Here is a 55,625-nt window from a genome sequence, read left to right as displayed (position 1 = left end):
CTGGTCCGGCACCCGCGTGGGGCGCACCGAGTCGGGCCCGGCGACGGTCGGCGGCGGCTGGTCCGGCACCCGCATGGGGCGCACCGAGTCGGGCCCGGCGACGGTCGACGGCCGCCGGTCCGGCACCCGCATGGGGCGCACCGAGTCGGGCCCGGTCGCGAGATGTCCGGCGTCGGGCCCGGTGGCCCCGGTGTCGCAGGGGGGCGGCTCGGCGACGGGTGCGAGGCGTTCGGCCACCAGATCTCCGTACGCGGCGGCCGCGGCCCTGCGTTCGGGGCGGCCGTCGTCGTGGGCCCAGCGGTCGACGGCCCGGCAGACGGCGGACGGCTCGTCCTCGGCGAGCGCGGTCAGCAGGCCGTCGGCGAGCGGGTGCGCGGTGGCGACCAGCGCCTCGCACAGGTCGTCGACGGCCGGGGCCCGGTGGGTGTGGAGCAGCGCCTGGGCGGCGGTGCCGACGGTCGCGTACGGGGTGGCGGGAAGCGGCCTGCGGTCGCCGAACCACCGGCACAGCAAGGGCTGTACGCCTCGGGGGTCGGCGGCGAGTCGCGCGGCGACGGTGTCGAGGTAGCGGGGCGGGCCGTCCGCGCGGGCCGGGCCGTCGGCGGTGACCAGCCGCCGCAGCAGGTCCATGCGCTCGTTCTCGCCGACCCGCAGGGCCTCCCAGAAGCCGGGTCCGAACGGCGCGAACGCGTCGGCGGGCCGGGGGCGGCCCTCGGGCGGACGGTGGCCGCCGAGGAGATCGGCGAGATGGCGCAGGACAGGGAGGTACGGCTTCGGGTCGGGCACGCGCCGGAGGGAGTCGGCGAGGAGCCGACCGCCCCACCAGGCGCCGTCGGTGGCGTCGAGACCGGCGTGGGCGAGTCGGGCGAGGGCGTCGGCCAGTCCGGCCAGGCGGAGGGCGAGGGCGTCGGGGCCCTGTTCGCGGTCGAGGAGGAGCAGGGCCTGGAGGACGGGTCCGACGCGGTGGCGCGGTACGGGGAGCGAGCGCGGGCCCTCCTCTCGCGCGCCGTCGGGCGGGGCGAAGGCCGAGGCCGGGGCGAAGGCCGAGGCCGGGGCGGACGCCGTTGCCGGAGCGAGCGTGGCGGCTGGGGCACGGGAGGGGAGCCGTACCGGAGCGCCTTCGTGCCAGCGGTGGACCAGGGCGTGCAGGGCGCCGTCGACGTCCAGGTGGGCGCCCTGCAGCCAGTCCGCGAGCTCCTCGTGCCCGAAGCGGTAGCCGGGGCCGGCCGGCACGAGAAGGCCCTCGGTGAGCACGGCGGAGGCCCAGCCCGTCCGCCACGGGAACATCTCCTCGAAGGACTCCCGGTCCAGCTCGCCCTGGCCGGGGCCGAGGCAGCGGCGGGCGGCCTCGTGGACCCGGCCCGCCACCCGCGCGGCGAGCCGGCGGACGGCGGTGCCCCGGACGAGGGGCCGGGACCCGGCGGCGATCCGTACCGCGACGCGCAGGCACATCAGGTCCAGGTGGGCGGAGAAGACGTCCTCCCGCCCGGGGCGCCCCGGTACCTCCCCGGGCAGCGCCTCCCGCACCTCGGCGAGCAGCCGCAGCGCCAGCGGATGGCGGGCGTCGGCGGCGGCGAGACCGCCCTCGTCCAGCCCGTACCGCTGTCGCACGAGCCGCGCCTCCTCCTCCCCGAGGTCCCCGATCACGACGGCCCCGGCCATCCCCGGCCCGCGGTACGGGACGGGCGCCCTCCCCTGTCCCGCCTCCGCGCAGGGTGCGGGCCGCCCATCGGGGCCGCCCTCGACTCCCTGCCGGGCCCCGGCCGCGGCGCCGGGCACCGGCTCGTCGTGGGGGCCCGCGAGGCCGAGCCCGTCGCCCACCTCGGCGTGCCGCCCATGCCCTGTCGCCGACCCGGCACTCCGTCCCCCGGCCGCGCGCTGGCCGGCGCCGAGGCCGGCCGCCGGGTCGGCGGCCGCTCCCCGCGGGGCGGTCAGGGCCGGGCGGGCCGGGCTGTGGAGAGCGGATGGGGAGTAGAGGCCGCTCGCCTGTTCCCAGTGCTCCGGGCGGCAGCCGAGCATGAGGCGGGCGCCGTGGGCGCGCAGCCAAGACTCGGTGGACGTGGTCCAGGCGGCCAGGCGGTGGGCGAGGGCGGGGGGCATCTCCTCCGGGCCGTCGAGGATGAGGAGCAGCGGGCGATCGGCCGCGCGGGCGAGCGCGGCCGCGCGTTCCGGGGTGGCGGTGGTGGCGTCGCCGAGGGCCCCGGACGTGGCGACGATGCGCCCGGCCTGGCGCAGGGCGCGGCCGACCGCGTCGGCGACGGAGGTGTCGTCGGCGCGCAGGTCGGCGCCGCGCAGCCAGAGGGTGGGGGCGGGCTCGGCGCCCCGGGCGCGGTGCGCGCAGTGGGCGGCGAGCGCCGTGGTGCGTCCGGTGCCGGGAACGCCGACGAGTGCGAGGACCCGGGCATCGCCTGCGGCGAAGGCGGCGAACTCCCGGACGCACTCGGCGCGTGCGACGGGTTCGGGTGCGGGCCAGGCGGTGGGGGCGGCGGCCGCGCCGGTGGAGGTGGCGGTCAGTTCCAGGACCCCGGCGAGGTTGAGGTCGTGGCCGTAGCAGGGGACGGTGGCGGCGTTGCGCCGGAGGAGTTCGGCCAGCGGTCCGGCCGTCGCGAGCGGCAGCGCGTACCCGGCCGCCCGGTGGTCGCCGTGGAGCGCGGTGCCGAGGACGGCGAGGACGGCTCCGGTGGCGGGGTCGAGGACGGGGCCGCCCGCGGCCTGTCCGCCGTGGCGGAGGGCTTCGGCGCCCTCGGTGCCGATGGCGAGTTCGACGGCGTCGCCGAGGACGTGGAAGCGGTCGGTGGCGGTGTACGTGACCCGGGCCGGGGCGAGCACCCGCGCCTCGCGCCAGCCGTGGGCGGCGATCCGTACGTACGTCCCCGCCTCGATCTCACGGCGGGCCGCGATCGGCAGGGGGCGCACGCCCAGACCTTCGGTCCGCACGAGCGCGAGACCGGATTCGGGGAAGGCGGTGACGGCGTCCGCGCCCACGCTGCAGCCGCCCGCGCCCGGTGAATCCGGGGAGCCCGAAGAGCCCGGCCCGTGCAGGACGAGGCGGGCGAGTCCGTCGACGGCTTCGTGGCTGGTGACCACCGTGCCCCGGTCATCGGCGACGAAGCCGGTCCCCCGTGGCCGGCCCGCCGGATCACAGATCCGCACCAGCGTCGCCAGGTCCACGCTTCCCATGGTGTCGACGGTAGGTCGACGGTGATCACCCCGAGAAGCTCAGGAGCCGAACGCGCCCCCTTGTGCTCCCCCGTTTCACTCCGAGCGCCCGTCCGAAGGGGTGAATGAGGGGGCCGTGGTGGAGAGAAACCTCCCGGAGGGGGATCGTGGGGGGGGGGCCCCGGGGGGGGCCCCCCCGCCTCTGCCTTGCCGCAGACGGCGGCCGTCCGCTACGCCGGATAGCCGTACGCCCGGGCCGCCCGCCGGTAGTGCTCCACCCGGAACCGGTCCTCGGTCTCCATGGCCTGCGGCGTGTAGAACTGCCCGAACTTCTCCTGGTACTTCTCGAACCAGTGCCGGTGCTCGGCCAGGAAGAAGATGTCGTGCAGGGCGATCGCGCGGATCGCCAGCACCGGCACCGGCGCCTTGCTCACCGCGAAGTCCAGGTTGCGGGCCGCCGGGACCTCGCAGTTCTCGTGGAACTGGCCCACCATGAGGCCCTGCGCGACGAACTCGTCCTTCACCCGCGACTGCGCCTCGTCGAGCAGCTTCGTGTCCTCGGAGCGCAGGTCGGGCAGGGCCACGACCATCGCCCGCAGCATGGGATTGCGGCCCTGCCAGGAGACCAGTCCGTACTCGCGCAGACTGCTGCGCGCGATCTCCTCGATGAGTTCGAGCGTGGGCGAGTGACCGACGAACCGCGCCCGTATCTCCATCGTCCGGTTCTTGCGCGCAGGCGCAACGAAAGGACAGATGGGGCCGATGCGGCCGATGTCCGGATGGGCGGCCGATATGTATTCGGTCAGCCACGATTCGACGGCGTCGAGCGCCGAGTCGATACTGGCGGAATTTTCACCGGAACTCATCAAATGAAGCCTCTCCATCAGTGCCGGCGGGCATGAGAACGTCGTCGGACTGTCCCGCTGGCGGGACAAGTCGGAATGGCCCGGGTGAGTCACGGACCAGCTTGCCCGACCCGAACTCCCTGCACTAGCGTCGACCGCACGGTGCCGGTACCGGCGAAACAGCGGAATTCTTTCCCCTGCCCTCCAGAATCAGAGGAGCCGCACACGTGCGCATCAGCATCGACCGAGACGGCTGTATCGGCAGCGGCCAATGCACGCTGACCGCTCCCGCCCTGTTCGCCCAGGACGACTTGGGAATCGTCTACGTGCTGCCCGACGGCGCGGGCGGCACGGAGGACCCGTCGGTGCGCGAGGCCGAACTGGCCTGCCCGGTGCAGGCCATCACCGTCGCCGAGGACTGACGTCACGAGGAGAAGCGAGCACATGTCCACGTCTCCCACCGTTCCGCAGAACGACCTCGACGCCGAACCGCACGCCATGCAACCGGACCTGATGGCCGATCCGTTCGCCGGCTACGGACGCCTGCGGGAGCAGGCACCCGTGGTGCACGGACGGTACCTGGACGGCACACCGGCCTGGTTCGTCACGCGCCACGAGGACGTCCGCACGCTGCTGCACGACCGCCGTCTGGTCAACACCCCGGCCTCGGTGCCCGGTGCGACGGGTGACGACCCGCGCCTGAAGATGATGGACATGCTCGCCATCCCCGAGGAGCTGCGTCCCTACCTCCTCGGGTCGATGCTCGACACCGACCCGCCCGAGCACACCAGGCTGCGCAAGCGGGTGCTGCGGGAGTTCACGGCCCGCCGGGTGACGGACACGCGGCCCCGGATCGAGGAGATCACCGGCCGGCTGCTGGACGCCCTGCCGCGGCACACCGCCGACGGCGCGACCGATCTGCTCGCGCACTACGCCTATCCGCTGTCGATCCAGGTCATCTGCAACCTCGTGGGCGTCCCCGAGGCGGACAGCGACAAGTGGCAGCAGTGGGGCGAGGATCTGATCGCCATGCGGCCGGAACGCCTCGCCACCTCGTTCCCCGCGATGATCGAGCACACCCACCGGCTGATCGGGAAGCGCCGTGCCGACCTCGGCGACGACCTGCTCAGCGGACTCATCCGGGGCCAGGACGCGTCCGAGGGCGGCATCAGCGACATCGAGTTGGTCACCTTCGTGGTGACCCTGGTCCTCGCCGGCCACGAGACGACGGCCCACCTCATCAGCAACGGCACCGCCGCCCTGCTCTCCCACCCCGACCAACTCGCCCGACTGCGCTCCCGTCCCGAGGCCATGCCCGGCGCGGTGCACGAGCTGATGCGGTGGTGCGGGCCGGTCCAGACGAGCAGACTGCGCTACGCCGCCGAGGACCTGGAGATCGCCGGGACCCGGATTCCGCGCGGTGACGCCGTGCTCCTCGTCTTCGTCTCGGCCAACTTCGATCCCCGCCGCTACACCGCTCCGGACCGCCTCGACCTGGACCGGCACCGCGCCGGCCAGGCCGAGAACCACCTCGGCTTCGGCCACGGGATCCACTACTGCCTGGGCGCCTCCCTCGCCAGACTCGAAGCGGAGATCGCCTTCGGCTCGCTGTTCGACCGCTACCCGGACCTCCGACTCGCCCTGGAACCGGCCGAACTGGAACGGCGGGAGCGCATGCAACTGCCCGGCCAGTGGCGCCTGACCCGCCTCCCGGTCCTCCTCCGGCCCGACCGCCCCTGACCCCGGGACTCGGCGCGAGCGGGGGCCGGAAGGGTCCGGTCAGCCCGCCTTCGCGTAGCGGCTGGCGGGGCGTTCCAGGCCCAGGTGGCCGCGGAGCGTGGTGGACGCGTACTCCGTACGGAACACCCCGCGCCGTTGCAGCTCCGGAACCAGACCCCGGGTGATCGCCGTGAGGTCGTGCGGGAGGGCGGCCGGGCGGAGGCGGAAGCCGTCCAGGCCGGTGGAGCGCCAGTCGAGCAGCAGGTCCGCCAGTTCCGCGGGGGTGCCGGTGAAGATCTCGGCGTCGGAGGCGAGCGCGGCTCCGGCCGCCTCGTCCAGGCGGGCCTTGCGCCGGGCCGCCGCACCCGGTTCGTCGTCCAGGAAGACGACGAGGTCCGCGAAGGTCCGCAGCGGGCGTTCCGTCACGTCCCGGCCGGTGCGCCGCACCGCCCCGGCGACCTGGGTGAGGATCGCCGCCGCGCCCGCCCGGTCGTGCGGCGTGACGGCGACGACGTCCGAGCCGAGCGCCGCGAACTCGTACGGCGTGGTGGCGTGCGCGAGGCTCACCACCGGCGGCTGCCCCTGGGGGGAGCGCGGGGTGATCGACGGCCCCTTCACGCTGAACGCGCTGCCCCGGAAGTCGATGGGGTGGACCTTGTCGCGGTCGAGGAAGCGGCCCGTCGCCGCGTCCCGTATCTCCGCGTCGTCCTCCCAGCTGTCCCAGAGCCGCCGTGCCGCCTCCACCACCTCGGCGCCTTCCGCGAAGAGGGCGCGCAGGGGCCGGGAGATCCGCTCCGAGTCGATCACGTCGTCCTCGGTGAGCCGGGGCGTGGTGCGGCGGCCGACGTGGGCGGCGTCGGCCGCGCGGGACGAGATCTGCGGGCGCCAGCCGGCCCGTCCCCGGCTCACGTGGTCGAGGGTCGCGATGCCGATGGCCAGGTGGAACGGCTCGGTGTGGGTGACGTTGGTGGTCGGGACCAGGCCGATGTGCGTGGTGAGCGGCGCGAGATGGGCGGCGAGCAGCACCGCGTCGATGCTGCCCCGGACCTGGTCGGTGCGGTCGTCGGGGAGGTGGAAGGCGGCGGACTGGAGGCCGAGGGCGTCCTCGAAGGTGACGAAGTCGATCAGGCCGCGCTCCGCCTCGGCGACCAGGCCGGCCCAGTAGGCGGCGTCGAGCAGTTCACCGGGCCGGGCGTCCTCCTCGCGCCAGGCCGCCGGGTGCCAGCCCGCGCCGTCGAGCGCGACGGCGAGGTGCAGCGGGGGGCCCGGGGTGCCCGTCGGGGCGGTGGCGCGGGTCGTGCCGGTCATGCGCAGGTCTCCTTGTCGTCGTGCCCGTCGCGCAGGCGCTGTCCGGGGCCGCCCCAGCTCGCGGGGCGGGGCGCGGCGGACAGGCCCAGGTGGTCCCGGAGCGTGGTGCCGGTGTAGTCGTCGCGGTGGACGCCCTTCTCCTGGAGGATCGGCACGACCCGGTCCACGAAGTCGTCCAGGCCGCCCGGGGTGAGGTGGGGCACGAGGACGAAGCCGTCGGCGCCCCCGGTCTGCACGTAGTCGTCGATGGCGTCGGCGACCGTCCGTGGGCTGCCGACGAACGTCCGGCGCCCGCCGACCTCGATGACCAGCTCCCGGATGGAGAGGTTCCGCTCCGTGGCGAGCCTGCGCCACCGCCGGGCCGTCTCCGCCCGGTCCTTGCGGAAGACGGAGTGCCCCTTCAGGAAGTGGGCCTCGTCCTCGGGCTCGATGTCGGGCAGCGGCCCGTCCGGGTCGTAGGCGGACAGATCGCGGCCCCAGACCGCCTCCAGGTGGGCGATCGCGGTCTGCGGGCCGACCAGCTCGCGGCTGATCTCCTCCGCGTAGGCGGCGGCCTCCTCGTCGGTGTCCGCGACGACCGCGTTGGCGGTGGGGAGGATCAGCAGATCGTCGGGGCGCCGGCCGTACGCCGCCAGGCGCCGCTTCACGTCCCGGTAGAACTCCCGGGCCACGTCGATCCGGTTGTGCTTGCTGAAGATGACCTCGGCGTCGGACGCGGCGAACTCCCGGCCCGCGTCGGACTCGCCGGACTGGATGATCACCGGATGGCCCTGCGGACCGGGCGGGGTGGTGAACCGGCCGGAGATGTCGAAGTGCCGTCCCTGATGGGCGAAGCGGCCGGCCCCGGGGGCGACGAACTCTCCCGTGGCCGCGTCGGCCTTCAGGTCGTCACCCGACCAGCTGTCCCACAAGGTCCGCGCCGCGGTGAGGAATTCGGCGGCCCGGGTGTAGCGGTCCGCCTCGGGGAGGAAGCCGCCCCGCCGGAAGTTCTCGCCGGTGAACGCGTCGTAGCTGGTGACCACGTTCCAGGCGGCCCGGCCGCCGCTGAGCCGGTCCAGGGTGGCGAACCGGCGCGCCACCTCGTACGGCTCGTTGAAGGTGGCGTTGACCGTGGCGGCGAGGCCGAGCCGGGTGGTGACGGCCGCCAGGGCGCTCAGCATGGTCAGGTTCTCCGGGCGTCCCGCGATGTCCAGGTCGTAGACCCGCCCTTTGTGCTCGCGCAGCCGCAGCCCTTCGGCGAGGAAGAAGAAGTCGAATTTCCCGCGTTCGACGGTCTGCGCGAGCCGGATGAAGGAGTCGACGGATATCTGGCTCTCGGAGCGCGGGTCCGACCAGACGGTCACGTTGTGGATGCCGGGCAGCTGCGCTGCGAGATGCACCTGTTTCCTGGTACGGGCGGGCACGGTGCGGTCTCCTCCTGCGAAGTCCCGCGGCGGGACGGTGGATGCGACGTGGGGGGCGACTCTCCGATCGTGCCTGCGCGGGGCGGCACCTGCACAGGCCGACCGGCCCTCTGTCACGAGGTGTTCATGCCGTGGCGGCAGGCGCCGGCGCTTCGGCGGTCCCGGGCGCCGGGGCGGCCGCCGGAGTGGTGGAGGGGGCCGGGGAGACGTACCGCACCCGGTTCTCGAAGGCGACCCCGTGACTCTTCACGTCGATGGCGATCCGGTCGCCGTCGGCGATCCGGAACCCGTCGTGGAAGCTCGCCTCGTCCGCGCCCAGGAGGACGTAGTTGACCAGCCCGGGCCGCCGTACCGCCGGGAACGTGAAGAGGTGGTCCGCCATGTCCCGCACCCGGTAGTACAAGGCGTCGTCGCCGCAGTCGAACGGGCCCTCCCAGGCCGTCGCTCCGTCCCGGACGATGGTGACGCGGCCGGTCACCGTGCGCGGCGGCGGACCGAGGAAGAGCCACGGCGTGAGGGCGGTGTCGCACAGCTTGCAGTACGGGTTGTAGCCCGGGTCCTGGCGGTGCAGCCCGATGTCGCACAGGTCGTTGCCGAAGGTGTAGCCGGCGTAGTGCGGGGTGCCCTCGGCGTCGTTGACGTAGACGAGGGCGACCTCCGGCTCCTCGATGAGGGCGACCGGGCGCGCGGGTACGTTCAGGTCCTCACCGGGCAGGCGCACCCAGTCGCCGAAGCCCTTGAAGAACCACTTGGGCGGAGTGAACTCGCCCTCCTCCGGAGCGGTCTCACCGCCCCACTTCTTCTTGTGCGTGCCCATGAAGCCGCTCAGCAGGGCGTGGCCCGTGGCCTGCGGAAGGAGGGGCGGCAGCAGCCGGAGCTCCGGGTCCCCGGCGGCGACGGCGACGGTTTCCGCGCCCTCGGTGAGGGCCGCCCGCAGGGCCTCCTCCGAACCGTCGGTGGCGATGAAGGCGGCGGCGACCCGGCCGTCCTCCACCCGGTAGAGCGTCTGCCGCGCGCCGTCCTCGGGGCGGCCGAATCCGACATGGCGTTCGCCGTGGTAGAGGGCCTCGAAGAGGACCGGGAGGTGCGGGTGGGACATGGCGACGACTCCTCTGTGCGTGAGTGGGTGCATGCATGCGTGTGCGTGCGGGGGCTCCGCGTACGTGCGACGCGGGCCAAGGTCGGGCGGATCAGGGGTGCGGGACGAGTACGGAGGGCATCGCGACGCCCGTGAGGTCGGCCAGCACCTCGCCGACCCGGTCGACCGACTCCCGTATCCACGGCAGGGCAAACGGGTCCGCCGCCTCCAGCGCCGCCGTGCGCCGCTCGTCGGTGTCGCCGTAGAAGTGGCTGGTCGCCGCGCGGATGCGCAGGGGGCGCCCGGTCTCCCCGAACGCGCTCGCGGGCAGGACGCCGACCCCGTACCGCTCGGAGAGCAGCGCCGCCAGCCCGTCGCCGTCGTGCACGTCGTGCGCGGCGGCCAGCCGCTCCCGCAGGGGCTCGAAGTCCGGGTAGAGGTAGCAGGTCGCGGCGACGGGGGCCAGCTCCGCGCCCACGGCGGTGAAGCGGGCGGCGACCGCGCGCACCACCGTCTCGTGCAGCCGCCGGCTCGCCGCGACGCGCTCGGTGACCTCCGGCGGCTCCCCGAACGCGTACGCGGCCGCCGTTTGCACCGGCGCGGGCGGGCTGGACCAGATCTGGCTGGCGACCGCGAGAAGCCGGGCGTGCAGGGCGCGCCCCGGCTCGCTGTCCGGCAGCCGGGCCACCCCCGTACGCCAGCCGCCGAGCGCGAGGTTCTTGGTCAGCCCGGTGGTGACCACGGTCCGCTCGGGTGCGTGCAGCGCCGGGGAGACGGCCGGTTCCGAACTGTCGTAGACCAGGTCGCAGTAGATCTCGTCGGAGACGATGACCAGGTCCAGTTCGCGGGCCGCCTCGGCCAGCCGTCGTACGGTGGCGGCCGAGGCGACCGTGCCGGTCGGGTTGTCCGGAACGGTCACGACCACGGCCCGTGGGTGCCGCCCGGCGGCCCGCGCGTCGGCGACCGCCGCGCGCAGCCGGTCCGGGTCCGGCACCCCGCCCTGCCCCGGCAGGACCGGTACGGGCAGGGCCCGCCCCCCGGCCAGCCGGGCCTGGGCCGCGTAGCTCACCCAGCTCGGCACCGGCACGACCACGTCTCCGCCGATGGCCAACAGCAGGGCGTACAGCAGCGACTTGCTGCCCGGGCCCGCGACGACGAGCCCCGGATCGACGGCCAGGCCGCGCCGCTCCCAGTACCCGGCGACGGCGGTCCGCAGGGCAGGGCTCCCGGCGACCGGACCGTACGCGTTCTCGCCGGCCGCCGCCGCGAGCCGGTCCCTGAGCGCGGGGAGGACGGGCAGGCCGATCTCCCCTGCGGCCATCGACAGGACCCGCTCCCCGGACCGGCGCCGCCGTGCCAGGGCCTCGTCGGCGGCAAGGGTCGCCGACATGACGACCGGTGTGGGTTCGGACATGGCGACGGCTCCAGCGCTCGGTGTGAGGGGCGGGGAAGGGGTCAGGCGGGGGATCACGTGGCGTACCGCTCCCGTAGCTCCGCCTTGCGGACCTTGCCCGTCAGGGTCTTGGGGAGGGCGGGGACGACTTCCACCCGGTCCGGCAGGAAGCGGGCGTCGTGGCCCGCCTCCGTGACCCGGGCCCGGACCTCGTCGAGCGTCGGGCCGTCGCCGTCGCGGGGGACCACGACGGCGACGAGCACCTGCCCGGATCCGCTCCCGGTCGTGGGATCAAGACCCACCAACGCGGCCTCGACCGCCTTCGGGTGGCCGCCGATCACCGCCTCCAGCTCCGTCATCGGCGCCACCTGCCCGTCCCGCAGGACCGCGTCCCGGGCCCGGCCGATGATGCGGATCCCACCGCGGCCGTCGTCCCGGGCGAGGTCGCCGGTGTTGAACCAGCCGTCCTCGTCCAGCTCGGCCGCGAACGCCTCGGGGCGCCGGTGGTACCCGAGCGCGAGCGACGCGCCGCGCACCTTGAGCCGGCCCACCGCGCCCTCGCTCCCGTACGCCCCCGAGCCCTCGATCCGGGTCTCCATGGCGTCGATCGCGCTCCCGTTGCTCCGCGCCGCCCACCCCTCGGGGTCCTCGGGCCGGGTGGTGGTCACGGGACCGTTCTCCGACATGCCCCACAGCGAGTGGGCGCGGGCGCCGAGCGTCTCGTGGACCTCGTCGGCCAGCTCCCGCAGGACCGGAGCCGAGCCGATCACCACGTGCCGCAGCGTGCGGGTGTCCCGCCGTTCGGCCCGCTGGGAGGCGGCCACGTCGGCGAGGGTGGCGGGCGGCCCGTACAGCAGGGTCGCGCCGTACCGCTCCACCAGGTCGAGCAGCGCCTCGTTGCGACGGACGTCCTGGAAGGCGACGGTGCCGCCCAGCATGACCCCGGCCAGGACACCCTGCGCGAACCCCGAGTAGTGGACGAGGGGGGTGGAGACCGCGGCCACCCAGTCGTCACCCGCCCCGAACGCGTCGACGTACCCGCGTACGGCGGAGTGCACCGTGTTCTGGCTGTGCAGGACGCCCTTGGACAAGCCGGTGGTGCCGGAGGTGAACAGCACCACGAAAGGATCGTCCGCGCCGAGTGCCAGACCGTCCAGCCGTGCGGCGGCGCCCTCCCGCTCCTCCCGTTCCTGGGCCACGAAGTGCTCGTGGAAGGGGAGCGCGCCCTCGGGCGGCGGACCGTCCACCACCACCACATGGCGCAGCGAGGGCAGTTCATCCCGCAGACGGGTGGTGATCTCCGCCAGCGGGGTGCCCGACCACTCGGGAAGGGTGATGCACACCCGCGCCTCGGTGAGGCCGAGCCGGTGGCGCAGCTCCTCCTCCGTGCAGATCGGCGAGATCGGGATGATGACCGCGCCGACCCGGATCGAGGCGAAGATCAGCGGCACCATCTCCCACCGGTTGGGAAGCTGTACGGCGACGAAGTCGCCCTGCTGCACCCCCAGTTCGAGCAGCGCGAGGGCGAACCGGTCCGTGAGCCGGTTCAGTTCGGCGTAGTCGAGGGTGTCGGTACGGGACTCCGCGACGCGCCGGCCCGCGATGGCCAGCCGGCGCGGACGCAGGCGGGCCTGGCGGTGCAGGTCGTCGAGGAAGGTCTCGTCCCGCCACCAGCCCCGGCGGCGGTACTCGGCGGCGCGCCGTTCGGGAACGGCCGCCGCGGCAGGGGCCGGCCGCTCCGTCGCCGCCGTGCTCATCCGCGCTCCTCGCGGCGGACCGCGAGCAGCTCGGGCAGCGGGTCGCCGGCCCGTGAGGCCGCGATCTCCAGCAGATCCCGGGTGTTCTGCCGGACCCGGTCGCCGACCCAGTCGAAGACCCACGCCTTGCGCGCCTCGGCCGGCAGGTCGAACGGGACGACCCGGGTGACGGCCAGGGCCGCCGAGGCGGCGCCGCCGATGTTGGCGATCACGCCGGGGACCAGCCGGGCCCCGGAGGCGGCGACCTTCTCCTTCGCCGCCGCGCTGGAGGCGAGGTTGGCGCCCTCCACCACCAGGCCGGCCCGCAGGCGGTGGGTGTTCTCGGCGGTCAGCGCGTACTTCTGCGCCGCCAGGATCAGGATGTCCGCCTCGACGTCCAGCCAGGCGTCCGGCTCGCCGGAGAGCTGCACGCCCTGCGGCAGCCGGCCGCGGTCGATGGCCCCGAACCGGTCGGTGACCGCGACCAGGTCGGCGACCGGCAACCGGTCCGCGCTGATCGTGCCCTGGATGTCGGCGATGCCCACGACGGTGTGCCCGCGGTCCTCCAGGAACCGCGCCACCGCCCGGCCCACCGCGCCGAACCCCTGCACCACGACCCGGGCGGGACCGGTGCGGCCGCTCGCCTCCAGGGCGGTGATCGCGGCCACCCCGACCCCGTGGCCGGTGGCGTCGATCAGGGGCTCGTAGTACGTGCGCCAGTCGATCGGCATGTCGGGGGCGCCGAGGCGGTAACGGGGGTCGTACGTCGCCTCCTCGAAGAAGACGGCCCGGTCGGCGGGGGTGACGCCCATGTCGATGCCGAGGTGGATGCCGCCGTGCAGGAGCGGCTTCACCGTGCGGCCGAAGGTGCGGAAGGTCTCCTCGCGGTCGCCTCCGTCGGCGACGATCCCGGCCTTGGCGCCGCCGATGCGGAGCCCCGCCAGGGTGAACTTCTCGGTCATGTCCCGGGCCAGGCCCGCGACCTCCTCCTCGGTCACCCCGGTGGTCATCCGGGTGCCGCCCATCGCCAGACCGTCGACGAGCGTGTCGACGACCACCCATCCCTTGAGGGAGCCGCCGCTGCCGTGGAGATGGACGGTGAGGGCGGGGTCCTGCGGTTCTTCCGGTGCGCTCATGGCGAAATCCCTGTTCTGTCAGGTGCGTGAGGCGGGTGTGTCGGTGCGGGTCGGGTCACTGGTAGAGCTGCGCGAAGCCCCGCAGGATCTCCAGGCCGTCCTTGCGGAACTCCAGGTGGGCCTGGGCGCCGTGGACGCGGCCGTCGTCCGAGCGCAGGAACTCCACGGGCGCGTGCTCGGAGCGTCCGATCGAGCGGTAGCCCGGCGGGGCCTCCTGGAGGTAGAGGGTGTGCCGGTGGAAGACGGTGACGGTCGGCTTCACATGGCTGAAGAGCGGCTCCTCCGTGTCGACCCGCACCTCGTAGCCGCCGACCCGCTGCGGGCCCTCGGCGAGACGTCCGCCGGCCGCGACGGCGAGGATCTGCATCCCGCCGCAGATACCGAAGACCGGCACGTCCGTGGTGGTGACCAGGTCGATCAGGGGTTTGTAGAACGCGCTGTCGTAGGCGCGCACCTTGGTGCCGCTCAGCACGATCGCCTGGTAGCGGCCGTCCACCCGGGCGGGTACGGACGAGGCGTCGACGGCCTCGGTGTCCGATCCCAACTCTTCGAACCGCGAGCGGAGTTGCCGGAGCGAGAGGGTGCCGTTGTCGACGACCAGCACGCGGGACCGCGTCATGCGTCCGCTCCCGTCCCGGGGGCGGGGGCCCCGGTGACGAGCGTGCCGGTGGAGCCGGCGAGCAGCTCCGTCACGGCGGCGCTGCCGATGACGACCCGCTCGACGCCGTGGTCCAGGGCCTCGCCCGCCGCCCGCAGCTTCTTGCGCATGCCGCCCTTGGCGCCCTTGTCGCGGAAGGCGGCCGCGTCGCGGGCGCCGATCCGGCGTACCGGCTCTCCGCCGATCAGCAGGTGGCCGACGTCCGTGACGAGGACCAGGTCCCGGGCGCCGGTGGCCCCGGCGATCGCGGCGGCCGCCCGGTCGGCGTCGGTGTTGACCTCCTGGCCCGCGGCGTTCCGGGCGAGCGGGGTGACGAGGTAGGCGTGGCCCGGCTGGAGGTTCTTGAGCGGGGCCGGGTCGACGCCGGTGATCGGGCCGACGAGGTTCTCCAGCTCGACGAGCTGCTTCTCCCGCCACCACCACCGCTCGCCCTCGCCCGCGCTGACCAGCCCGTCACTGCCGAGCAGCCGCTCGGCGGTGACGCCCCGGCTCTCCAGCCGGGCGAGGACGTCCTCGGCCAGCACGGCGCTGACGGTCTTGATGTCGTCGATGACCTCGGGCGTGGTCCACCGGCTCTGGTTGCCGTACCGGTCGCGCAGGATCGCCGACGGCTCGCCGTAACGGGCGTCGAGCCTCCTGAGGGGCTTGGACCAGCCGTGGACGAGGACCAGCGGGCGGTCCCGGCCGTGGCGGGCCAGGTCGTCCCACCAGCCGGCTTCGAGGTCGTCGAGGCAGCTGCCGCCGAGTTTCACCACCGTGGGGACGGTGCGGTCCGCGCTCATGCCGGCATCACCGGCTGCTGCGTCAGCCCCGTCTCCTCCGGCAGGCCGAACCGCAGGTTCGTCACCTGTACGGCCTGGCCCGCGGCGCCCTTGACGAGGTTGTCGAGCGCGGCGAGCACGACGATCCGGCCGCCCTCCTCGTCGAGCAGGGCCGTGACGTCCGCGTAGTTGGAGCCGAGGACGGCCTGCGGGTCGGGCACCGGGATCAGCGTCTCGTCGTGCCGCCGCACCCGGACGAACGGGTGCCCCTTGTAGAAGCGCAGATAGGCCCGGGTCAGCTCGCGCTGGCCCACCTTCCCGTCGGTGAACACGTACGAACTGGTCAGCAGTCCGCGGACGTTGGGGACGCCGTACGCCGACATGGACAGGTTCCCGATGGTGCCGGGCTTGCTCCGCTCCAGGAAGTCGGCGACCTCGGCGGCGTGCCGGTGCCCGGTCGGGGAGTACGGGGCGATGGCCCCGGCCCGGAAGGGGTGCAGGTCGGAGGTGCGCAGGTGGATGCCGCCGCCGCTTGACCCGCTCTTGCCGTCCACGACCACCGTCTTCAGGTCGAGCCCGAGTCCGAGGGTGAGCGGGGCCAGGCCGAGGGTGATCGCGGTGGCATAGCAGCCGGGCAGCGAGATCAGCGCGGCGTCCGCCAGCCGGTCGCCGATCAGCTCCGGTACGCCGTAGACGAAGCGGTCCGCGAGCTCGGTGCGCCGCTGGACCTTCGGGTACCAGCGGTCGTGCAGTTCCGGCGTACGGATCCGGAAGGCTCCGCTGAGGTCGACGATGGCCGGGACGCGGTCCGCGAGGAGCGCGGCCAGTTCGGCCGAGACCGGCGCCGGGGTGGCCAGGAAGAGGACGTCGACCTCGTCCACGACCTCCTCGGTGACCGGCCGCACGGTCAGGCCCTGGTCGAAGCGGAGGCCGGGGTGGAGCTCGGAGGGGCGGCGGCCGATGTGGGAGGAGCCGCCCAGGAAGGTCAGTTCCAGGTCGGGGTGCTGGGTGATGAGGCGGATGAGTTCGCCGCCGGCGAGCCCGGAGGCGCCGACGACTCCTGCACGGATCATGCGAAGAGCTCCTGCACATGACGGGCGATGGCCGAGGGAATGTCCGCTCCGGTGGCGGAGGCTACGGCACGGAAGCCGGGGGCGTGGTTGACCTCGTTGACGACGTAGCCGTCGGGGGTGGCGAAGAGGTCGATTCCGTAGATCCCGGGGCCGAGCACGTCCACCACCCCGTCGACGATCTTGACGACCTCGGGGTCGTGGGCGACCGGGCGGTTCTTGTTGCCGAGGGCGGCGTTGTTGCGCCAGTCGCCGCCGCCGCTCTCGAACTCCGCGGCGCCGATCAGCTCCCGCCCGACGACGAGGCACCGCACCGAGCTGCCGCCGAGGTACGGCTCGACCACGCTGGCCTGCTCGAAGGCGTGGGCCAGGTCCTCGATGTAGTCGTACACGGAGTGCGCGGTGTCGGCGTGCCGGATCAGCGTGACCCGCTTGCCCATCCCGCCGAACACGGGCTTGAGGACGAGGGGCAGCGGGAGGTCGGCGAGGGCCTTGTCGAAGTCCTTGCGGGAGAGCACCAGCCGGTGGTCCGGCACCGGCACACCCGCCGTCCGGAGCAGGGCGCGCAGGGCGGCCTTGTTCTCGCAGGCGTGGATGGCCCGGGCGGTGTTCAGCGTGGGGACGCCGGCCGCCTCGGCGAGGGTGGCGATCAGCCCGCCGCGGGTGTAGCTGCGGCTGCGGATCAGCAGGGTGTCGTACCCCTTGATCGCCGGAGCGTCCGGGTGGCCGAGGGAGAGGGATTCGTCGTTGACCCAGTCGAGACGGAGGCCGAAGGCCGGGGCCGCCTCGATGAGCAGGCGTTCCTCCCAGGCGATCCGGTCCGCGACGACCGCGACGGGACGGAGAGCGCCCATGTCACTGGCCCCAGTCGCGCAGCTGCACCTCGACCATCTCCAGCGTCAGCCGGCCGTCCTCGACGGCCTCGACGCGGAGGGTCAGGATGCATTCGGGGCAGGAGAGGGTCTCGCCCTGGGTGACCGGGGGGACGGTCAGGTCGGTCTCGCACTCGGGGCATACGCCGGTCAGGGTGGCGGTGGACATCGTGAACTCCGTAAGGGGGGTGGGAGGGGTCAGGCGGGGACGGGGCGGAAATCGACGGCGGCTCTGCGGATCGTGTCCCGGTCGAGCAGCGGGCGGCCGTCCCGCTCCTGCCGCTCGGCCAGCCAGAGCGTGAAGGCGTCGACGTCGACCTCCGGGCCCGAGTCGGCCAGGGCCCAGCGGACCAGGGCGGTGGTGAGACGACCACGGACGCGCAACTCGCGCCTGTTGCCGACGAGTTCGGCCGGAAGCGTCTCGTACGCCTGCGGGTGGCTCAGCTGGCCCGGCAGCTCGTAGGCGAAGGCGTGCGGGGTGGTCGGCCCGGACTGGAAGGCCTCCCCGAGGCCGGCGCCCCTGAGGGCGATCCGGGACAGCTCGGTGAGGTGGGTGAGGTCGAAGCGGGTGTCGCCGTGGATGACGCGCAGCGAGGTGAGCAGCTCGGCCAGTGGGGCGTTGCCGCCGCGCTCACCGATGCCGCCGACGGTCGCGGAGATCCACTGGGCGCCCGCCCGGACGGCGGCCAGGGAGTTGGCGACGGCCATGCCCAGCATGTTGTGCGAGTGGATCTCGATCTCGGAGCCGTCGATCGCGGTGATGTCCGCGATCACCTCCTCCATCTGCCAGGGCGAGAGGTACGCGACCGTCTCCGCGAGCCGGAACCGGTCGGCCCCGGCCGCGAACCCGGCCTCCACATAGGGGACGAGCCGCTCCCGGGGCGTACGGGCACCGTCCTCGCCGCTGAACGTGACGTGGAAGCCGCGCTCCTTGGCCTGCTGGATCGCCGAACGCGCCAACGTCTGGAGGAACTTCGGGCTCGCCGAGTCGAGCTTCAACTGCGCGTGCTGCTCGGAGGTGGGGATGGAGTACATGACGTGCCGCACGCCCAGGCGCTCGGCCTCGTCCAGCGCACGGGCGACCTGGCGCCGGTCGCGCACGACGACCAGGGTCATGCTGCGCTCGGGCGTGACCGCCTCGTGGGCGGCGAGGACGAGATCGGCGTCCTTGGAGTCCGGTCCCGAGACCATGCCCACCTCGACCAGCTCGACGCCCGTGCGCACCAGCAGGTCCGCGATGGCGGCGGCGTCCCCGGGCCCGAACTCGACCCCCGCCATGTGCGCGGAGTCCCGCAGCGTCGCGTCGGATATCCGGGGTGGCCTCTCCAGTTTCTCCGGTTCCCCTGCTGCCATTTCTTGGTCTCCTCACTCCGAAAAGGTCTGCGATCGAGCCGCGTAGGCACGGTCCCGCATTCGCTGACTCATATCCTTCGGTGCCCGGACGGCGAGGGCAATGTCTGCCGTGTCAGGGCTGTGTTGCGGAGTGTCAAGGAATGTCAGGAAGGAAAAGGAGTGCAAGGGTGGTGTGCGGGCGTGCCAAATCACGTACGCAAAGAGCCCGTTGTCATGGGGCCCGCCCTACCGTGCTGTCATGGATCTCTTCTCGCTGCCCCGGCTAGGGGTCGTCGTGCCGCCGGAGAACCCCACGGCGGAACCCGAGTTCAATCACCTGGTGGGCGCCGGAATGAATGTGTACACCTCCCGTTTCCCGGTGACACCGGGGGCCGGCCTCCGGGCGATGCTGGAGACGTACAACGAGGTGCTCCCCGAGCTGCTCGGCAGCTTCGGAGCGCTGCGCCTGGACGCCATGGTCGTGGCCTGCAGCGCCTCGCACTACCTCCTGGAGCCGGCCGGCGACCGGGCCTTCTGCGACGAGCTGTCCGCCCGCGCCGGCTCTCCCGTGCAGTCCTCCACGCAGGCGATCCTCGCGGCCTGCGAGGCGCTCGGGGCCACCCGCCTGACGCTCGTCTCCCCGTACGAGCCGTGGCTCACCGACACCTCCCGCGCCTTCTGGGAGCGGGCCGGGCTCACGGTCGACGGGGTGGTGACCGTCCCGCCGCAACCGGCCGCGAGCCCGGGCGGGGACGTGCGCTACGACCCGTACGCGGTGACGACCGGCGCGATCCTGCGGCGGATACGGGAGCGGGAACTGCCCTCCGACACGGTCCTGCTCTTCACGGGTACGGGCATGGGCACGCTCGCCGCCCTCACCGAGCTGGCCCGGCGGGACCCGCACCGCACGCTGCTGACCTCGAACCTGGCGTCGGCCTGGTGGGCGCGACGGGCGGCGGGGGAGGACGGCGAGGCGCACCATCCGCTGCTGCGCCGCCTCGAGGGCGCGACAGCCTGACGGCGAGGCCCCGGGAGCGCCGTGGCACGCGCCCCGGGGCCCGCGTCACGGTCCGCTCAGCCGGCGGACGTCTCCGCCATCCGCCAGGCGTACCCCAGGCGGTAGCCGACGCCCCGGACCGTGATGATCCAGCTCCCGGCACCGAGCTTCGCCCGGAGGCTGCTCACATGGGTGTCGATCGTGCGGCTGTGGTGCCCCCAGTCGCTTCCCCAGACCCGCGCCATCAGCTCTTTGCGCGTCACCACCGTTTCCGGAGTGGCGGCCAGAGTGTAGAGCAGCTCGAATTCCTTCGACGTGACACCGACGAGCCGGTTGTGCAGCCGCACCTCCCGCAGATGCGGATCGATATGGAGGTGGCGTAGGGAAATGACGGCCGGAAGGGCCTGCCGGGGGTGGACGCGGCGCAGCACCGCTTCGATACGGGCCCCGATCTCCCGAGATCCCCAGGATTTCATCACACAGTCGTCCGCGCCCGCGTGGAGAGCGAGGACCCGCTCCAGTTCGGCGTCGGAATCGGTGACCGCTATCAGCGCCGTCTCTCCGCCCTTGCGCAGGGAGCGGCACAATTCGAGCCCGTCGATATCGGAAAGCTCCAGGGAGAACAGCACCAGATCCGCTTCGCCGTACACCCGCAGAGCCCGCTCCCCTGTGGAGACACTGCGGGCGCCGAATCCCTGTCGCCGCAGATCCGCCACCATGGCCGCCGCGGCGGAGGCGTCCCGCTCCACCACCAGCACCTTCCTCATCTGCCGCACCCCTTCCCCGCGGCTTCCCCTCCGTCGGAGGCGCCGGCGAGCGCGGCGGCCGGGACGCGGTGCGGCGCTCCCGGCGGTGCGGCGGCTCCTCCGGGAGCGCGGAAGAGGCACTGGTAGACGTAGGCGGCCGAGGCCATGGTCATGTGGTGGTGCCAGCCGGGAAAGGAACGGCCCTCGAAGTCGAGGACGCCGAACCGCTGACGCAGCGCGGCCACGGCCGAGAGCGCCGCGGTGTGGCTGCGCGCCAGCCGGAGGACCTCCTCCACCCGGTGGTCGGTGAGCGTGGTGAGCCAGTACCGGGGCGGCTGCCGGCCGTCCGGGTCGGGCCGCTCCAGGACGCGGTACGGGCGCGCGCCCCCGTCGTCGCCGGGCCCGGGCCGGGGAGCGGTCACCGTGCCCGCGTAGGTGTGGACCGGAACGGCCCGGGCGCGACCGTCGGGGGACTGCCGGAGCAGGACGTGGGTCTGCCGGGCGTGCCGCACCTCCATGAGCGCGCTCACGGTGGTCACGGCGGGCGCGGCCGGCCCGGTGGGGAGCACCGGATGGTCCGCGGGGACCTCGCACACCACCTCGGCCCGCTGCCGGGCGAGGCCCGCCAGGACCCCGGCCGCCTGGTCGCACCGGGTGAGGTCGAGCACCCAGGGCACGCGCGGGAGTCGCGGCTGCGCCGCGACCTCGGCGGCGTACCCGGTGACATGGTCGGCGGGGATGCGCCCGGCCTCGGACCCGGGGATGCGCGCACGGCGCATGCGCTCCCGGTCCGAGTCCCACGTACCGTCGAGCACGAGGCTCCAGCCCACCGGGTAGCACTCGGTGCCCGAGGCGAGGAAGAAGACCAAGGCGCGCTGGCAGTTGACGGTGCGTCCGGTGCGGGTGTCGACGCGCCGGTGCACGCCCACCGAGTGCTCGCCGCGCTTGGGGATGAGGAGTTCGGCGACGGTCCAGGCGTGCGGCGTCGTCCGCGCGGCCACCCGGCCGGCGAGCCGGCGGCGCACCGGAGTCCAGTCCCAGGGACTGCCGTTGATGAACTGCTGGAGACCGTGTGCCGCGGCCGGGGGTAAGGGCTTCGCCAAGGCCATGCGGCGGGGTGTCTTCTTGCCCGATACGTGGAGCAGGGCCCACAGATACGCCTGGGCCCAACGGCGCTGCTCCGGCCGCCGGAACGTCCGGAAGATCTCGTCCATGAACGTCTGCATGCACGCGCCCTCGCCCGGCGCCGCCGCGCGTACCTCGCTTGACGACATGTGACGCCACGCCCCCTCGATACTCGTCATCACCGGCACCCGAGTGCCTGCATGGCACATCAGTACGAGGTGAAAGTACCGTCCGGGACGTTTTTTGCCCGGGTCGGCCGCCCATTTTGCGGATTCGCGGGCTGACCTGCGGAAACGTACGTCGGCGGGGTGGGGGCGGGGGCCGTGCGAGGCGGAGGGACCCGGTTCCCACCAGTGCGGGAGCCGTGCCACGGAGCCATCCGGTGAAGTGTCAACAAATCATGAACATGGCACCGGCTCGGAGTTGGACGGACCGATTCCGCAGAGGGGGACCGTCGGCGGAAGGCGGCCGCCGGTGGCCCCCGGGCCGCCGTGACGGATGACCGCCGGAGGACGACGGGCAGGGTGTCCTCCGGCGCTCGGTCGTCAGGCCACCTCGGCCGGGGCCTCCGGCCGCTGGGCGGGAAAGCCCGCCCGGCGGGCGTAGAGCACGACCGCGATCACGGGCAGCAGGAGCAGCAGGACCGTCCAGGGGAAGGACTCGCTGCCGATCACGTCGAGCAGGATGCCTCCGACGATGCCGCCGCCCGCCATCGCGACGTTCCAGAGGGTGACGAGCATCGCCTGGGCCGCGTCGGCGGACTCGCCGCCCGCGTCACCGACGGCGGTCTGCAGCAGGGTGGGCACGCCGCCCCAGCCCAGCCCCCACAGCACCGCGGCGAGGTAGACGAGGGCGGTGGTGTCGGAGAGGACGGCCAGGAGCAGCGCGGCGACGGCGACGAGCAGGGCTCCGCCGACGGTGAGGGCCCGCAGCCGTCGGTGGATCTGCGCGCCGACGATCCAGATGCTCGCCAGCGAGGCGCCGCCGAAGACCAGCAGGATCAGACCGGTGGAGCCGCCGAGGCCCAGGTCGTCGAGGTACGTGGCGATGTACGCGTACAGGATGGTGTGCGCCAGCACGAAGACCAGCGTGACGAAGAGGACGGGGGAGACGCCGGGGATGCGCAGGGTCCGCAGCAGCTTCGGTCGCTCGCCGCGCTCCTGGCCGGGGAAGTCCGGCACGGCCGCGAAGATCCACACCAGCAGCACGACCGTGAGGACCGTCATCGACAGGAAGGCCACGCGCCAGCCGAGCCATTCGCCGAGGAACGTTCCGGCGGGCACGCCGAGGGAGAGCGCGACGGGGATGCCGGCCATGGCGATGGCCAACGCCTTGCCCTGGAGGGGGACGGGGGCCATCCGGCGGGCGTACCCGGCGAGCAGGGCCCAGGCGACACCGGCGGCGACACCGGCGACGAACCGGGCCACCATCGTCAGCTCGTAGACCGACGACACGGCCGTCACGGTGTTGGCGAGGGCGAACCCGCCCATGGCCGTGAGCAGCAGCTTCTTGCGCCGCCAGCCCGCGGTGGCCGCGGTGAGCGGGATCGCGGTCAGGGCGGTGCCGATCGCGTAGACGGTGACCGTCTGGCCGGTCGCGGACTCGCTCACCCGCAGGTCCTGGCTCATCGCGGGCAGCAGGCCGGCGGGCAGGGTCTCGGTGAGGCTGGTGATGAAGACGGCGGTGGCGAGGGCCAGCAGCGCGAAGAGCGGAAGCCTCTGCTGTTCATCGCTCCCGCTCCTCGGGTCCGGGGCCGAGGCGGCGACGGGCGCCGTGTCGGGTGCGGTGCTCATGGGTGTGCTCCAGGTTTCCGGAAGGGGAGTGTGGGGTGCGGGGACGGATGGGGGGATGGGGGCGAGCGGGCGGGGGAGGCGATCGTGGTCGGGCGCGGCCGGTTCACGGGCGCCCGAGGCCGCCGTCGACGGGAAGCCGGGCCCCGGTCGTGAACGTCGCCTCGGTGGCCAGGAACAGCGCGGCTCGGGCCACCTCCTCGGCGGCACCGAGGCGCCCGAGCGGTGGCAGGGGCACGGCGCCGGAGCCCGGCGCCTCGATACATCCCGGGGCCACCGCGTTGACGCGGATGCCCCGGAAGGCGAGCTCGCCGGCGAACGCCCGCACGGCGTCGGGGCACGGGGTGGGAGCGGTCAGTACGATCGCCCCGCCGTCCTCGACGTGCGGCAGCAGGGGGCGCGCGGTGGGAATGGCGTCGGCGAAGAGGAGACCGACGCCGCCGCAGCCGGTGGCGCCGTCTCCCGCGAGGGCGGCTTCCACGGCCGACGGCGCGACGACCCGTGCGGTGGAGCCGAGTTCGGCGATCGCGTGCGCGCGTTCCTCCGCGGTGCGGGCGGTCAGCAGGACCGCCGCCCCGCCCTCCACGAGACGCTTGGCGATGGCCAGGCCGATGCCGGTGGCCTCGCCGGCGACCAGGGCTCTTCGGCGCGCGTACTTGGTCATGGTTGCCGCTCCCTCCAGGGGCGCCCGTTCCTCACCGGCGCGGTGGTGCCACCGATGGGGACGACTCTGCGCCCGGGCACTTCGGGGAAGCTTCGGGAAAACCTCGGGGCGGCTGACGGCCGCGGCGCCGGTCCGCCGGACATGTACGGTGACGGCTATGCGGTTTGGGGTACTCGGGCCACTGGCGGTGTGGGACGGCGAGGGGCGGGAAGTCAGGGTTCCCGAGGCCAAGGTCCGGGCCCTGCTGGCGGACCTGCTCGCACACGACGGGGGGCCGGTCTCGGCCGACCGGCTCATCCACGACCTCTGGGGCGACGCCCCTCCGGGCAAGCCCTCGGGCGCCCTCCAGGCCAAGGTCTCCCAGCTCCGCCGGGTCATCGGCCGCGACCGGGTGGTGCGCCGGCCCCCCGGCTACCGGCTGCGGCTCGACGACGGCGACGAGGTGGACGCCGTACGGTTCCGTGCCCTGGTGACCGAGGCCCGCCCCCTCCGGGACCCGCGCGCGCGGGCCGCGCTGCTCACGGAGGCGCTGGAGCTGTGGCGCGGACCGGCGTACGCGGACTTCGCGGACGGTCTCTTCGTACGGGGCGCCGCCCAGCGCCTCGCGGAGCAGCGGCTCTCCGTACGGGAGGAGCAGGCGGAGGCGCGCCTGGAGGCGGGCGACCACGCGCTCCTCGCCGGGGAGCTCGCCGACCTCGTAGCGCTCCATCCGCTGCGGGAGCGCCTGCGCGCCGCCCAGATGAGGGCCCTGTACGCGGCGGGGCGCCAGAGCGAGGCGCTCGCGTCCTACGAGGAGCTGCGCACCCGGCTGGCGGGGGAGCTGGGGGTCGACCCGAGCCCCGAACTGGCCGCTCTGCACGGGGCGGTGCTGCGGCAGGAGCCGGGACTGAGCGCGAGGGCGTACGCGTACGGGGCTCCGGCGGGCGGCCCCGCGGGACCGGCGGACCCGGCGTCCGCACAAGGCACGACGCCCGGCCCGCACGCCGGGGTGACCGGGGCGCTCCCGCTCACCTCGCCTGCCGCGGGAGCCCGGTTCGGCGCGGTCGCTCCGCACGCTGTGGGAGCCCGGTTCGGGTCGCCCGCCGCAGGGTCTCTGTCGGGCGCGGGCACCTTCCCCGCCGCGGGGGCCTCGTCCGGGGCGGCCGCCGCGGGCACCCCGCCTGCCGCCGCCCCGCCCTCCCACTCCAACCTCCCCGTCCCCCTCACCCCCCTCGTCGGCCGGCGTCAGGCACTCACCGACCTCTCCCGCCTGCTCGCCGACGCACGGCTGGTGACCCTCACCGGACCCGGCGGCGTCGGCAAGACCCGACTGGCCGTGGCGGCGGCCACCGCCGAGCGGGACGATGCCCGGGCCGGCGAACTGGCCGACGGCACCTGGCTCGTGGAATTCTCCGGCATCCGCGCCGGCACCCCCGCCGACCTGGCCCAGGTCGTCGCCGCCACCCTCGGCATCCGCGACGACGCCCCCCGCCCGCTGCCGGGCACCGGTACCGGAACCCCCTCCCTGCCGCACCGCCTCGCCGCCGCCCTCCGCGACCGCCGCACCCTGCTCGTCCTGGACAACTGCGAGCACGTCGTCGACTCCGCCGCAGAACTCACCGAGCTGCTCCTGCGCACCGCCCCCGGCCTGCGGGTCCTCGCCACCGGGCAGGAACCGCTCGGCCTGGCGGGCGAGGCGATGTTCCTGGTCGAGCCGCTGCCGCCCGCCGACGCCGTCCGGATGTTCATGGAGCGCGCCGCCGCCGCCACCCCCGGCTTCCCGCGCGACCCCGACGCGCCGGACGAGCCCGAGCGCCGGGCCGTCGCCGAGATCTGCCGCCGGCTCGACGGCATCCCCCTCGCACTGGAGCTGGCCGCCACCCGCGTACGCGCCCTCGGCGTACGGGAGTTGGCGGCGCGCCTCAACGACCGTTTCCGGGTCCTGACCCTGGGACAGCGCGGCGCTCCGGCCCGCCAGCAGACCCTGCGGGCGGTGATCGACTGGAGCTGGGAGCTGCTCAGCGCGCCCGAACGCATCGTCCTGCGCCGCCTCGCCGCCCACAGCGACGGCTGCGACCTGGCAGCCGCCGAGGCGGTCTGCGCGGGGGACGGAGTCGCCCGGGACGAGGTGCTGGACCTCGTCACCCGGCTGGTCGACCGGTCGCTGGTGGTCGTGGCGGATGGGCCCACCGGCCCCCGTTACCGGCTCCTGGAGTCCGTCGCCGCGTACGCGACCGAGCGGCTGCACGAGATGGAGGACCTCACCGCCGTACGGGACCGGCACCTGCGCCACTACCGGGCCCTGGCCGAACAGGCCGAGCCGCGGCTGCGCGGCGCCGGACAACGGCCCTGGCTGGCCCGGCTGGACGCCGAGGCCGGCAATCTGCGCTCGGCACTCGACGAGGCGGTGCGCCGGGCGGGCGCGGGGCAGCCGGAAGAGGCGGTCCGGCTGGTCACGGCCCTCGCCTGGTGGTGGCTCCTGCGCGGCCGCCTCACGGAGGCCCGCCGCAGCCTGGGCATGGTACTGGCCGCGACTCCAGGCGCCCCCGACCGCACCGATCCCGCCTCAGCCGGCCCGGCCGACTTCTGCTCTCCCGCTGCGTCCGGCCTGGCCGGCTCCCGTTCTCCCGCCCCCGCCGGGGCCACCGAACTCGCCCTGCTGCATGCCGCCTTCGCCCTGCTCACCGGCGACCACACGGCCGCGGCCACGACGGCGGACGGTCGCGGCCTCACCGCCACCGCCGCCCCGACCGCCGACACCATCCCCGACCCCGTACGCCGGGCCCGTGCGCTCTGGCTCTGCGCGTACGGCCTCTTCAGCGCGGGGGACCCGGTCGGTGGCGATGAGCTGAACACCCGTGCCCTCACCCTGTTCACCACCGCGGAGGACCAGTGGGGCACCGCCGCCGCGCTCGGCCTGCGCGCCACGCTTGCGCTGGTCCGCGGCGACCTCGCCGGGCTCGGCCGGGACGGGTTGCGCAGTGCTCTGATCTTCCGCGAACTAGGCGACCGGTGGGGTGAGTTGCAGACCGTGTCCCCGCTCGCCGCGCTCGCGGAGATCAAGGGGGCGTACGAGGACGCGGAACGCCGCCAGCACGAAGGGTTGCGCATGGCCCGGGAGTGGGGTCTGGAGGCGGAGGTGTCCGCGCGGCTCTCCGGTCTCGGCCGGCTCGCGCTGCTCGCTCGTGACTGGGACCGCGCACGCGACCTGCACGCGCAGGCGCGCCGGATCGCCGCCGAGCAGGGCTACAAGTACGGCGAGATCCACTCCGAGATGGGCCTCGCCCTCGGCGCCCGCCGTTCGGGGGACCTCGACGGGGCCGAGGCGTACCTGCGGAACATCCGTGACGGCTACGCCGACGTCTCCTCCCAGGCGGGGGACCATCTGCTCCTGGCCGAACTGGGCTTCGTCGCCGAGCTGCGCGGCGACGCGCGCGGGGCGGCCTCCCACCACCTGGCCGGTCTGGAGATCGCCCGCGCCCTCGGCGAGCCCCGCGCCCTGGCCCTCTCCCTGGAAGGCCTCGCCGGCGCCGCCGCCCTCCCCGGCCACGCCCCCGCGGCCGACCACGCGGCCGTCCTCCTGGGCGCGGCGTCCGCCGCCCGGCGCCGCGCCGGGGCCCCGCTGCCACCCGCCGAACGCGCCGACGTCGACCGTGTCACCGCAGCGGCGCGGGCCGTACTGGGGGCGGCCGCGTTCGCGGAGGCGTACGACAGGGGCACCCGGCTGCACCCGGAGGAGGCGGTCGACCAGGCCCGTACGGCTCTCCTCCGTACAGGAACGCCGACCGCCACCCAGCCCTCGTCCCGCCGCGCCGGGCCCCACTGATCACCCCCGCAGGCGCCGGGACGGGTGGCGGAATAGCCGTCCGGCGGGGAGACGATGTCGCAGCGGTCGCAACTCCCGCTCAGACGCGGGTCAGTTCGGCCGCGCCGAAGGAGACGTCGAAGCGATCGCACCAGATGCTGACGCTGGTGTAGGTGCTCCACTGCACGCCGGCCGGGAGCGCGTAGTTCTGGTCCCCCTTGTTGCCCTTCAGCTTGCCGAGACTCACGTACTTCCCGTCGTCGAACACGCGCCAGCCGGCCGTCCCCTTCCTGACCGGTGCGTCGGTCAGCCAGACGCGCAGGTCGGGCCCGCTGCTCGTGTCCAGGCCCTCGATGCGGAGGGTGTGGCTTCCGTCCCCCAGCCGGATGATCTTCGCGGTACCCGTCGTGGCGTGCTCGTGGCTGATCAACGTCCCCTGAGCGACGGTCCGCGGACCCGGAGCCGGGGATCCGGCCGGCGCGGGCTCGCCCGATGCCGTCGCGGCCACGGCGGGCAGGGCCTCCCGCACGGTCTCGTCGACCCAGAGCCGCCACGGCTGGAACCACACCACCCCGAGGGCGACCACCACACCGACGGCGGCGCCCACGGCGACCAGCCTTGTCCTCACCCTGCGCTCCATGACGCGCCCCTCTCCAACCGGAAACCTCTGTCGGCCATTGAACGGGACTGCGGCACGTCCGCGCCTCCTTCATCATGACGAATCCTTCACGGAGCCGTGTCCGGCGCACGCAAACTCGGGTGCGGTCGCCCGCACCACCCCTCTAGGCTGCGCTCGCCGGACGGCGAGACGCCGTTCCGGCCGTCTGTGGATCGGAGATGCGGGGACGTGACCAGTCAACTGTTCGCGGTGTGCTTCCATGCGACCCGGCCGTCGGGCCTGGCGCGCTTCTGGGCCGGGGTCCTGGGCTGGGAGACGGCCGAGGGTCCGGACGGTGATCTCGCGATCCTGCCCCCTGATCCCGCCGGGTTCCGCATCCGGTTCCTGCCGAGCCAGGCGCCCAAGTCCGGCCCCAACCGGGCGCACTTCGACCTGACGAGTACCTCTCCTGAGGACCAGCTGCAGACGGTGGCCAGGGCGCTGGAGCGCGGCGGGGAGCACATCGACGTCGGGCAGCGTCCTGAGGAGGGGCACGTGGTGCTCGCCGACCCGGACGGCAACGAGTTCTGCGTCATCGAGGCGGGCAACGCGTTCCTCGCCGACACCGGGTCCATCGGGGCGCTGGCCTGTGACGGTACGCGGGAGGTCGGTTACTTCTGGAGCGCGGCGCTGCGGTGGCCGCTGGTCTGGGACCAGGACGAGGAGACCGCGATCCAGTCGCCGCACGGCGGTACGAAGATCACGTGGGGCGGTCCTCCGGTGGCGCCGAAGAAGGGCACGAACCGGCTCTTCTTCGAACTGGCGGTCCCCGCCGGCACCGACTGGGACGCGGAGCTCGACCGCCTGATCTCGCTCGGCGCGACCCGCACAGACACCGGCGCGGGAGACGGCGGGCCGGCGTCGATGCTCGACCCGGACGGCAACGAATTCCTGGTACGGCGGCCCCGGTAGCGGCCACGCCCGTGACGCCGCGGACGGCGTGCGGGCGCAGGCGGGTTCGCGCTGCGCGCGCGTCAGCCGCCCAGGATGAGCAGGGCGGCCAGCGCCGGGCCGAAGGCGCCTCCCAGCTGGTAACCGAGGTTGAACAGGCCGATCGCCGTGGCGCGTTGCGCGGGCGCGGCGGACCCGGTCGCGTAGACCGCCAGGGTGGCCTGGCCCGCGCTCGTCGTGAAGACGGCCAGCGTCGCGACCGGCAGGAGCAGGGCCGGCCAGGGGGTCAGGGCCGCGGTGAGCGGGGCCAGGGCGCCGACCGCGAGGAGGATCGTCAGGACCCGCGGCCGGCCCATCCGGGCCGAGGCCGCCGCCAGCACCATGGAGAGCACCGAGCCGGTGAGAAGGGCGAGCATCTGGCCGGTGCCGATCGTGGCGGTCGACCAGTCGGTGCGGTCGCGCAGGAGGTGCGGGACGGTGAAGAGGAGCGTGAAGTACGAGGTCGCGAAGGCGCACGCGAGCGCGGTGGAGAGGACGAACGTCCGGCTGCGCAGCAGGGACACCGGGACGAAGCCCGTGGGCCGGGACCGGATGTGCAGGGCGAGCAGCGCGGCCGCCAGGGCGGAGGCGGCCGCCGCGGGGAGCGGGAAGCGCGGCACGAGGACCAGGGCCGTCGCCAGCAGGACCAGCAGAACGGCGCCCCGGCCGTCGAACGGGGTGCGCCCGGCTGCAGGAGGTGCGGACAGGTCGGCGCGGCGCATGACCGCCGGCAGGGCGAGGAGGGCGACCGCTCCGACGGCGAGGGAGACCCGCCAGGACGCCGCGCCCGCGAGTGACGAGCCGAGGAGCGGCCCGACCGCGCCGAGCGTCCCGAAGCCCGCCGTGATCACGCCCATCCGGCGGACCGACCCCGCCAGGCTCATCGCCGCCGTGACCAGACCGGCGCCGCCCATCGCCTGGGCCGCCCGGCCCGCCATGGCCAGCGGCAGCCACGGCGCCACGGCGACGACCACCGTGCCCGCCGCGATCAGCACCGCGCTCAGCCGGAGCGCGGCGCCCAGGCCGCGGCGGCGCAACAGGCCCGCCATCAGCGGGGTGCCGACCGCGACGGCCCAGGCGAACACCGTGACGAGCCAGGTCGCCGTGGGGGTAGGGACACCGAAGGCGTCCGCCATGTCCGGAAGGATCAGGACCGGACTGTTGGCACTCGCGGCCAGTGGAGTGGCCAGTAACGCCAGCCATACGGCGGGCACGTGCCGGGTATTCCGAGCGGTCCCGGTGGCGGGGGCGGGGGAGGGGGCGCGGTCGAGCAGGGGCACGGTGGACTCCGGGGGGCGGGCCGGGAGCGGCCGGGGCGGACGGTACGAACGGGGTGGGACGAGGGTGGCGCGGACGGCCCGGGCCGGCCGCGGTGAGGTCCGGTGCGGTGCAGTGCTGTCCGGCGCGGTGCGGGGCGGTCAGAGGGTCGTGACGACCTCGTCGTACGCGAGTCGCGGCGAGCGCGGGTACCAGGCGTTCTCGCCCGGCCGGCCGATGTTCACGATCATCAGCGGGGTGTGGTCGTCGTCCAGGAACTCCTTCCGGACGCCCGGGAAGTCGAACCCGGTCATCGGCCCCGCCGCCAGCCCCGCCGCGCGCACGCCGAGGATGAAGTAGGCCGCCTGGAGCGTCGCGTTGAGCAGGGCGGACTCCTCGCGGACCGGCCGGTCGGCGAAGAGCAGGTCCTTGGCCCGCGGAAAGTGCGGGAGCAGCGCGGGGAGTTCCTGGTGGAACTCGTTGTCGGCGGCGAGGATCGCGACCAGCGGCGCGGCGGCGGTCTTCGGCCGGTTGCCCTCGGCCATGTGGGTCAGCAGCCGCTCGCGCGCCTCGTCCGAGCGGACCAGGACGATCCGCAGCGGAGACTGGTTGTAGGCGGTCGGGGCGTACTTGACGAGGTCGTACACCGCCCGGAGCTGCTCGTCCGTCACCGGCTCGTCGGTGAAGGTGTTCGCGGTACGGGCCTCGCGGAAGAGGAGGTCCTGGGCGACGGGGTGGAGGGCGAGCTCGGACATGGGATGCTCCTGTCGTTCAGCCTTGATAATCTCAACGTTGAAATAAAAGCAGCCCGACTCTCTCAGCGTCAAGTGTCTTAACGTTGAGAAGATGAACATGGAGAGGAGTGCGGCGATGAGCGATGCTGTGGACGCGATCATCGGTCAGTGGATCGAGGAGCGCCCCGACGTGGCGGACGACCTGTGGCCCGTGCAGCTGTTCGCGCGGATCCAGCGGCTGGCCCGGGTGGTCGACAAGTCCGCCAAGGCCGCGGCCGCCGCGCACGGCGTGGAGTACGGCGAGTTCGACGTACTGACCACGCTGCAGCGCTCGGGGCCGCCGTACGCCCTCACCGCCGGAGCCTTCCTCAAGGCCTCCATGGTGACGTCCGGCGCGATCACCAACCGCATCGACAGGATGGAGGCCAAGGGCCTGGTCGAGCGGGTACGCGACGGGGAGGACCGGCGCACCATCAGGATCCGCCTCACCGAGCACGGGCACGAGGTCACCAGGGCCGCCTTCGCCGACCATCTCGCCACCTACGCGCGGCTCCTCGCCGATGTGGACCGCGACCTGGTGGAGACGACCGGCGAGGGCCTCCGGCAGGTGCTGGAGGCCCTCGGTGACACCCGGATCGAGTGAGGTGGAATGACGTGGCGTGCGAGAAGGGGAGCAGGGGCGCCGACGGGGCCCCTGTCACGCCCCGGGTGGCAGGTCCCGGATCGCGGCGTCGGCCTCGTCGGCCTCGGTGTGACGGCTGGTGCGGTGCGTGCCGTACCAGTCGAGGCAGAGCACCGTCGCGTCGTCCTGCAGATGGCCCCTGGTGGCCTCGCGGACGGCGGTGACCAGGGCCCGGACGGTCTCGCGCGGGTGGAAGTCGGCGCTCTCGCGGACGAGGGCGGCGAGGTCGACATCGGCGGCGGCGCGGTCCTGCATGCCGTCGGTCATCATGATCAGCCGGTCGCCCGGGCGCAGGTCCACCTCCTGGACGCGGTAGTCGACGGGTGAGGTGACCCCGAAGGGCAGATTGGCGAAGACCGGCAACTCCTCCACGACGCCGTCCCGAAGGCGCAGGGGCCGCGGATGACCGGCGTTGACCAGCTGGACGCTTCCGATGTCGAGGCGGATGCGCAGCAACTGCCCGGTGGCGATGCCACGGTCGTGATGCAGCAGCGCCCGGTGTGCGCGACGGGCCTGCTCCGCGATGTCGCAGCCGACGCGTCTCGCCCCGCGCAACGCGCCGAGCAACAGGGTCGCCAACAGCGCCGACTCGGTGTCGTGACCCATGGCGTCCGTGATCGAGACGTGCAGCGTGTCCTGGTCCAGGGCGTAGTCGTAGGTGTCGCCACCGATGTCGTCGGCCGGCACGAGCCCGCCGGCGACGGCGAACTGCGCGGCCTCGCAGCACGCGGCCGACGGCAGCAACTGGTGCTGGATCTCGGCCGCCAGGCTGGTGGGCGTGGTCCGCCGGCCGCAGTGGTAGAGGTCGGTGAACCGCCGGTCGGTGACGATGATGTACGCCAACGCGTGCGCGGCGTCGCTCACCTGCCGGAGCACCGGGTCGTCGGCCCGCGGCAGCGTCAGCTCCAGGACGCCGACGCAGTCGCCGCGGTTGGTGACCGGCGAGATCACCAGATGGCCGTCGTCCCCGTCCGGTTCCACATGGAGACGCTGGGAGCGCAGCACCTTCTCGTACACGCTGCCCCGCAGGCCGATGCGTGTCGCCCTGCGCCCGCTCTCCGCCCCGTCGACGGTGGTGAGCCGGACCAGCTCCTCCCCGATCAGGTCGAGGAACAGGAACGACACGCACGTCGCCCCGAACCGCTTCTGCAGGTTACGCGCCACGACATCGACGGACTCGACCGGCGAGGCGTCCTCCGCCTCCGCCAGGACGCCCCCCAGCCCCCACACGTCACCGTCCACGGCAATCTCCTCCCTGAGTCGCCGTTCCTTCTGCCCCCGGAGTTCTCGTTCTCACGTCGCGGACGCCTGGTGGGAGATCCCTTACACCTGAACGGTGGGCGCAGCGGGCCGCCGTGGCCGATCGGACATATCAGGATCGGTCGCCCGTACGAGAACGCGGGGCGCGGCGGCCTCGGGTCGCCGCCAGGCCGCTCCCCGCGACGGCGATCACCGCGATGGCCAGGGCGATGCTGACACCGCCCTCGGTGTCCCAGTACACGTCCTCCAGGCTGATGAGGAGCGCCGCCTCGTCGACGATCAGGGCCAGTCCCACTCCGTACGCGAGTCCCATCCAGGCACGCGCGCGTGCGGAACGGTCGGCGAGGGAGGCCCCGCCGACGACCGCGAGGAGCAGGATCCCCCAGACGTAGTGGTGGAGGTGGATCCCGCCGGCCTCGACATCGCCGAACCCGGCCATGTCGACGTGGATCAGCCAGGTGAGCAGGCGCATCCCGCCGAAGGTGAGGGCGAAGCCCCACCAGGCCAGGACGAAGCCGCGCCGCTCGGGCGAGATGCCCGGCAGCAGGCGCAGCCAGGGCGACGGCCGCCGCTCACCGGGGTCGGTGTCCGTCGACAGGTCGGGCTTACCGGACGACGTCATGGCCCTTCGCCCGCCGTGCGGGGGGCCTGTGTGCTCGCGCGCATCCGCCCACCTTCCCGCCTCGGGGGCCCGCCGCCCCGGACCGCCGTGGCGTGGCCCCGGAAGAAACGCCCGAGTGCGCGATTGGGCAGGGCGGGAGGGGGTCGTCGCCCCCTTCGTCCCCGTCGTTCGGCCGTCCAGCAGTCCCGTCGTCCGGCAGTCCCGTCGTCCGTCCGTCCCGCCGTCCGTCCGTGCGCTCGGACATCACCGCGCCCGAGTGGCCCGGGCGCTGCGGAAGGTGCGGCGATAGGCGTCCGGCGGGACACCGAGCGTGCGGTGGAAGTGGCGGCGCAGCGTGGTCGCGGTGCCCATGCCGGTGGCCGCCGCGATCCGGTCGACGCTGTCGTCGGTCGTCTCCAGGAGCTCCTGCGCCCGGTGGATCCGCTGGGAGGAGAGCCAGCGCAGCGGAGTCGTGCCGGTGACGGCGTGGAAATGGCGCACGAGGTTCCGCGAGCTCATGCCCGCCCGGCGGGCCAGGTCCTCCACCGTCAGCGGCCGGTCGAGCCGCGCCAACGCCCAGGCGAACAGCGCGTCGAGGGAGTGGCCACGGGGCTCCGGAACGGGCGTGGCGACGAACTGGGCCTGCCCGCCGGCCCGGTGGGGCGGGACGACGAGACGGCGCGCGACCGCGTTGGCCACGGCCGAACCGTGGTCGAGCCGGACCAGGTGGAGGCACAGGTCCATCGCCGCGGCCTTGCCCGCCGAGGTCAGCACCCGGCCGTCGTCGACGTAGAGCACGTCCGGGTCGACCCGCACCCGCGGGTGGCGGGCGGCCAGCGCCGCCGCGTGCCACCAGTGCGTCGTGGCCCGCCGCCCGTCGAGCAGACCTGCGGCGGCCAGCACGAACGCGCCCGTGCACAGCGACGCCACCCGCGCCCCGGCCTCGTGCGCGGCCCGCACGGCGTCCACCAGGTCGGCGGGCGGCTCCTCGGCCGGGTCCGCGCACGCCGGCACGATCACGGTGTCCGCGCGGAGCAGCCCGTCGAGCCCCTGGTCGGGTTCGAGCCGGAAACGGCCGCCCACCCCCACGGACGCGGGACCGCAGACCGTGAAGTCGTACCAGGGATCGACGAGGTCGGACCGGTCGACCCCGAAGACGTCGCAGGCGGCGGCGAGTTCGAAGTGCGGGACGCCCTCGCTGACGGCCAGCGCGACACCTCTCATGTCCGAAAGTGTACGAGCCGTGGCACTGCTGCCACTCACGCCCGCCGGCGGCGCGCGGACAGGATGGCGGACATGAACGACACACCGGTACGACACCTCCCCGCCGACACCGCCGACACCGACCGAACGGACCGTTCGCACCGTCCGGCCCGTACGGTCCTGGTCTACGGCGCGTACGGACACACGGGGCGCTTCGTCGTGGCCGAGCTGCTGCGGCGCGCCTGGACGCCCGTCCTCTCCGGCCGCGACGCCGCACGGCTCCGGACGCTGTCGGAGGAACACGGCGGCCTCGACGTACGGCCGGCGGCCGTCGACGACGCCGCCGCGCTCGACCGCGCACTCGCGGGCGCCGCCGCCGTGATCAACTGCGCCGGGCCGTTCGCCTCGACGGCCGCCCCGGTGATCGGGGCCGCGCTGCGCGTCGGCGTCCCGTACGTGGACGTGGCGGCGGAGCTGGAGGCCGTCGCCGACACGTTCGCGCGGTTCGACGACCGGGCCCGGGAGGCCGGGACCCCGATCGTCCCGGCGATGGCGTTCTACGGAGGTCTCGGCGACCTCCTCGTCTCCGCGGCCCTGGGCGACCGGCGGGAGGCGGACGAGGTGGTGACCGCGTACGCCCTGAGCAGCTGGCGTCCGACGGCCGGCACACGGGCGGCGGGCCGAGTCTCCCGCGAACGCCGGAACGGCCGCCGTCGCCTCCACACGAACGGAAGCCTCGAGTACCGCACCGGCGAACCGCCCCTGTCCCGCTGGTCGTTCCCCGCGCCGGTCGGCGACCGGGACGTGGTGGGGGAGTTCACGATGGCGGACAGCGTGACCGTCCCGCGCCACGTGGACGTCCCGGAGATGCGGACGGTCATGAGCGCCGCGGCGGTCGAGGACCTGACCTCGCCCGACACCGCGCCCCCGGCGGCCGTCGACGAGCGCGGCCGCTCCGACCAGACGTTCCTCGTGGAGGCCGTCGTGCGCTTCGGTGGCCGGGAGCGGCGCGCCGTGGCCCGGGGCAGGGACATCTATGCGATCAGCGCGCCCCTGGCGGTGGAGGCGGTGGCTCGGATCCTCGACGGCAGGACCCTCGGCAACGGGAGCGTCGGGGGCGGGAGCGCGGAGGGCCGGCCCGGGCCGGGAGGTGTCGCGCCGGCGGGCGCGCTCTTCGACGCGGCCGACTTCCTCTCCGCGCTGACCGATCGGGCGAGCGGCGGGGCGGAAGGCTTCGGCTGGTCGCTCACCGCCCCCGTCCGGCTCTCCTGACCGACGGCCGGGGGCGGGCCCGGGAGCCCGGAGGCCCCGTCAGCCCTCGGTGCGGCCGGTGCGGCCGGCGTGGCGAGCCCACAGGATCAGCGGCACCTGGAGCGGCAGCCGGCCGTACGCGAGGGCCTTCGCGCGCGGCGAGCGGTTCCGGTAGTCGTACGCCATCTTGACGTTCGCCGGGAAGACACCGGCGAAGAACACGGCGGTGGCCCGGGCGCTCACCTGGCGGGTCGCGGGCACCGCGAGACCGGCGGCGAGCGCGAGCTCGGCCACACCGCTGGCCAGGGTCCAGGTCCGCGGGCTGCCGGGAAGGGCCCGCGGCACGGTGGCATCGAACCGCTTCGGCGCGGCGAAGTGGGCGACGCCCGCCGAGGCCAGCAGGCCGGCGAGCAGGAGGGCGGAGCGGGCCGGACGGGCGGAGCGGGAAGACCGGGGCATCGGATTCCTTCACGGGAGGGGGCGGGGAGGCGGGAGCGGTAGGCCGACCGGGGGACGACGGACGGGACGTTACCAGCCGGTAAGGACGCTGGAGGGGCAGGGCGTCGGCACACTGGGCCCATGGCCAGCAGCGCCGGGTACCGGCCCCTCACCAAGGTGCTCCACTGGAGCGTGGTCGTCGCGTTCGCCGCGCAGTTCGCCGTGGGCTACCTCCTCGCCTCCGAGGGGTCGGGGCACGGCCGCGGGCGCGGCCGGGGAAGGGGCGGCGACTCGGGGCGAGGGCGGGGGCGGGGAGGTGACGACCGTTACGATCCGTTCGGGGACGATGCCCTGCTGACCACCCACGTCGTCCTGGGCGTCACGATCATCGCGCTCGGTGTCGCCCGGCTCGTCTGCCGGCGAGTTCTGCCACTGCCGCCGTGGGCGCCGACGCTCTCCACGGCGGAGCGGCGACTGGCCCATCGGACCGAGAGCGCACTCTACTGGCTCACCTTCCTGGTCCCCGCCAGCGGACTGGCCCTGCTCGTGGCCGGCGACGACGACGTCCTCCCCCTCCACGTCGCCGCGCACATCGCGTTCTTCGTCGCCCTGGGCCTGCACGTCGGGCTGGTCCTCAAGCACCAGTTCGTCGACCGGGACCGACTGCTGCGCCGCATGCTCTGACCGCGGCCGGTCACGGACGACGGCCGGCGAGGGCAGCGGGGGAGGTTCGGCGGAAGTGTCAGGAGACGCCGCGCGTGCGGAACTGGACGCTGATCCGAGGGCCGACCGCGCGCCCGGACTTGGGTATGGCGTGCTCCCAGGTGCGCTGGCAGGAGCCGCCCATCACCACCAGGTCCCCATGGCCCAGCGCCAGGCGCAGGGCGGCCGCGCCGCCGCCTCGCGGGCGCAGCGCCAGGTCGCGCGGATCGCCCACCGAGAGGATGGCGACCATGGTGTCCTGGGTGGCGGAGCGGCCGGTGCGGTCCCCGTGCCAGGCGACGCTGTCGCGGCCGTCGCGGTAGAGACAGAGGCCGGCGGTGACGAAGGGCTCGCCCAGTTCCGGGGCGTAGTGCGAGGAGAGAGCGGACCGCGCCTCTTCCAGGAGCGGATGCGGCAGCGGGTCGCCCTCCCGGTAGTGGGCGAGGAGTCGGGGCACGTCGACCTCGCGTTCGTACATCTGCCGCCGCTCGGCCCGCCAGGGGACTCCGGCTGCCAGCTCCTCGAACAGCGCGTCGGCCCCGGTCAGCCAGCCGGGCAGCAGGTCGATCCAGGCGCCGCTCCCCAGATGCCGCCGCTCGAGCCCGCGCAGCGGTCCGAGCCGCATGTCGTCGCCCTGGTCGAACAGCGAGGCCTGGAGGTGTGCGTGCATGGGTCAAGCGTACCCCTGGAAACGAACAAGTGAGCGAATTGTGTGTGGTCGGCGAGAACAGAGAGGCCTGGCGGGCGGGGCTCCGGGAGGACCGGCGTGAGAGGTGCGGAACAGGAAGCTCAGCTTCCATGGGCGCCGATCGCCGGAGCTTCGCCCGGGGCGACGTTGATCCGTCAGCATGATTCTCGGACGGACGACCCCGGAAGACGGCGTTTCGGTGTCCGTCAGGGGCCCGGGCGTGCCACACTCCCCTCACGAGCCCCTGTGTCTCCCCCCGTCATACGGGCTCGTCGGCCCCACCGGTCACCCCCCCCGGCCTGGTGGGGCCCCTTACGTTCTGGGGCGGGTCCCGTCTCGCGCGGGCCCGACCCGGGTGTCCGACCACGCGGAGACCCCGCCGCGACGGGGGGGTACGCGGCGGGGCCTGTCAGGCGGATGCCCCGCTTCCGGGAGCCCACTCCTCGTACGGCGGGCTTTTCCTTCCCCGTCCACCCGGCGCCGTCGCCCCTGCCGCCGGAGCCCGCCCGCGCCGCCCGCGCCTCCCGCGCGTCAGCGGGTGAGCGTCGTGGGCGGCACGCCCACCGTCGCTGTGACGTCCCGGACGAGGTGGGCCTGGTCGCTGTAGCCCAGCTCGGCGGCGAGCGCGGCCCAGTCCACCGCCCGACCCGGAGCGGCGGCGGCGCGCTCCAGCGCCTCGTGGACGCGGTAGCGCAGGATCACCCACTTCGGGCTCACCCCCACGTACGCGGCGAAGAGCCGTTGCAGGGAGCGGACGGTCAGCCCCTCGGCGCGGGCGACCGCGTCGACCCGCCGTACGGTGCGGTCCCGTCGGATCCGGTCGGCCAGCGCCATCGCCGTCTCCACGCGCGGGTCCGGTTCCGGGCCGAGCCCGAGCAGGAACGCGTCCAGGGCGGCCACCCGCGTCTCCTCCCGCTCCGGGCCGAGGACGGCGTCGACCTCCGGCGCGAGGTCGCGGCCGAAGACCTCGGCGGGCGGCACCTGCCGGCCGGTCCAGTGCGACACCGGCAGGGCGGGAGCGAAGCCACGGAACCCGCCCGGACGGAACTGCACCCCGCACACCCGCCCGGTCCCCGCCAGCTCGCGGGTGAACAGCTCCCGACCGACGCCGGACACGACGGCCCCGGCCGCGCGGGCGCCGTCGCGCTGGAAGACGAGGTTGACCGACGGGTGCGGCACCACCCGCGTGACGTACGGCGCGTCCAGCGCCCAGTCGACCAGCCAGTAGTGCTCCACGTACGGCCGCAGCGGCGGCGCGGGCTCGACGCGCCGGAACCGGACCCGCGTCATCAACGCGGAGGCGTCCACGATGCCCCGCGTGTCCCGCCTCGGTCCCGCCATGGCGGCGATCCTATGTCGCGTTTCTTCAAGCCGCGGCGCGGGGCGCGCTCGTACGGTGCCCCCATGGACAACACCACTGACCAGGTGCCCGGCTCGCACCACCCGTCACCGCACCACCCCGCGCCGTCGCCCCTCCCGCCGGCCGCCCCGCTCGGCATCGGCGCCCTGCTCGGGGCCGCCGCCCGCGCCGCCGACCCCGTGGTGCGCGGCCTGCGGGACGAGGGGCTCGACGACCCCACGCCCTGCGACCTGTTCACCGTCCGCGACCTCCTCAACCACCTCTTTCAGGTCGTCGTCAACTTCCGGGCCCTCGCCGCCAAGGAGACCCCGGACTTCTCCACCACCCCCGACTACGTCGGCACGCACGGGCCCGACTGGCGCGACCGCTTCACCGACGAGACCGCCCGCCTGGCGCATGCGTGGTCCGCGCCCGGTGCCGAGGAGGGCACGAGCGGCGCGATGGGGCTGCCGGCCAGGACGGTGGGCAGCCTGGCGCTGATCGACCTGACGGTCCACGCGTGGGACCTCGCCCGGGCGAGCGGGCAGCCGTTCACCCCCGACGAGCACGCGGTGCGCGAACTGGTCGGTCTGGTACGGGAGATGGCGCCCATGGGCCGCGAGAACGGGGTCTTCGGCGAGCCGTACCCGGTCCCGCCGGGCGCCTCGGAGTTCGCGACCCTCCTCGCCCTGACCGGCCGCGACCCCCGCACCCCCACCCCCGCCCCGCGTCCCTGACCGGCCGTCACCGACCGCCGCCACGGCCCCCGGTCAGCGGCACGCGTGGGCTCACGGAGGGGATTCGGCCCAGACCGCCGGGCCGCCGCCCCGCCATTCGATCATCGGGGAGTCGGCGACCTCGTCCGGCCCGAGTTCGAGGCCGATCGCGGCCAGCAGGTCCGCCACGTCGGCCACGCTCTCCGCCAGGCCGAGGATCCGCCCGTCCGCGTGGACGCGGCGGCCGCCGGTTCCGGAGGGCGGATGGACGACGACGGGACGGTGGCTGCTCATGGGTCCACTGTGGATCCGTACGTCCCCGGACGCATCAGGCTTACTCCGGTCGGCGCAGGGCACACGGGACACCCCCTAGGTCGTGTCCGGAAAGTCCCGCCTGGCCCGCGACGCCTGGCACGAGCTCCCCCGTAGCCCTTCGGGCACGGGAGGTGCCCCCACGCTGCGTTGTCGGGATCACCCGAGTACGTCCAGTACGAGGGCGACCCTTCGCCTTGCGATCGCACGCACCAGACGCCGCGGGCCCTGCCCTGCGGGCAGACGGCGCTACTTTCCGGACACGCCCTAGCTCCGCACGTCGGCCGAGCTGGGGCGACCCCCGCCCCCTACGGTGAACCCATGCGGCTGCTGCTCACCTCCGACACGCACCTGCCGGTCCGCGCCAAGCGCCTGCCCGAGGCCCTCCTGGCGGGCATCGACGAGGCCGATGCCGTCCTCCACGCCGGGGACTGGATCGACGAGGCCACCGTCGACCTGCTGGAGGCCCGGGCCCGGCGGCTGATCGGGGTGTACGGCAACAACGACGGTCCGGCGCTTCGGCGCAGGCTCCCCGAGGTCGCGCGCGCCGAGCTGGGCGGGCTGCGGTTCGGTGTCGTCCACGAGACGGGCGCCGCCGCCGGGCGCGAACAGCGCTGCGCCCGGCGCTTCCCCGACCTGGACGTCCTGGTCTTCGGGCACAGCCACATCCCGTGGGACTCGACGGCCCCGGGCGGACCGCGCCTGCTGAACCCCGGCTCCCCGACCGACCGCAGGCGCCAGCCCTTCTGCACGTACATGACGCTGACCGTCTCCGACGGCACACTGGGCGAGGTCACCCTGCACCGGCTGCCACCCAGGTCCTAGGAGGCAGGGGGACCTTCCTTACGGCACCCAGTGGCCAGCCCGGCGATCGGCGCGGCGACGCTGGGGAGCCCAGCCGTCGCCGAGGACGTCGACGGCCACGCGCTGGGGCGGCAGCCGTGACGTCGGTGCGGACGAGTACGCCACGGCGGCGCCGCTCCGGCGGCGGACGCGGGGCCGCACGCCCCCTGAGCGGGGGCGCCGGGCCCCCGGGGCCGGGCATCACCGCGTCAGGGAGCGACGGTCTCGCTGGTGATCAGCTCCGCGAGGGCCGCCGGTCCGCCCTCGGCCAGCGCGCGGCGTTGACGGTCCGCGGGGGTGCCCTCCTGGAGCAGCCGGTGCACCAGCGAAGTCACCTCGCGGGTGTCCCCGGCCTCGTCGAGAGCGGGGGTGAGGTGATCGAGGAGCATGACGAGCACGTCGCCCGCCCGGCGCGTCCGCCCGGTGGGGTCGACCAGCAGACCGCTCAGGCCGTGCCGCGCGGCGTGCCAGTTGGCCGCCTGCAGCAGCTCGGGGGTGCACTGGGGGAGCGGCGCTCCGGCCTTCTCCTCGCGGATCGCGGTCGCGGTCATCGCGCGGACGAGACCGGCGAACATGACCGCCGCGTCGGCGCGCAGCTGCACATCGGCGCAGCGCACCTCGACCGTCGGGTACTTGTCGGAGAGGCGGGCCTGCCAGTACAGCTGGCCGGTGTCGGTGATGATGCCGGTGTCCACCAACGAGCGGACGCGCGTCTCGTGGTCCTCGAGCGAGGTGAAGAGGGGCGGGGGACCGCTGACCGGCCAGCGGCCGAAGACCACCGTGCGCCAGCTCGCGAATCCGGTGTCGTTGCCGTCCCACAGCGGCGAGTTCGCGGACATCGCCACCAGGACGGGCAGCCAGACCCGGATCCGGCTCAAGACGGCGACGCCCATCTCCCGGTCCGGCACGGCCGCGTGGACGTGCATCCCGTTGACGAGCTGCTCGGCCACGAGCTGCGGCGCCTGGGAGGACATCGCCAGATAACGGGCCTTGCGGGTGACCGGGACCGGCGCCGTCTCCCGGTACGGAGCGGTCGCGCAGGCCGCCAGGCGGCAGCCGCTGCGCTCCGCCGCCGTACCGAGCGCGTGCCGCAGCCGCAGCAGATGGCCGCCCACCTCGCCCAGATCCGCGCAGACGGGCGTGGCGACCTCGACCTGGGCCTGCAGCAGCTCCGACTGGACCTCGGCGTCCTCGACGATCGGCTCCAGTCCGGCCGCCGCCCGCACCTCGTCCGCGAGCGGCACGGGCAGGCACGTGTCCGGATCGAGCAGCAAGTACTCTTCCTCGACCCCAATGGTGATCATGTCCCTCCGGTACCCCGTATCGGCGGAAGGATTCGGCCGGACGGACCCACCGCGGGCCTGGTCAGGCGCCGTACACGCCCCCACGGGGCCGGGCCCGCCGGGAGCAGCCCTGCACGGGGCCGGGCCCGCCGGGAGCAGCCCTGCACGGGTCCGGGCCCGCCGGGAGCGCCCTCGCACCGGGCCGGGCCGCCCGGAGCCGCCCCGACCGCGGCCCGCACCGTCCGACACCACCCCCGACTGGGCCGGGCCGGGGCGCCGCCCGCGGCCGGTTCCTTCCGTCGGCGCCGTACCGCCGCCGCTCAGGCGCCGAGGTGGCGCTCCATCCAGTCCGCGGTGGTACGGCGGAACAGGCGCCGGTTGTCCGCACGCCGGAAGTCGTGGCCCTCGTCGAGCAGCGTGAGCAGCTCGGCCTGCAGACCCCGTTCCCGGGCCGCCCGCACCATCTGCTCCGACTCGCCCGGCGGCACGTTGGTGTCGTGCTCCCCGTGCACCGCCAGCAGCGGCACGCGCAGCGCGTCGACGCGGCTCATCGGGGAGAGCGAGCGCAACAGTTCCCGGTCGCGCACCGGATGGCCGTACTTGTGCGCCGCCGACTCGGCGATCCACGGCTCGGTCTCCGCGAAGAAGGTCGCGAAGTCCGACATCCCGCAGACGGCGACGCCGGTACGGAACAGCTCCGGATGCCACACGAGGGACGCCAGGGTCAGATAGCCGCCGTACGAGCGCCCCATCACCGCGAGCCGCGTCGGGTCGGCGCGCCCGGTCAGGACCGCGTGCGCGGCGCAGTCGGCGACGTCGTCGATCGCCGCGAACCGTCCCGTACCGAGGTCGGCGTCCACGAACTCCCGGCCCCAGCCGGAGGAGCCGCGCACGTCGGGGGCGAAGACGTCGAGACCCCGGCCGAGGAGCTCGTGGTACAGGGGGTCGAAGACCGGCCGTTCCTGTTCCTCCGGACCGCCGTGGAGATGGATCACGCACGGGGCGGGCCGGCCGGCGGCGCGGCCTGGCGCCCGGTAGTACCAGCCGCCCAGGTGCAGTCCGTCGCGTGCCACCGGCCGCAGCGGTACGGGCCGCACGGGCGGCCTGCCGGGCGGGACGGCGTCCTCGTCCCGGGAGGACCACGGGGTGCGCGTCGTCAGGGCGCGGGAGGACACCCACCACACTCCCGGGCGGCGCTGGGAACCCGCCACCGCGAGGACCATGCCGCCGGGCCCGGCCCGGGTGATGCGGGTGACGACCTCGTGCGGCAGCGGTACGTCACGGGGCGGCGTCGTCCCGGTGGCGGCGCCGCTGGGCGCGGGCCCACCGGCCGGGAGGCCGAGGGTCTGCAGCTCGCTTGCGCCCTGCACGTTCCACGCCAGGGCGGCCGTCCGGCCGTCCTCGGCGAACGCCAGCAGCTCCAGGTCGCTCTCCTCGCGCTCGGCCAGCACGGACAGGCCGAGGCGCCCGCCGTCCTCGTCGAGCCCCGCGGCGAGCAGGGCGGCGAACCGTCGTTCGTGGTCGCTGCGCAGCCACAGCGTGCGCCCGTCCGGGGAGAACCGGCCGATCCACGGGTCGCCGTCGCCGACCCGCAGGACGGAGCCGGTGACGAGGTCGGCGGTGCGCACGACCACCGCCTCCCGGCGGCCCCGCGGTCCCCGCCGTACCAGCGCGAACCGCTCGTCCTGGCTGACGTCGCACACCCGCAGTGTGGCCGCCCCCGACTCGGCGGCGACGAGCACGGGCGACCGGAGACCGTCGGGATCGACCAGGTACGCGGTGAGCCGGTCCCGGGCGCTGCCGTCCGGGCCGCCGGCCGAGCCGTCGTCCGGGCCCGCCGCCGCTCCCTCGCCGTTCACGTGCCAGGGGGCTCCGTCGATCGCGCCCGAGGGCATCCCGTCCGCCGCGCCGTCACCGCTCACCGGGGTGAACGTGCCCGGCGCGCCGAGACCGCCGGGGTCGGTCAGGCCGGCCGCCGGGCGCGGCCGGTCCCGAGGCGTACCCGACGGGCCGACGTCGCCCCGGCGGGCGCCGCCGAGCAGGGTGGCCGGGCCGTCGCGGTCCGCCCACCCGGCGGGCAGGTCGGCGAAGACGACCTCGTGGTCCGGCGCGGCGGCCGTGTCCTGCCGGGCGGTCTGCCGGGCGGCCGGGCGGGCCGTGTGGCCCGGTGGGGACGGCGGTGGCTCGGCGACGGTGACCGCCACGGCGGACCCGTCGCGCGTCCAGCAGCCCAGGTACGCCGAGGTGCCGGAGTCCGCGCCGGCCACGATCCGGCGGCCGGTGCCGTCCGGGCGTACGCACAGGACGCGGGTGAGCTCACCGCCGCCGGGGGCGACCGTGTAGGCGATCCACCGCCCGTCGGGGGACCAGGCCACCTCCGTGACCGGGTCGGGGTCCGCGTCCAGCAGATGGATCTCGGAGCCGTCCACCGGCCCGGTCCACAGCTGGGGCACGCCCGTCCGGTCGCAGATGAACGCCACCTGCTCGCCCGTCGGGTCCGCCGACGGGTACCAGCAGCCGTGCGCGATCAGCGGCTGGGGCGTGTCGCGCAGGCCCGCGGCATCGGCCAGCGGCACCGTCACCGGTGCCGCCGACGTGACTCCGGTCAGTTGATCCCGTGTGTCTGCAGCCATATCTCCAACAACGCTACGTGCCACAGGGCGTTCGCCCCTCGCTTCGTCCGGTGGTGGTCGGGGGCGGCGAGGAGTTCGGCGACGTACTCGTCGCGGAAGACACCGCGCGCCCGGGCCTCGGGTGCGGAGAGCGCGTGCCGCACCCGTTCGAGGACGGGCCCCGCCATGTGGCGGATCGCCGGCACCGGGAAGTAGCCCTTGGGCCGGTCGACGACCTTCCGGGGCAGCAGCGCGCGGCCCGCGTCCTTGACGACGCCCTTGCCGCCCTGGGCCAGCTTCAGCTCCGGCGGGCAGGCCGCGGCCAGCTCAACCAGTTCATGGTCGAGGAACGGCGTCCGGGCCTCCAGGCCCCAGTCCATGGTCATGTTGTCCACGCGCTTGACCGGGTCGTCGACCAGCATCACGTGGGTGTCGAGCCGCAGCGCCGCGTCGAGCGCGGTCTCGGCGCCCGGCGCCGCCATGTGGTCGCGGACGAACCGGCCGGACTCGTCCTGGCCGGTCAGCAGGTGCGGCTGGAGGATCCGGGCGAAGTCGGAGTGCGGCCGGTCGAAGTACACCTCGGCGTACGTCTCCGGCTCGCGCTCCCGCTCGACGGCGGCCATCGCCGGATACCAGTGGTAGCCGGCGAAGACCTCGTCGGCGCCCTGGCCGCTCTGGACGACGCTGACCTCCTTGGAGACCAGCTCCGACAGCAGGTGGAAGGCGACCACGTCATGGCTGATCATCGGCTCGCTCATGGCCCGGACCGCCCCGTCCAGGGCTGTCGACACCCGGTCGGAGGGCACCATCAGCTGGTGATGCTCGGTGTCGTAGCGCCGTGCGATCAGGTCCGAGTACGCGAACTCGTCACCCTCCTCGCCACCCTCCGACTCGAAGCCCACGCTGAACGTCGCCAGGTCCCGCTGGCCCTCCTCCGCGAGCAGGGCCACGATCAGGGACGAGTCGAGCCCGCCGGAGAGCAGCACGCCGACCGGCACGTCGGCGACCATCCGGCGGCGCACCGCCTTCCGCAGCCCGTCCAGGACCGCGTCCCGCCAGTCGTGCGCGTCCATGCCCGCATCCTCGGGACGGCGGGTGTACGACGGCTGCCAGTAGCACCGGTCCCGGTAGGAGCCGTCCGGCTCCACCACGCGGACCGTGGCGGGCGGCAGCTTGCGCACGCCGTTGAGGACGGTCCGCGGGGCCGCCACCGTGGCGTGCCAGCTCAGGTACTGGTGCAGCGCGACCGGGTCCAGCGAGGTGTCGACGCCGCCGCCGGCGAGCAGCGCGGGCAGGGTGGAGGCGAACCGCATCCGGCCGGGGCCGTGCGTCAGGTACAGCGGCTTGATGCCCAGCCGGTCGCGGGCCAGCACCACGCGGCCGCTGTCGTTCTCCACGATGACGAAGACGAACATCCCGATGAGGTGGTCGACACAGTCCGTACCCCACTGGTGGTACGCCTTGAGGATCACCTCGGTGTCCGAGGTGGAGAAGAACCGGTGGCCGAGGCCCTGCAGCTCGCGCCGCAGCTCCCGGTAGTTGTACACGCACCCGTTGAAGACGCCCGTCAGCCGGGCATCGGTGTCGGTCATCGGCTGTGCGCCGCGCTCCGACAGGTCGATGATCTTCAGACGGCGGTGCCCCAGGGCCACCGGGCCCTGCGACCAGATGCCCCGGCCGTCCGGGCCGCGGGCCGCCAGGCGGTCGGTCATGCGCTCCACGGCGGCCACGTCGGGGCGCCGGTCGTCGAAACGGATCTCACCGCTCAAACCGCACATGTCACACCCACCCGCCGTATGGCGCCCGCCCCCGGCGCGCTGGAGGCCTCGCACTCCTCCTCGACCTGCTGTGAATCAATCACGACAACTCCTTGAAGACGGGGAACGGACGCCCGTACGCCGTCTGTATGGGGTGGCGTCCGGCGATCCGCTCCGCTTCGCGGGTTCCCGTTTGATCGTGGGGCATGCCTCGCGAGACCGCCACCGGCGCCCGCCCCGCACCCGTTCATGATCATCAAGCGGAGTTTTTGCCCCGATACGCAGGGAACCCGCAGCCCCATGGACCATTCACAGGCACCCGTGCTCGACGCGCTGGCCGCGTACCACGCAGAGAACCAGACCCCCTTCACACCGCCCGGCCACAAGCAGGGGCGCGGCGCGGACCCCCGGGTGCGCGCGATCCTCGGCGACGGCGTGTTCCACTCCGACGTGCTCGCCACCAGCGGCCTGGACGACCGGGCCTCGTCCCGGGGGATCCTGGCCAAGGCCCAGGAGCTGATGGCCGACGCCGTCGGTGCGGAGCACACCTTCTTCTCGACCTGCGGCAGCTCGCTGTCGGTCAAGGCCGCCATGCTGTCCGTCGCGGGACCGCACGAGAAGTTGCTGGTGGGACGGGACGCGCACAAGTCCGTGGTCTCCGGCCTGGTCCTCGCCGGGATCGTGCCGATCTGGGTGGACCCGCAGTGGGACCCGGAGCGGCACCTCGCCCATCCGCCGTCCGCCGAGGCCTTCCGCGCCGCGTTCGCCGAGCACCCCGACGCCCGGGGCGCCCTCGTGACCACGCCGACGCCGTACGGCACCTGCTCCGACCTGCGCGCCATCGCCGACACGTGCCACGACCACGGCGTGCCCCTCATCGTCGACGAGGCGTGGGGCGCCCACCTGCCCTTCCACCCGGACCTGCCGACCTGGGCGATGGACGCCGGCGCGGACGTCTGCGTCACCTCCGTCCACAAGATGGGCTCCGGCCTCGAACAGGGCTCGGTCTTCCACCTCCAGGGCGACCTGATCGCACCGGAGGTGCTCAAGAACCGCGAGGACCTCCTGGGCACCACCAGCCCCTCCGTACTCGTCTACGCCGCCCTCGACGGCTGGCGCCGCCAGATGGTCCAGCGCGGCCACGGCCTGTACGACGACGCGCTCGCCCTGGCCAAGACGGTACGGGCGCAGATCGCCGAGATCGACGGCATGCACGTCCACGGGCGCGACGACTTCTGCGGGCCCGGCCGCGCGGCCGACCTCGACCCCCTCCAGGTCATCGTCGACATCACCGGCCTCGGCACCACCGGCTACCGGATCGCCGACTGGATCCGCGAGCACCACCGCGTCAACCTGCACCTCTCCGACCACCGCCGTACGAGCGCCCAGCTCACCCACGCCGACGACAGCCGCAGCGCCCGCGCCCTGGTCGCCGCCTTGCGCGATGTCGCCGCGCACGCCGAGGAGCTGCGGCCCGCGACCCCGGTCGAGGTCCCCGACCCGGCCGACCTGCGTCTGGAGCAGGTCATGCTCCCGCGCGACGCCTTCTTCGGGCGCGTGGAGCAGGTGCCGTGGGAGAAGGCCGCCGGCCGGGTGACCGCCGAGATGCTCACGCCCTACCCGCCCGGCATTCCGGCGGCGGTGCCGGGCGAGAGGCTCAACGCCGAGGTGCTGCGGTATCTGCGCAGCGGCGTCGAGGCGGGGATGGTCGTCCCGGACGCGGCGGACACCGAGGTGAAGAGCGTCCGCGTGACCGTCGAGGACTGACCCGGGCGGCCGTCGGTCCCGGGCAGGGACCGGCACGGCGCCGGGAATCCGGGGCCGGTGAGCCGTTCGCCGGGCCGCGCTGCCCGGGGCGGTCCCGGGCATCAGAGCCCGGCGGCGGCCTTCTCCCGCAGGCGGGCCCAGGCCCGCTCCGACAGGTCCCCGCGGAGCAGGACGTCCGCCGCCGTGCACGCCAGCGCCTCCGCCGCCGCCAGCATCACCTGCCGGGCCCGCGGCCCGGCGGCCGCATCCGCGAACTCCGGCGTGTGGTCCGCCCCGTCCGCGCCCATGATGGCGACGAACGGGTGGATCGCGGGCACCCGCGTGCTGACGTTGCCGATGTCGGACGACCCGAGGTACACCCCCGCCTCGGGCTCCGACAACCGGATCCCCGCCCGCTCCAGATGCCCGGCGAACACGCCGGAGAGCACGTCGTTGTCCCGGAAGTGCTCGTACCGCCCGCCCACGTCGGTGACCTCCACGGTGGTCCGGGTGGCCAGCGCGATGCCTTGGGCGCAGCTCCGCAGCTCCTCCACCAGCTCCTCCAGCGCGGTGGTGGTGCCCCCGCGCAGCCCGAACATCCCCTCCGCGTACTCCGGGACGATGTTCGTGGCCCGGCCCCCGTCCGTCACGATGCCCTGGATGTGCGAGCCGAGGGGCAGCCGCTTGTGCAGGACGCCCAGCGCGTTGAAGAGCTGGATCAGCGCCCCCAGCGCGTCGATGCCCTCCGTCGGGCTGCCGGTCGGGTGCGCGGCTCGTCCGTGGAAACCCACCCGGACCTGCGCGCTCGCCGTGAGCGGCGCCCAGGCCCAGTCGTAGACGCCGGGATGGAACATCAGGGCCGCGTCCACCCCCTCGAACAGGCCCGCCGCCACCTCCGTGACCTTGCCGCCGCCGCGCTCCTCCGCCGGCGCCCCGACGGCCAGCAGTGTCCCGTCGATCCCGCCGAGCGCCGCCCGGACGGCGAGGGCCGCGCCGAGGCCGGCCGAGGCGATGAGATTGTGCCCGCAGGCGTGGCCGAGCAGCGGCAGCGCGTCGTACTCCATCAGGAGCGCGACACAGGGCCCGTCGCCCGGGGCGGCTGCCGTGCCCGTACGCCCGACGAAGGCGGTGGGGAGTCCGGCCGCCCCGCGTTCGACCGTGAAGCCCTCGCGTTCCAGCTCACCGGTGAGCAACCCGGCCGCGCGGTGCTCCTCGTAGGCCGTCTCGGGTTCGCGGTGCAAGGCGAGGCTCACGTCCCAGAGCCGGTCCGCGCGGGCGGCCACCTCCTCCCGGATGCGGGCGTACAGGATCTCCGGGGTCTCGGACACGGTGGCCTCCTTGGACATGGGCGGTCGCTGCCACCTCTCACGTGTTCCACAGAGACGGCGGGCGATGCCCGGAAGGCGGTTCGCGTCACACCGGTCCGCGCACGTAATCGCCTGAGCGAGGGGTACGCGGGACGGGACGGGCCCCGAGGAATGACGTGGACGGGAGAGGTGTGTCCGACCGGACGGCTGGAGTGGGCGCCTGGTGCCGACGGCACGGGCACGAGGTGCGTACGTTCGTGAGGGACGCGGTCCGCGGGCCGGGCGAGGCGCGCGACAGGCTGCTGCTCCTGGCCAAGGGCGCGGCCGCCGCGACCGCCGCCTGGTGCCTGGCCTCCTGGCTGCTGCCCGTGAACGTCACGGCGTTCGCCCCGTTCACCGCGCTGCTGGCCCTGCAGTCCACGGTGTACCGCTCGCTGTGGGACTCCGTGCAGTACCTGGGCGCCATGGCGATCGGGACCGCCGTGGCGGCGGGCTTCGGCAGCACCGTCGGCGTGCACGCCTGGACCCTCGCCGTCCTGGTCTTCATCGCCCTCCTGGTGGCCCGGCTCGACCTCCTCGGAGGGCAGCGCGGCCAGGTCCCGGTCGTGGCGCTCTTCGCGTTCGTGGGCGGCGGGGGACGGCTCGACTACATCGGCCCGCTGGTGACCTCCGCGGCCATCGGCGTGTGCTGCGGTCTGGCCGCGCACTTCGCGATCGCCCCCTCCCCGCACACGGACACGGCCCGTCGGCGGGTCGCCGACCTGGCCGCCCACACCGCCGACCTGTTGCGGGACCTGGCGCGGACCGCCGCGGGGGAGACCGAGGACGAGGACGTACGGCAGGACTGGCCGCACCGCTGCGAGGAGCTGGTGGCACGAGCGGCGCACGCGCGGACGGCGCTCGAGAAGGAGCAGGAGAACACCCGGCTCAACCCGCGCCGGCCGTGGAACAGCGCCCAGGCCGCGCTGCTCCGCTGCCACGAGGCGGTCAGCATGATCGAGCGCATCGGTACGTACGTCCGGTCCATCGCACGGGCCCTGGCGTACGAACGCCAGACCTCCGCGCCGGCCGGCCGGGAGCGGCCGGCAGGCTCCTCCCCGGACTCCCCAGGCATCTCCACCGGAACGGCCGACGAGGCCGCCGCCGACGCGTCGGGTGAACCGTCCGGCGACGCGTCCGCCGCCACCGCCTCCCCGGAAGCGTCCGCGGCGGCGGACTTCCTCGCCTCCTACGCCGGGCTGCTGCACGCCACCGCCGAGGCGCTCGTCTGTCTCGACCCGCCCCGGGGGCCGGAGGACTCCGCCCGCCTCCGCCGTCTTGTCGAGGACGCCGAGCGCCGCTACGAGGACACAACGGCCCTGGCCCGTACCGGGCACCTCGACCATCCGGGGGAGTGGCCCGTCCACGGCACGGCGCTCGTGGAGGCGGCGCGGGTCCTGGAGGAGATCACGTACCTGTCGGGCCGTGGCGAGGGGGCGCGGAAGTGAGCGGGCCGCCGGGGGCGGCCGGAGCGTGCGCGCGGGTCGGGCGGGCTCAGTGGTTCCGGAGAGGTGCGCCGTGCAGAGGCGCGGTGCGCGCCGGCCGGAAGCCCACGTCGTCGACGCGGAAGGTGGGGTGGCTGCGGCGGCGTGCCGAGGCGCGGCAGCTCCAGTGCTCGTCGAACCAGCCGCCGCCGCGCAGCACGCGGTAGGTGCCGTAGACCTCGGGGTCGTAGACGTCCCAGCACCAGTCCCAGACGTTGCCCAGCATGTCGTGGAAACCCCACGCGTTGGGCTGCTTGCCTCCCACCTCGTGGACGCGCTCCGCGGCGTTGCCGCGGTACCAGGCGATGTCGTCGAGGGGGCCGTAGCGCGGACCGGTCGTACCGGCGCGGCAGGCGTGCTCCCACTCGGCCTCGGTCGGCAGCCGGTATCCGTCGGCTGTGGCGTCCCACGCGACGGGCGCGTTGCTCTCGACGCCCGCCTGGGCGGCCGCCCTTCCCGTCCCCGCCCGCGCTCCCGCCTCCGCTTCGGCGTCGAAGTGGTAGGCGGGCGTGAGTCCTTCACGCAGGGACAGGGTGTTGCAGAACCGGATCGCGTCCCACCAGGAGACGCTGTCGACGGGCAGGCGGTCCCCCTCGGCCTCGCCGGGCCGTTCCCCGGTCACCTCGGCGTACAGCGCGCGGGTGACGGGGACCCGCGCGAGGTGGAAGGGGGCGACGTCGACCGCCCAACGCCGTTGCGTCCGCCGGTCCGAGAGCGTGACCTGTCCGGCAGGGACGGTGATCATGTCCATGGGGGGACCTTATCGGGCGGGTCGAGGAGCACCCGAGGGGGGAATCGGCGCCACCCGCCCGGCGCGGGCGGCCCTTTCAGTGGTCGCGGCGCGCGCCGAACTCCAGGAGTCTGGGCGCCGCTTCGCCGGCCGAGGCCGTTTCGAGCAGCCGCCGGTCCGAGGTGGCGGGGCCGGTCAGGCTGAAGGGGACGCCGATGCTCTGGCACATGCGGCGGGCGCGGGCGACCGCGCTGAGCGTCGCCGGGGACGGTGTGGCCGACGGCAGCTCGAAGACCACCAGGCCCGGCCGGTGGGCGGAGACGAGCGCCTCGACCTGGAGCGCGGCCGCGGCACGGTTGGTGACGTTCAGATCCTGCTGGACCTTCACGTGCAGGGTTCCGTCGTCGATCAAGTGGGTGACGAGCATCGTCCACCGCCCTTCCTCGGGGTGCACAGGAGGCGCCGCCGCGCGGCTCGGAGCCCGCGTGCGCGTCCCAGTGTGACGCCAGGGCGTCGGGCCGGGCAGAGCGGCGCGCTCACGACAAGTATCCGAAAGGCGGCGGCGATCATCGGTTTCGCCCGTCGGCCGAGGGGGCCGCCGGGCGGGTGGCGTACGGGACCGGGTCGACGGCCGTACGCCCGCTTCTCCGGAACCGGAGCGGACCGGAGCGTAGGGGAGGGGAGCGCACCGGAGCGTCGGGCGTCCCCACGGCTCGCGGCACGTTCGTGCTCCGGGCTGCTCAGGGCTGCTCAGAGCAGAGCCGCTCCGGGGTGTTCCCGGCGTCGCCCGGAGCGCCCGTCGCACTGGGCCCGCGCGTCCGCGCACCGGCTCGGACGCGGTTTCCCTCCGGCTGTGTGCGGCGCCCAGGTCCGTCCGCCCGGCGTCGTCGCCCCGACGGTCGTGCCGGCGCGGACGGCGGCCCCGGCTGCCGCGGTACCGCCCCGGGGCCGTCCGGTCGCGGGCGGTCTGCCCGCGCGCGTACGCCCCGGTGGTCTCAGGTCATGCAGGTGAGGTCAGGCCGGGCGGCGCCCGGCCGGTCGTGCGGTGGCGCCGGAGCGGGGTGTGCTCCGGCGGCGCCCCCGGACGAACCGGGCGGCGCCGAAGCCGGCGAGAAGTCCGCCGCCCGCCAGACCCACGGCTCCGGCGGGGGAGAGGGCGTCGGAGAAGGCCTCGGCGAGGGCGTCGGCGCCCGATCCGGCCCGCCGCACCGCGCCGGTGGCCCGGCTCGCGGCGGCCGCCGTATGCGGTGCCGACAGCCCGGCCGCCCCGATCATCAGCCCGGCGACACGCACCGGCCGCAGACGCCTCACGATCCGCTCCCTCCGTCCCCCGCCCGGCCACCGGAGGATGATCCGAAGAGGTGCGACCCGGGCCGTGTCCGGACGGCCTCGCAGGGGCGTGTCCGGACGCCCGAAAGCACCTCGCGGGGGATGGATCCCCCGCGACACGCCGAGGAAGGCGCTATTCCGTGCTTTTCACCCGTACGGGCCGCGGTTCGGCCGTCGGGAGGACACGGGCGGCCCGGGCGAACGGCGAGGTGCGGGCGGGCTTGCGGGCGGGCCGCTCCCCACGGGTCTCCGCGGCGAGCAGGTCCACGGCGGCCAGCAGGTCCTCCCGTGCGGCGGCCGCCCGCAGCCGCCGGGCGGTGCTCCCGTTCGCCACGGTCCTGGCGACGAGGTCGCGCACCAGCTCCCAGTCGCCGTACTCCTCCAGAGCGGGGCGCAGTCGGCGCAGGAGCGTCCCCATGACCCGGGCCGCCGGGGCTGGGCGCCGGGTCTCCGGATCGATGAGCTCCGCTTCGAGCCCCGACCGCGCCGCGCGCCAGGTCGCCGCGCGCAGCCATTCGTGCCTGCCGTCGCACGCCCGGTACCCGGGCCGGTCCGCACGGGCGAGGACGTCGGTCACCAGGGCGCGGAAGAGCCCGGCGATCATCACCACGGTCTCCGGGCGGGGGCAGGCGTCACAGACGCGCAGTTCGAGGGTGCCCTGATGGGCGGACGGCCGGACGTCGTAATAGATCATTCCCGCGTCGCTGATGACGCCCGACCGGATGAGGCCCGCCACGGCGCCGTCGTACTCCGCGGCGTCGCGGAAGCAGCCGGCGGGCCCGGCGGTGGGCCACCGCTGCCAGAGCATGGTCCGCCAGCTGGCGTATCCGGTGTCGGAGCCGAGCCAGAAGGGGGAGCTGGCCGACAGGGCGAGCAGCGGCGGCAGCCACGGTCCCAGCGCGCACAGGGCGCGGACCGCGCTGTCGCGGTCGGGGACGTCGACGTGCACCTGGGCGCCGCAGATCAGCTGTTCGTCGGCGACGCGGCGGTACTCGTCCGCCATGGCGCGGTAACGGGCGTCCGGCGTGACGTCCACCGCCTCGATCCGCCCCAGCGGGGCGGTGCCCGCGCCGATGACGGCCAGGCCGTGGCGTGCGGCGGCCGCGTCGAGTCCCCGCCGGGTGCGGAGCAGGTCGTCGTGCAGCCCTTCCAGGGACGCGTGGACCTCGCTGTTGGTCTCGACGATCGAACGCGCCATCTCACGGGTGTACGTCCCGCCGGGCAGCCCGTCCAGCAGCACGTCGGCCCGTGGTACGAGGGAACCGCGCTCCCTGTCGACCACGTGGAACTCTTCCTCAACCCCTACCCGAACGGTCACGACCACTCTCCAGGGATCCCGGGGACGGTTCGACCGGCCTTCCCTGCCTTGCGTGGGGCGCCCTGCCAGGAACGGCGGCAGGTCAGGAGGCCGGCTCTACGTCACCCGACTGCCCGGATACGCCCGCCTTAGGCATCGCACCCGCGGGCGGCGCGCCCGAGCCGTTCCGGCCGTCGACGCTCCCCGGTCACCCGCCGACGCTCCCGCTCACCCGTCGACGCTCCCCGGTCACCCGTCGACGCTCCCCGGTCACCCGCCGACGCCCGCCGGCTCGCCGCCGGGCCGCCCCCGGGGCTCCGCCGGGACGACCACGACCTGGACGTCGTCCTCGTAGATCACCCGGCCGGGCGCGGCGGACCGCAGCGTCTCGTACGCCACGCCGTGCGCGGCGAGGACGTCGAGGTAGCCGTCGATCCGCTCCAGGAGATGCGTCGCCGTCGGTTTGAACCAGGCGGCGGCCCCCGGATGGACCGCGGGGTCGTAGACCGACGGGTCCACCGTCGACGGGTCGGTGTAGGCGGCGTCGTACCAGGCGTTGTTCACCCGTCGGAACCGCTCCTCCTCCGGATCGAGCCGCCCGGCCCGCCCGAGGTTGTTCACCAGGCCGAACACGCCGGTGAAGTGGCCCCGTTCGTTCGGGACCGCGGCCTGGAACCGTACGTACTCCGTCGGGGCGGATCGCCCCGTCCCGCTCTCGCCGTTCGCCATCGACCGAGCGTCCCACAGCGCCGTGGGGGGGGGCCCCCCCCCCCCCCCCCCCCCCCCCCGGGGGGGCGCGGGGGGGGGGGGGGGGGGGGGGGGGGGGGGGGGGGGCGCGCCCCCCCCCCGGG

Annotated in this window: 49 protein-coding genes (1 of these 49 cut by a window edge); 12 read left to right on the top strand and 37 right to left on the bottom strand. The window is 74.4% G+C overall.

Going from position 1 to position 55,625, the window contains the following annotated elements:
* Both ACZ6RC_RS23980 and ACZ6RC_RS23975 read right to left on the bottom strand, forming a co-directional pair.
* Positions 1-3,180, bottom strand: partial view of a trypsin-like peptidase domain-containing protein gene (locus ACZ6RC_RS23980; protein WP_469586653.1) — the 5' portion only. It extends 1,035 nt beyond the left edge of the window; the window shows 3,180 of its 4,215 coding nt (coding positions 1-3,180); its start codon is at positions 3,178-3,180; its stop codon lies off the left edge, out of view.
* Between the two features lie 209 nt (positions 3,181-3,389).
* Positions 3,390-4,025, bottom strand: a complete 636-nt coding sequence (locus ACZ6RC_RS23975) for a DUF6875 domain-containing protein (protein ID WP_453610650.1) — start codon at positions 4,023-4,025, stop codon at positions 3,390-3,392.
* 206 nt (positions 4,026-4,231) lie between these two features.
* Here ACZ6RC_RS23975 and ACZ6RC_RS23970 point away from each other — a divergent pair, with 206 nt between their 5' ends.
* Both ACZ6RC_RS23970 and ACZ6RC_RS23965 read left to right on the top strand, forming a co-directional pair.
* Positions 4,232-4,426, top strand: coding sequence for a ferredoxin (locus ACZ6RC_RS23970; RefSeq protein WP_391134022.1), 195 nt, complete (start codon positions 4,232-4,234; stop codon positions 4,424-4,426).
* 22 nt (positions 4,427-4,448) lie between these two features.
* Positions 4,449-5,744, top strand: coding sequence for a cytochrome P450 family protein (locus ACZ6RC_RS23965; protein ID WP_469586649.1), 1,296 nt, complete (start codon positions 4,449-4,451; stop codon positions 5,742-5,744).
* A gap of 39 nt (positions 5,745-5,783) precedes the next feature.
* On the opposite strand, the gene ACZ6RC_RS23960 is transcribed toward ACZ6RC_RS23965, so the two are convergent.
* The 12 genes from ACZ6RC_RS23960 to ACZ6RC_RS23905 form a co-directional block, all read right to left on the bottom strand.
* A complete protein-coding gene (locus tag ACZ6RC_RS23960) occupies positions 5,784-7,031 on the bottom strand; it encodes an LLM class flavin-dependent oxidoreductase (protein WP_469586646.1) in 1,248 nt (415 codons plus the stop codon).
* Positions 7,028-8,434 carry an NtaA/DmoA family FMN-dependent monooxygenase gene (locus ACZ6RC_RS23955; protein WP_469586643.1) on the bottom strand — a complete coding sequence of 469 codons (1,407 nt, stop codon included), beginning with the start codon at positions 8,432-8,434 and terminating at the stop codon, positions 7,028-7,030. The genes ACZ6RC_RS23960 and ACZ6RC_RS23955 overlap by 4 nt, the downstream gene beginning before the upstream one ends.
* Positions 8,435-8,558: 124 nt before the next feature.
* Positions 8,559-9,533: a fumarylacetoacetate (FAA) hydrolase gene (locus tag ACZ6RC_RS23950; RefSeq protein ID WP_453610642.1), complete on the bottom strand. Its 975-nt coding sequence runs from the start codon at positions 9,531-9,533 to the stop codon at positions 8,559-8,561.
* Between the two features lie 91 nt (positions 9,534-9,624).
* Positions 9,625-10,926, bottom strand: a complete 1,302-nt coding sequence (locus ACZ6RC_RS23945) for a pyridoxal phosphate-dependent aminotransferase (protein ID WP_469586639.1) — start codon at positions 10,924-10,926, stop codon at positions 9,625-9,627.
* Between the two features lie 53 nt (positions 10,927-10,979).
* Positions 10,980-12,662, bottom strand: coding sequence for an AMP-binding protein (locus ACZ6RC_RS23940; protein WP_469586635.1), 1,683 nt, complete (start codon positions 12,660-12,662; stop codon positions 10,980-10,982).
* The gene (locus tag ACZ6RC_RS23935) at positions 12,659-13,777 is read right to left on the bottom strand and encodes a Glu/Leu/Phe/Val dehydrogenase dimerization domain-containing protein (RefSeq protein ID WP_453610637.1); all 1,119 of its coding nucleotides are present in this window, start codon (positions 13,775-13,777) and stop codon (positions 12,659-12,661) included. The genes ACZ6RC_RS23940 and ACZ6RC_RS23935 overlap by 4 nt, the downstream gene beginning before the upstream one ends.
* A gap of 55 nt (positions 13,778-13,832) precedes the next feature.
* Positions 13,833-14,396: a type 1 glutamine amidotransferase gene (locus tag ACZ6RC_RS23930; protein ID WP_453610635.1), complete on the bottom strand. Its 564-nt coding sequence runs from the start codon at positions 14,394-14,396 to the stop codon at positions 13,833-13,835.
* Positions 14,393-15,217, bottom strand: coding sequence for an amino acid kinase family protein (locus ACZ6RC_RS23925; RefSeq protein WP_469586630.1), 825 nt, complete (start codon positions 15,215-15,217; stop codon positions 14,393-14,395). Before ACZ6RC_RS23925 ends, ACZ6RC_RS23930 begins: the two co-directional genes overlap by 4 nt.
* On the bottom strand, positions 15,214-16,269 hold the full coding sequence (gene argC, locus ACZ6RC_RS23920) for an N-acetyl-gamma-glutamyl-phosphate reductase (protein WP_469586626.1): 1,056 nt from the start codon (positions 16,267-16,269) through the stop codon (positions 15,214-15,216). The genes ACZ6RC_RS23925 and argC overlap by 4 nt, the downstream gene beginning before the upstream one ends.
* Positions 16,266-17,120, bottom strand: coding sequence for an ATP-grasp domain-containing protein (locus tag ACZ6RC_RS23915; protein ID WP_391133988.1), 855 nt, complete (start codon positions 17,118-17,120; stop codon positions 16,266-16,268). The genes argC and ACZ6RC_RS23915 overlap by 4 nt, the downstream gene beginning before the upstream one ends.
* A 1-nt stretch (position 17,121) precedes the next feature.
* On the bottom strand, positions 17,122-17,307 hold the full coding sequence (locus tag ACZ6RC_RS23910) for a lysine biosynthesis protein LysW (protein ID WP_073816536.1): 186 nt from the start codon (positions 17,305-17,307) through the stop codon (positions 17,122-17,124).
* Between the two features lie 29 nt (positions 17,308-17,336).
* Positions 17,337-18,491 (bottom strand): isopropylmalate synthase, encoded by a 1,155-nt coding sequence (locus tag ACZ6RC_RS23905; RefSeq protein WP_453610629.1) that lies wholly within the window; start codon positions 18,489-18,491, stop codon positions 17,337-17,339.
* A 238-nt stretch (positions 18,492-18,729) separates the two neighbouring features.
* Here ACZ6RC_RS23905 and ACZ6RC_RS23900 point away from each other — a divergent pair, with 238 nt between their 5' ends.
* Entirely contained in the window at positions 18,730-19,488 is a 759-nt protein-coding gene (locus tag ACZ6RC_RS23900; RefSeq protein ID WP_469586621.1) for a maleate cis-trans isomerase family protein, read from the top strand.
* Between the two features lie 56 nt (positions 19,489-19,544).
* Here the strand turns inward: ACZ6RC_RS23900 and ACZ6RC_RS23895 are convergent, their stop codons facing one another.
* The 4 genes from ACZ6RC_RS23895 to ACZ6RC_RS23880 all read right to left on the bottom strand — a co-directional run bounded on the left by ACZ6RC_RS23895 (position 19,545) and on the right by ACZ6RC_RS23880 (position 23,792).
* The gene (locus ACZ6RC_RS23895) at positions 19,545-20,234 is read right to left on the bottom strand and encodes a response regulator transcription factor (RefSeq protein WP_391133979.1); all 690 of its coding nucleotides are present in this window, start codon (positions 20,232-20,234) and stop codon (positions 19,545-19,547) included.
* The gene (locus tag ACZ6RC_RS23890; protein WP_469586617.1) at positions 20,231-21,487 is read right to left on the bottom strand and encodes an IS701 family transposase; all 1,257 of its coding nucleotides are present in this window, start codon (positions 21,485-21,487) and stop codon (positions 20,231-20,233) included. Before ACZ6RC_RS23890 ends, ACZ6RC_RS23895 begins: the two co-directional genes overlap by 4 nt.
* A 396-nt stretch (positions 21,488-21,883) precedes the next feature.
* A complete protein-coding gene (locus tag ACZ6RC_RS23885) occupies positions 21,884-23,131 on the bottom strand; it encodes an MFS transporter (RefSeq protein WP_469586614.1) in 1,248 nt (415 codons plus the stop codon).
* A 103-nt stretch (positions 23,132-23,234) separates the two neighbouring features.
* Positions 23,235-23,792, bottom strand: coding sequence for an SDR family oxidoreductase (locus tag ACZ6RC_RS23880; protein ID WP_469586611.1), 558 nt, complete (start codon positions 23,790-23,792; stop codon positions 23,235-23,237).
* Positions 23,793-23,949: 157 nt separating this feature from the next.
* Here ACZ6RC_RS23880 and ACZ6RC_RS23875 point away from each other — a divergent pair, with 157 nt between their 5' ends.
* Positions 23,950-27,597 carry an AfsR/SARP family transcriptional regulator gene (locus ACZ6RC_RS23875; protein ID WP_469586609.1) on the top strand — a complete coding sequence of 1,216 codons (3,648 nt, stop codon included), beginning with the start codon at positions 23,950-23,952 and terminating at the stop codon, positions 27,595-27,597.
* A 79-nt stretch (positions 27,598-27,676) separates the two neighbouring features.
* Here the strand turns inward: ACZ6RC_RS23875 and ACZ6RC_RS23870 are convergent, their stop codons facing one another.
* Positions 27,677-28,216: a DM13 domain-containing protein gene (locus tag ACZ6RC_RS23870; RefSeq protein WP_469586605.1), complete on the bottom strand. Its 540-nt coding sequence runs from the start codon at positions 28,214-28,216 to the stop codon at positions 27,677-27,679.
* Between the two features lie 207 nt (positions 28,217-28,423).
* On the opposite strand from ACZ6RC_RS23870, the gene ACZ6RC_RS23865 reads away from it, so the two are divergent.
* The gene (locus tag ACZ6RC_RS23865) at positions 28,424-29,146 is read left to right on the top strand and encodes a VOC family protein (protein ID WP_391133955.1); all 723 of its coding nucleotides are present in this window, start codon (positions 28,424-28,426) and stop codon (positions 29,144-29,146) included.
* Between the two features lie 62 nt (positions 29,147-29,208).
* On the opposite strand, the gene ACZ6RC_RS23860 is transcribed toward ACZ6RC_RS23865, so the two are convergent.
* Both ACZ6RC_RS23860 and ACZ6RC_RS23855 read right to left on the bottom strand, forming a co-directional pair.
* Positions 29,209-30,378 (bottom strand): MFS transporter, encoded by a 1,170-nt coding sequence (locus tag ACZ6RC_RS23860; RefSeq protein WP_469586602.1) that lies wholly within the window; start codon positions 30,376-30,378, stop codon positions 29,209-29,211.
* 204 nt (positions 30,379-30,582) lie between these two features.
* A complete protein-coding gene (locus ACZ6RC_RS23855; protein WP_469586599.1) occupies positions 30,583-31,176 on the bottom strand; it encodes a malonic semialdehyde reductase in 594 nt (197 codons plus the stop codon).
* A gap of 115 nt (positions 31,177-31,291) precedes the next feature.
* Between ACZ6RC_RS23855 and ACZ6RC_RS23850 the strand changes: the two genes are divergently transcribed.
* Entirely contained in the window at positions 31,292-31,798 is a 507-nt protein-coding gene (locus tag ACZ6RC_RS23850) for a MarR family winged helix-turn-helix transcriptional regulator (protein ID WP_469586595.1), read from the top strand.
* A 54-nt stretch (positions 31,799-31,852) separates the two neighbouring features.
* Here the strand turns inward: ACZ6RC_RS23850 and ACZ6RC_RS23845 are convergent, their stop codons facing one another.
* The 3 genes from ACZ6RC_RS23845 to ACZ6RC_RS23835 all read right to left on the bottom strand — a co-directional run bounded on the left by ACZ6RC_RS23845 (position 31,853) and on the right by ACZ6RC_RS23835 (position 34,922).
* Positions 31,853-33,079 carry a PP2C family protein-serine/threonine phosphatase gene (locus ACZ6RC_RS23845; RefSeq protein WP_469586592.1) on the bottom strand — a complete coding sequence of 409 codons (1,227 nt, stop codon included), beginning with the start codon at positions 33,077-33,079 and terminating at the stop codon, positions 31,853-31,855.
* Between the two features lie 130 nt (positions 33,080-33,209).
* Complete coding sequence (locus tag ACZ6RC_RS23840; RefSeq protein ID WP_469586589.1) at positions 33,210-33,719, bottom strand: hypothetical protein; 510 nt, start codon at positions 33,717-33,719, stop codon at positions 33,210-33,212.
* A gap of 243 nt (positions 33,720-33,962) precedes the next feature.
* Positions 33,963-34,922 (bottom strand): GlxA family transcriptional regulator, encoded by a 960-nt coding sequence (locus ACZ6RC_RS23835; RefSeq protein WP_469586585.1) that lies wholly within the window; start codon positions 34,920-34,922, stop codon positions 33,963-33,965.
* 72 nt (positions 34,923-34,994) lie between these two features.
* Between ACZ6RC_RS23835 and ACZ6RC_RS23830 the strand changes: the two genes are divergently transcribed.
* A complete protein-coding gene (locus ACZ6RC_RS23830; protein ID WP_469586582.1) occupies positions 34,995-36,173 on the top strand; it encodes a saccharopine dehydrogenase NADP-binding domain-containing protein in 1,179 nt (392 codons plus the stop codon).
* Positions 36,174-36,212: 39 nt separating this feature from the next.
* Here ACZ6RC_RS23830 and ACZ6RC_RS23825 read toward each other — a convergent pair whose 3' ends face one another.
* Entirely contained in the window at positions 36,213-36,611 is a 399-nt protein-coding gene (locus ACZ6RC_RS23825; RefSeq protein WP_469586579.1) for a DoxX family protein, read from the bottom strand.
* A 120-nt stretch (positions 36,612-36,731) separates the two neighbouring features.
* On the opposite strand from ACZ6RC_RS23825, the gene ACZ6RC_RS23820 reads away from it, so the two are divergent.
* Positions 36,732-37,274, top strand: coding sequence for a cytochrome b (locus tag ACZ6RC_RS23820; protein ID WP_391133929.1), 543 nt, complete (start codon positions 36,732-36,734; stop codon positions 37,272-37,274).
* Between the two features lie 58 nt (positions 37,275-37,332).
* Here the strand turns inward: ACZ6RC_RS23820 and ACZ6RC_RS23815 are convergent, their stop codons facing one another.
* Both ACZ6RC_RS23815 and ACZ6RC_RS23810 read right to left on the bottom strand, forming a co-directional pair.
* On the bottom strand, positions 37,333-37,962 hold the full coding sequence (locus ACZ6RC_RS23815; RefSeq protein ID WP_391133926.1) for an alpha-ketoglutarate-dependent dioxygenase AlkB: 630 nt from the start codon (positions 37,960-37,962) through the stop codon (positions 37,333-37,335).
* Between the two features lie 549 nt (positions 37,963-38,511).
* A complete protein-coding gene (locus ACZ6RC_RS23810) occupies positions 38,512-39,321 on the bottom strand; it encodes an AraC family transcriptional regulator (protein ID WP_469586573.1) in 810 nt (269 codons plus the stop codon).
* Between the two features lie 63 nt (positions 39,322-39,384).
* Here ACZ6RC_RS23810 and ACZ6RC_RS23805 point away from each other — a divergent pair, with 63 nt between their 5' ends.
* Positions 39,385-40,056 carry a TIGR03086 family metal-binding protein gene (locus tag ACZ6RC_RS23805; RefSeq protein WP_469586570.1) on the top strand — a complete coding sequence of 224 codons (672 nt, stop codon included), beginning with the start codon at positions 39,385-39,387 and terminating at the stop codon, positions 40,054-40,056.
* A 51-nt stretch (positions 40,057-40,107) separates the two neighbouring features.
* Here ACZ6RC_RS23805 and ACZ6RC_RS23800 read toward each other — a convergent pair whose 3' ends face one another.
* Positions 40,108-40,329: a hypothetical protein gene (locus ACZ6RC_RS23800; protein WP_391133917.1), complete on the bottom strand. Its 222-nt coding sequence runs from the start codon at positions 40,327-40,329 to the stop codon at positions 40,108-40,110.
* 339 nt (positions 40,330-40,668) lie between these two features.
* On the opposite strand from ACZ6RC_RS23800, the gene ACZ6RC_RS23795 reads away from it, so the two are divergent.
* Positions 40,669-41,172, top strand: a complete 504-nt coding sequence (locus tag ACZ6RC_RS23795) for a metallophosphoesterase family protein (RefSeq protein WP_391133914.1) — start codon at positions 40,669-40,671, stop codon at positions 41,170-41,172.
* Positions 41,173-41,399: 227 nt separating this feature from the next.
* On the opposite strand, the gene ACZ6RC_RS23790 is transcribed toward ACZ6RC_RS23795, so the two are convergent.
* From ACZ6RC_RS23790 to ACZ6RC_RS23780, 3 genes are all read right to left on the bottom strand, one after another.
* The gene (locus ACZ6RC_RS23790; RefSeq protein WP_469586566.1) at positions 41,400-42,494 is read right to left on the bottom strand and encodes a carboxylate-amine ligase; all 1,095 of its coding nucleotides are present in this window, start codon (positions 42,492-42,494) and stop codon (positions 41,400-41,402) included.
* Between the two features lie 299 nt (positions 42,495-42,793).
* On the bottom strand, positions 42,794-45,106 hold the full coding sequence (locus ACZ6RC_RS23785) for a S9 family peptidase (protein WP_469586563.1): 2,313 nt from the start codon (positions 45,104-45,106) through the stop codon (positions 42,794-42,796).
* The gene (locus ACZ6RC_RS23780; RefSeq protein WP_391133906.1) at positions 45,079-46,863 is read right to left on the bottom strand and encodes an N-acetylglutaminylglutamine amidotransferase; all 1,785 of its coding nucleotides are present in this window, start codon (positions 46,861-46,863) and stop codon (positions 45,079-45,081) included. The genes ACZ6RC_RS23785 and ACZ6RC_RS23780 overlap by 28 nt, the downstream gene beginning before the upstream one ends.
* 279 nt (positions 46,864-47,142) lie before the next feature.
* Here ACZ6RC_RS23780 and ACZ6RC_RS23775 point away from each other — a divergent pair, with 279 nt between their 5' ends.
* Entirely contained in the window at positions 47,143-48,609 is a 1,467-nt protein-coding gene (locus tag ACZ6RC_RS23775) for an aminotransferase class I/II-fold pyridoxal phosphate-dependent enzyme (protein ID WP_469586559.1), read from the top strand.
* 101 nt (positions 48,610-48,710) lie between these two features.
* On the opposite strand, the gene ACZ6RC_RS23770 is transcribed toward ACZ6RC_RS23775, so the two are convergent.
* Positions 48,711-49,934 carry an amidohydrolase gene (locus tag ACZ6RC_RS23770; protein ID WP_469586555.1) on the bottom strand — a complete coding sequence of 408 codons (1,224 nt, stop codon included), beginning with the start codon at positions 49,932-49,934 and terminating at the stop codon, positions 48,711-48,713.
* Positions 49,935-50,152: 218 nt separating this feature from the next.
* On the opposite strand from ACZ6RC_RS23770, the gene ACZ6RC_RS23765 reads away from it, so the two are divergent.
* The gene (locus ACZ6RC_RS23765; RefSeq protein ID WP_469586553.1) at positions 50,153-51,382 is read left to right on the top strand and encodes an FUSC family protein; all 1,230 of its coding nucleotides are present in this window, start codon (positions 50,153-50,155) and stop codon (positions 51,380-51,382) included.
* A 46-nt stretch (positions 51,383-51,428) separates the two neighbouring features.
* On the opposite strand, the gene ACZ6RC_RS23760 is transcribed toward ACZ6RC_RS23765, so the two are convergent.
* From ACZ6RC_RS23760 to ACZ6RC_RS23740, 5 genes are all read right to left on the bottom strand, one after another.
* Positions 51,429-52,163 carry a formylglycine-generating enzyme family protein gene (locus ACZ6RC_RS23760; protein ID WP_469586773.1) on the bottom strand — a complete coding sequence of 245 codons (735 nt, stop codon included), beginning with the start codon at positions 52,161-52,163 and terminating at the stop codon, positions 51,429-51,431.
* An 82-nt stretch (positions 52,164-52,245) separates the two neighbouring features.
* A complete protein-coding gene (locus ACZ6RC_RS23755; RefSeq protein ID WP_391133893.1) occupies positions 52,246-52,575 on the bottom strand; it encodes a hypothetical protein in 330 nt (109 codons plus the stop codon).
* 587 nt (positions 52,576-53,162) lie between these two features.
* Positions 53,163-53,459, bottom strand: a complete 297-nt coding sequence (locus tag ACZ6RC_RS23750; RefSeq protein WP_391133890.1) for a hypothetical protein — start codon at positions 53,457-53,459, stop codon at positions 53,163-53,165.
* 151 nt (positions 53,460-53,610) lie between these two features.
* Complete coding sequence (locus tag ACZ6RC_RS23745) at positions 53,611-54,795, bottom strand: carboxylate-amine ligase (RefSeq protein ID WP_469586548.1); 1,185 nt, start codon at positions 54,793-54,795, stop codon at positions 53,611-53,613.
* A 249-nt stretch (positions 54,796-55,044) separates the two neighbouring features.
* Positions 55,045-55,503 carry a hypothetical protein gene (locus ACZ6RC_RS23740; RefSeq protein WP_469586546.1) on the bottom strand — a complete coding sequence of 153 codons (459 nt, stop codon included), beginning with the start codon at positions 55,501-55,503 and terminating at the stop codon, positions 55,045-55,047.
* Between the last annotated feature and the right edge of the window lie 122 nt (positions 55,504-55,625).

It is taken from the genome of Streptomyces sp. NPDC048353 (assembly GCF_055587165.1).
Note: the sequence above shows the minus strand (reverse complement) of the source record. Positions and strands in the feature narration are given on the sequence as shown.

Coding starts and splice junctions, on each gene's coding strand:
- ACZ6RC_RS23975 (WP_453610650.1), bottom strand. CDS start 4,025: ATGAGTTCCGGTGAAAATTCCGCCAGTATCGACTCGGCGCTCGACGCC.
- ACZ6RC_RS23965 (WP_469586649.1), top strand. CDS start 4,449: ATGTCCACGTCTCCCACCGTTCCGCAGAACGACCTCGACGCCGAACCG.
- ACZ6RC_RS23960 (WP_469586646.1), bottom strand. CDS start 7,031: ATGACCGGCACGACCCGCGCCACCGCCCCGACGGGCACCCCGGGCCCC.
- ACZ6RC_RS23950 (WP_453610642.1), bottom strand. CDS start 9,533: ATGTCCCACCCGCACCTCCCGGTCCTCTTCGAGGCCCTCTACCACGGC.
- ACZ6RC_RS23945 (WP_469586639.1), bottom strand. CDS start 10,926: ATGTCCGAACCCACACCGGTCGTCATGTCGGCGACCCTTGCCGCCGAC.
- ACZ6RC_RS23940 (WP_469586635.1), bottom strand. CDS start 12,662: ATGAGCACGGCGGCGACGGAGCGGCCGGCCCCTGCCGCGGCGGCCGTT.
- ACZ6RC_RS23935 (WP_453610637.1), bottom strand. CDS start 13,777: ATGAGCGCACCGGAAGAACCGCAGGACCCCGCCCTCACCGTCCATCTC.
- ACZ6RC_RS23930 (WP_453610635.1), bottom strand. CDS start 14,396: ATGACGCGGTCCCGCGTGCTGGTCGTCGACAACGGCACCCTCTCGCTC.
- ACZ6RC_RS23925 (WP_469586630.1), bottom strand. CDS start 15,217: ATGAGCGCGGACCGCACCGTCCCCACGGTGGTGAAACTCGGCGGCAGC.
- argC (WP_469586626.1), bottom strand. CDS start 16,269: ATGATCCGTGCAGGAGTCGTCGGCGCCTCCGGGCTCGCCGGCGGCGAA.
- ACZ6RC_RS23915 (WP_391133988.1), bottom strand. CDS start 17,120: ATGGGCGCTCTCCGTCCCGTCGCGGTCGTCGCGGACCGGATCGCCTGG.
- ACZ6RC_RS23910 (WP_073816536.1), bottom strand. CDS start 17,307: ATGTCCACCGCCACCCTGACCGGCGTATGCCCCGAGTGCGAGACCGAC.
- ACZ6RC_RS23905 (WP_453610629.1), bottom strand. CDS start 18,491: ATGGCAGCAGGGGAACCGGAGAAACTGGAGAGGCCACCCCGGATATCC.
- ACZ6RC_RS23900 (WP_469586621.1), top strand. CDS start 18,730: ATGGATCTCTTCTCGCTGCCCCGGCTAGGGGTCGTCGTGCCGCCGGAG.
- ACZ6RC_RS23895 (WP_391133979.1), bottom strand. CDS start 20,234: ATGAGGAAGGTGCTGGTGGTGGAGCGGGACGCCTCCGCCGCGGCGGCC.
- ACZ6RC_RS23890 (WP_469586617.1), bottom strand. CDS start 21,487: ATGTCGTCAAGCGAGGTACGCGCGGCGGCGCCGGGCGAGGGCGCGTGC.
- ACZ6RC_RS23885 (WP_469586614.1), bottom strand. CDS start 23,131: ATGAGCACCGCACCCGACACGGCGCCCGTCGCCGCCTCGGCCCCGGAC.
- ACZ6RC_RS23880 (WP_469586611.1), bottom strand. CDS start 23,792: ATGACCAAGTACGCGCGCCGAAGAGCCCTGGTCGCCGGCGAGGCCACC.
- ACZ6RC_RS23875 (WP_469586609.1), top strand. CDS start 23,950: ATGCGGTTTGGGGTACTCGGGCCACTGGCGGTGTGGGACGGCGAGGGG.
- ACZ6RC_RS23870 (WP_469586605.1), bottom strand. CDS start 28,216: ATGGAGCGCAGGGTGAGGACAAGGCTGGTCGCCGTGGGCGCCGCCGTC.
- ACZ6RC_RS23855 (WP_469586599.1), bottom strand. CDS start 31,176: ATGTCCGAGCTCGCCCTCCACCCCGTCGCCCAGGACCTCCTCTTCCGC.
- ACZ6RC_RS23850 (WP_469586595.1), top strand. CDS start 31,292: ATGAGCGATGCTGTGGACGCGATCATCGGTCAGTGGATCGAGGAGCGC.
- ACZ6RC_RS23840 (WP_469586589.1), bottom strand. CDS start 33,719: ATGACGTCGTCCGGTAAGCCCGACCTGTCGACGGACACCGACCCCGGT.
- ACZ6RC_RS23835 (WP_469586585.1), bottom strand. CDS start 34,922: ATGAGAGGTGTCGCGCTGGCCGTCAGCGAGGGCGTCCCGCACTTCGAA.
- ACZ6RC_RS23830 (WP_469586582.1), top strand. CDS start 34,995: ATGAACGACACACCGGTACGACACCTCCCCGCCGACACCGCCGACACC.
- ACZ6RC_RS23825 (WP_469586579.1), bottom strand. CDS start 36,611: ATGCCCCGGTCTTCCCGCTCCGCCCGTCCGGCCCGCTCCGCCCTCCTG.
- ACZ6RC_RS23820 (WP_391133929.1), top strand. CDS start 36,732: ATGGCCAGCAGCGCCGGGTACCGGCCCCTCACCAAGGTGCTCCACTGG.
- ACZ6RC_RS23815 (WP_391133926.1), bottom strand. CDS start 37,962: ATGCACGCACACCTCCAGGCCTCGCTGTTCGACCAGGGCGACGACATG.
- ACZ6RC_RS23810 (WP_469586573.1), bottom strand. CDS start 39,321: ATGGCGGGACCGAGGCGGGACACGCGGGGCATCGTGGACGCCTCCGCG.
- ACZ6RC_RS23805 (WP_469586570.1), top strand. CDS start 39,385: ATGGACAACACCACTGACCAGGTGCCCGGCTCGCACCACCCGTCACCG.
- ACZ6RC_RS23800 (WP_391133917.1), bottom strand. CDS start 40,329: ATGAGCAGCCACCGTCCCGTCGTCGTCCATCCGCCCTCCGGAACCGGC.
- ACZ6RC_RS23795 (WP_391133914.1), top strand. CDS start 40,669: ATGCGGCTGCTGCTCACCTCCGACACGCACCTGCCGGTCCGCGCCAAG.
- ACZ6RC_RS23790 (WP_469586566.1), bottom strand. CDS start 42,494: ATGATCACCATTGGGGTCGAGGAAGAGTACTTGCTGCTCGATCCGGAC.
- ACZ6RC_RS23785 (WP_469586563.1), bottom strand. CDS start 45,106: ATGGCTGCAGACACACGGGATCAACTGACCGGAGTCACGTCGGCGGCA.
- ACZ6RC_RS23780 (WP_391133906.1), bottom strand. CDS start 46,863: ATGTGCGGTTTGAGCGGTGAGATCCGTTTCGACGACCGGCGCCCCGAC.
- ACZ6RC_RS23775 (WP_469586559.1), top strand. CDS start 47,143: ATGGACCATTCACAGGCACCCGTGCTCGACGCGCTGGCCGCGTACCAC.
- ACZ6RC_RS23770 (WP_469586555.1), bottom strand. CDS start 49,934: ATGTCCAAGGAGGCCACCGTGTCCGAGACCCCGGAGATCCTGTACGCC.
- ACZ6RC_RS23760 (WP_469586773.1), bottom strand. CDS start 52,163: ATGATCACCGTCCCTGCCGGACAGGTCACGCTCTCGGACCGGCGGACG.
- ACZ6RC_RS23755 (WP_391133893.1), bottom strand. CDS start 52,575: ATGCTCGTCACCCACTTGATCGACGACGGAACCCTGCACGTGAAGGTC.
- ACZ6RC_RS23740 (WP_469586546.1), bottom strand. CDS start 55,503: ATGGCGAACGGCGAGAGCGGGACGGGGCGATCCGCCCCGACGGAGTAC.